The organism is Zymobacter palmae (genome assembly GCF_003610015.1).
Lineage (GTDB): Bacteria > Pseudomonadota > Gammaproteobacteria > Pseudomonadales > Halomonadaceae > Zymobacter > Zymobacter palmae.
Genome location: NZ_AP018933.1, coordinates 1,095,264 through 1,152,934, shown reverse-complemented (window position 1 = coordinate 1,152,934; position 57,671 = coordinate 1,095,264). Strand labels below are relative to the sequence as shown.

The window sequence follows — 57,671 nt, the reverse complement described above, 5'->3', positions numbered from 1 at the left end:
CAAGATCCTGACCGGTATGATCCGCAAGAATACGGTTGAGTTTCTGACGAATGGTCAGAATTTCACGCGTGTGAATCTCAATGTCGGTCGCCTGGCCTTGGTACCCACCCAGCGGCTGATGAATCATCATGCGGGAGTTCGGCAGGCAAAAACGTTTACCCTTGGCACCACCCGTCAGGAGCAAAGCCCCCATGCTGGCCGCCTGCCCGATACATACGGTCGAGACATCCGGCTTAATAAACTGCATGGTGTCGTAAATCGACATGCCTGCCGTTACCGAGCCGCCCGGAGAATTGATGTAAAGGTGGATATCCTTGTCGGGATTTTCCGACTCGAGGAACAGAAGCTGCGCCACGATCAGGTTGGCCATGTAATCTTCGACCTGCCCCACCATGAAGATCACGCGCTCCTTCAGCAGACGCGAGTAGATGTCATAGGAACGTTCGCCGCGAGCACTCTGCTCGACGACCATCGGCACCAGACCACCAGCATTGCTGATATCAAACTCGTTGCGCATAACGATTATCCTTGTCACCGCTTGAGTTCATGCTCAAGCATGCCTCATTTCTATCCTGATGATGGCCTTTCCGAAGAAAAGGATCACCACCTTTAAACCAAGACCCGGCCAAAGACCGGGTCCCGAGGCTTTTACCGAGATGCACGGCATCCGAAGACGCTGTCTTCAGATACCGTGTGACGGATCCATACGGATCGCACCTGTAATGTATCAGGCGTCAGCGTCATTCTCTTCTTCAGCTTCTTCATCAGGGTTGGACTGTGCTGCCGTCATTGCCTCTTGGAAAGGCAGTTTGACGTCTTTTACGTCAGCCTGAGCCAGCAGCTGTTCAATCGCTTTGTTTTCGCGAACGATAGATTCCAGGTTGCCCTTGATCTGTTCGTTCTGCATGTACTGTTCAACCAGCTCTTCTGCTTGGCCGTACTGCTGAGCAACTTTAGCTGCAAATTCACGCGTTTCTTCATCGGAAGCGGTGATGTCATTCGCTTTGATGAATTCGCCCAGCAGCAGACCTGCCTGTGCACGGTCACGCGCCTGTTCTTCGAACAGTTCGTTAGGCAGCTGGTTGATGTCGAAATCATCCCCCAGACCGAACTGAGCAGCGGCCTGACGTTTCAGGTCGTCGATACCCTGCTGTACCAAACCTTTCGGTACATCGATCGGGTTGGCTTTTTTCAGCGCACTGATAACTTGCTGTTTAACACCGTTTTCGACAGCGCTTTCCAGTTCGCGAGCCATGTTGTCGCGGATCTGGGTGCGGAATGCGTCCTGATCACCGTCTTCGACACCAAAACGCTTCATGAATTCAGCATCTACTTCTGGCAGCTGCTGAGATTCCACTTTGTGTACGCGCGTTTTGAAAGTCGCTTCTTTACCGGCCAGCTGGTCAGCGTGGTATTCTTCCGGGAAAGTCACTTTAACAGTCGGCTCGTCACCCGCTTTAGCACCGATCAGCTGGTCTTCAAAACCGGGGATGAAGGAACCGGAACCCAGCACAAGGGCATGCCCTTCAGCTTTGCCGCCTTCAAATGCTTCTTCACCAAGGAAGCCTTCGAAATCGATGGTGATTTGATCACCATTTTCTGCCGTTTTTTCAGACTCCTGCCAGTCGGCCGCCTGCTTGCGCAGGTTTTCGATGGTAGCGTCAACGTCGGCATCAGTGATATCGGCGGAAGGACGTTCAACTGAAACGCCTTCAATGCCTTTGACGTCGATTTCAGGGATGATTTCGAGGTCAGCCGTGAATTCGAGATCTTTGCCAGCTTCGTTGGTTTTCAGGTCAATTTCCGGGAAACCAGCAGCGTTCAGGGATTCCTGACTAACAGCCTGCATATAGTTCTGGCGAATGACATCACCGACAACTTCAGCACGAGTTTCGGCACCGAAACGGCTGCGAACGACACTCATCGGGACTTTGCCCGGGCGGAAGCCGTTAAGACGGACACGGCGAGCCGTTTCACGCAGACGGTTTTCTACAGCCTGGTCCACCTGCTCGGCAGGCACCTGGATGGTCAGGCGACGCCCAATGGATGACGTCGTTTCGACAGACACTTGCATGGATGATCCTCTACCCGCTTATCGGTGTTGCAATCAACAACACCACGTTGAATGTAATCCGGAACCTGCTACCAGACAGCAGCGCGACTCCAAGACGAAAGATTCTAAAAAGCCGGCTCGGTGCTGGCAAGCACGAGTTCAACTCTTTATGGAGGCGACCCCTACTGCTTTTCAAGGGCTATGAAAAAATAGGGAACAATTTCAGCCCTGCATCAACAGGATCGCCACTGGCATACAGCGCTCTCCGCGCCTCCTGCCCACAATATTAACATGTATTTTCCCTTGAATGCCCGCTTCATCCGCCTCATTGCGAATAGAAATCGTTGTCTGGGCTCAATAGACACGCCATCAAGGAAGCATAGTGAGTACGCGAGAGTCATACCAGACGCAGTTTTGCCTTTCGTCCATATCCGAATTGCAAAATGCAGTGAATACAGGCAGCCAAAACGAGGCAAGCAAAAGCGAATGAGAGATTAATATAGAACGGAAAGGGATACTACTAAGGAAGGGAGTGCGAGGTTCGTTATGGGGTGGATGATGGGGATCGAACCCACGACCACCGGAGCCACAATCCGGGGCTCTACCACTGAGCTACATCCACCATAACGAATTAAACTATCTGCGATCATGCCTTTCAGGAGATGGGGTGGATGATGGGGATCGAACCCACGACCACCGGAGCCACAATCCGGGGCTCTACCACTGAGCTACATCCACCATAACCTGAAAACTACTGCACCATAGGCCAGCGTTGCACATGGCACGCCCAGCAGGACTCGAACCTGCAACCTACGGCTTAGAAGGCCGTTGCTCTATCCGGTTGAGCTATAGGCGCATCAAAAACCGCTGACTCAACACATTGCTGTGTAGAGTGGTCGGGGTAGAGGGATTCGAACCCCCGACATCCTGCTCCCAAAGCAGGCGCGCTACCAGACTGCGCTATACCCCGTACACCATCTTCGGCTCACCTGCTCCGTCGATGTGAGGCGCATTTTACCTATTTCTCTGGCGAGGTCAAGTAGTGTTTGCATATTCAATGTGTTGAATCGCCTGCGGCCATTATCACATGGCGTACTTCCCTGCCCTAGGTTAGGATGCGGGTTCGCTATTTCGCTGTGGCGTGGCGCCGTCTGCGCTACAGTTCATTGTTATTTAGGGAGATGTGTCGATGACAGCCAAGATCATTGATGGCAAGGCAACCGCCCAATACGTACGAGAACAGGTCGCCGCCGCTGTAACCGAACGCTGCAGTGCCGGACTCAAGCCACCGGGCCTGGCTGTCATTCTTGTAGGCGGCGATCCCGCGTCTCAAGTGTACGTCCGCAACAAGCACAACGCCTGTGAAGCGACAGGCATTCGCTCCCTCGAATACACCCTTCCAGAATCGACCACCCAGCAAGAACTCGAACAGCTGATCGACCGCCTCAATGACGATGCAGACGTCGATGGCATCCTGCTGCAGCTGCCGCTGCCTCAGAAGCTGGACAGCACGCCACTACTGGAACGCATTCGTCCTGACAAAGATGTAGACGGCTTCCACCCTTACAACATCGGTCGTCTGGCGCAGCGCAACCCGCTGCTGCGCCCGTGCACTCCTAAAGGCATCATGACGCTGCTCAAGGCCTATGACATCAACCCAAAAGGCATGAACGCTACTATCGTGGGCGCCTCCAATATTGTTGGCCGTCCAATGGCACTCGAACTGCTGCTTGCAGGCGCAACCACTACGATCTGTCACCGCTTCACAAAAGATCTGCCGGCTCAGGTAGCCAATGCCGACCTCGTTGTCGTGGGCGTCGGCAAACCAGGCCTGGTGCGCGGCGAATGGCTTAAGAAAGGCTGCGTAGTGATCGATGTAGGCATCAACCGCGGCGAAGACGGCAAGCTTTACGGTGACGTCGAATACGCAACGGCAGCAGAGCGTGCCAGCTACATCACACCGGTACCCGGTGGCGTAGGTCCGATGACGGTCGCAACGCTGATGGAAAACACGCTGGAAGCAGCCCGTCATCACGATAAGGCATAAGCGTTTCCTTTGATCACTGCCGCTACCCGCGTATGCTGATCATCATAGTTTTGTCTATTGAAACGTTCCCTCTACTTGCCCATTTCAAGAAGGGAGCGTTTCACCCTACCCTTAGAGATCAGAGCACCACCTTGCCATCGCGGGGTGCAAGCGCCCTCTTCTCGTTCTCTGATATGCAGTCACTACAGGAGACTTCGGCATGAGCGAACAGAAAAAAGCCATGAACGTCGAAAGCTTCAACCTGGATCACACCAAGGTCAAAGCTCCCTATGTCCGCCTTGCAGGTATCAAAGAAGGCGTCAACGGCGACCGTATCTACAAATACGATCTGCGTATCACCCAGCCGAACAAGGCGCACATGGAAATGCCTGCGTTGCATTCCCTTGAGCACCTGATGGCCGAACTGTCCCGCAACCATTCTGACAAAATTGTCGATATCAGCCCGATGGGATGCCAGACCGGCTTCTATGTAGCACTGATCAACCATGAAGACTATCAGGACGTGCTCAACCTGATCGAACAGACGCTGAAAGACGTTCTGGATGCAACCGAAGTGCCCGCCTGTAACGAAGTTCAGTGTGGTTGGGCTGCCAGCCATAGCCTTGAAGGCGCCAAAGCACTGGCTCGCGAGCTGCTGAGCAAACGTGATGAATGGGAGCAGGTTTTCGCTTCATGAGCACTCTCAACTCTACCTTTAATCCACAGGGACCGGTCGCTATCATCGGTGCCATGCCGCAAGAAGTGGTTCGCCTTGTCGAACAGCTCGAAGATGCCAGCAAACTCGACGTAGCCGGTGCACATTTTCACAGCGGCCGCCTGCACGGCATTGATGTCGTTGTACTGCAGTCAGGTATTGGCAAGGTCAATGTGACGGTCAGCACGACGATCCTGATCGAGCGCTTTGCACCCCGCTGCATCATCAATACGGGGTCTGCTGGCGGGTTCGGCGATCATATGCAGATTGGTGATGTCGTCATTTCCAGTGAAGTGCGCCATCACGATGTTGATGTCACTGCGTTTGGCTACGAAATGGGGCAGGTTCCCGGCATGCCTGCCGCTTACCTGCCAAATCCTGCACTAGCCTCTATTGCACGCGACAGCATTCAGTCGCTGGGCGGGCTGAACGTGCACGAAGGGTTGATCTGCACAGGCGACTCCTTCATGTCTGATCCAGTGCGCGTTCAGCAGGTCCGCGAATACTTCCCATCGATGCTCGCCGTCGAAATGGAAGCGGCTGCGATCGCTCAAGCATGCCACCTCTACGGCTGCCCATTCGTCATTATCCGTGCGCTGTCGGATATCGCAGGCCAACACTCCGAGCTGTCATTTGATCAGTTCATCATCCAAGCTGGCGAGCACTCTGCACGTATGGTGGCTGAAATGGTCAAGCGCTTGGGCTAGATCAATACACGTGCTTGATCCAGCGCTGCGCCAAAAGGTCCTGCACTTGTGCGGGACCTTTTTATTTGTCTGGTCGGCTTACACCCCATAGCCATTCTATCTATTCCGTATACCCACCCAATGTTTTCTCCTTCTGCTTGAATCAATCTGCACTTGCCCCCTTGCCTTTCCGTCACTCGGCTCAAGCTAACACCTTGTTAAGCGTTCTAATGCTAGGCGGGCAAAAATATCGCAATGCCACAGCTGAGTTGGGCTGAGTTGGGCTGAGTTGAGTTGAGTTGAGTTGAGTTGAGTTGAGTTGAGTTGAGTTGAGTTGAGTTGAGTTGAGTTGAGTTGAGTTGAGTTGAGTTGAGTTGAGTTGAGTTGGGTTGGGTTGGGTTGGGTTGGGTTGGGTTCACTTTATATGGAGGATAGGCATATGGAACCGTCATTACCGGAAGACTGTCCTTTCGCCGATACTGCACCGAGCACCAAATTCCCCATCAACAAAGCCCCATCCCAACTCGTCCTCCTAGGAACTGCTATTAGGCTGGGCAGTGCTTAAAGGTACTGATGTAGCAGTATGATGAGTGACAAAAACCGCCGACGATACCCATTGGTACCATCGACGGTTATTGTACTCAGAACGCTAGGCGTCAAGTAGAGTCATGTCAGCTCAGCGTTTGTGCGCAAACATCCAGACGGCTGAGTTACCCGGCAACAGGCCATCCATCGTTTCAGGCTGGCTCTGCGCCAAAATCGGCAAATCAGGCAGAGGCACGGTCTGATCGCCCATATTGATGACGGCAATGACATCGCGGTTACGGAACATCAATACGTCCTTATGCGGTGCGTCCAGCCACTCCACTTCACCGTTACCCAAGTCGTACCACTGGCGCAGTTTCAACACGCGGCGATACAGCGCCAGCGTGGACAACGGATCCTTTTCTTCGACGTCAATCGCATAGCGCGCGAAGCTATCCGGCTGTGGCAGCCATGTATTAGCACTGTTATCAGGGCCAAAACCATAAGCTGGCGCCTTGGCTTTCCACGGAATCGGTACGCGGCAACCATCACGACCAACATCCTTGCCGTTGGTACGGAAGTAAGTCGGGTCTTGGCGGAAACTATCGTCCATTGTAGTGTTTTCCGGGAGACCCAGCTCTTCACCCTGATAGATATAAGCACTACCCGGTAGCCCCAGTGTCATGAAGATGCTGGCGCGTGCGCGACGCAGCCCCAGTACTTCGTCAGGCTGTTCGGTGTGCAGGCTGATCCCACGCAGCACGGTTCCCGGATTAGGCATCCCGAAGCGCGTGGCGTGGCGGGTAACGTCATGGTTGGACAGCACCCAAGTAGACGGCGCATTGACCTTGCCGAACTCGTCCAGCGAACGCTGAATGACTTGGCGGTAAGCGTCGGCATTCCAGGGCGTCATCATGTAGGGGAAATTGAAGGCTTGGCACATTTCATCGGAACGAATGTAGCGCGCCATGCGCTCTGGCGATACCCATGCTTCAGCCACCATGGAGCGATCACCGTCATACTCGTCGAGCACCTTGCGCCATTCGCGATAGATATCGTGTACGCCATCTTGGTCCCACATCGGACCGCGGTCGCCATCAACGTTGGTTACTTGTCCTTCTTCGGCATCGGGCAGACCTTCTTTCTTGATCAGCCCGTGTGCGACGTCGACGCGGAAACCGTCTACACCACGATCCAGCCAGAAGCGCAGTGTGCGAATGAATTCTTCATGCACTTCAGGATTGTGCCAGTTCAGATCCGGCTGTTTGGTATCAAACATGTGCAGATACCACTGATCCGTACCATCGACACGCGTCCAAGCACTACCACCGAACATGCTCTGCCAATTGTTGGGCGGCAGCTCATTGTTGGCGCCTTTGCCCTTACGGAAGATGTAACGATCGCGGGCCGGACTGCCGACAGGAGAGGCCAACGCCTCCTTGAACCAGACGTGCTCATCCGACGTATGGTTGGGCACTAAGTCGACAATCACTTTTAGGCCGGATTCGTGAGCGCGTGACAGCATTTTGTCGAACTCATCGAGATCGCCAAAAAGTGGATCGACATCGCGATAGTCAGAGACATCGTAACCGGCATCTGCCTGCGGGGAGCGATAGAAGGGAGACAACCAGATAGCATCCACACCCAATCGAGCCAGATAGCTCATTCTGTCTCGGATGCCTTGCAGATCCCCAATGCCATCCCCATCGGAATCGGCAAAGGAGCGCGGATAGATCTGATAGATCACGGCATGCCGCCACCAGCTGGGTTCCTGACGCTGGCGAGCAGGCTGTGTCGTTTCGGACGATTGCATGATGCTTCTCCTGAAGAGCGCTCGGCGCACAGGGTGCTCTATCCTTGATCTGCGACAGCCGAACGTGTGTCGATGGTGACTCGCTACAAGCACTACCATGTGATCTATAACGCCAAGTTACGCCCCAAAGCACCAGTAGTCTTTAGTAGGAGTTTCATGGCGTTGCCGCTGATATCAACGAATGGACCGCTTCCGTGGCGGTTCACGTCGCATCAGACATATTGTTTTTGACACTATAGGCGTACGTTGAGTCCCCGGGAATCACTAAAGCCCCTTTCATAAACCATGCTCAACGCGCTGAAGCCGACGTTGGTTAAGCATAGATGAGAGCCGCCAAAGCTGCGCGCGCATACAGTGATGCCCTGAAAGAAAACATCCTTCAGGGCATCTGTTTGGTGGCGTCATTCAATCCGCATGACACATACGTCGATGCTAGTCGCTGGTGTACCACATCGCCGCGTTACCCGGCAGCTCGGCGTCATCACCGCTGACGGTTGGATCACTGCACAGCAACATGTCGCCTTCCGGCACGGCTATCGGCATGTAGCCGAAATTGATCATGATGGTAACTTTGCCATTGCGTACCATCAGCACGTCATCGCGATCGCTTTCGAGGTATTCCAGTACACCGTCGCCCAGTGCAAACCGTCGGCGTAGCGCAATCAACATGCGATACAAGTTGAGCGTCGAATCTTCTTCAAACTGCTGCACATCGACGCAGAGATCACGGTAGGAGTCCGGTTGCGGCAACCAGCTTTTTCCTTCGGTGCTGAAACCAAAGGTGGTTTGGCTGGAGTTCCACGGCAGTGGCGTGCGGAAGCCATCGCGGCCGACGATGTATTTCGGATCGGGGGAAGTGAAGAAGCGTGGATCCTGACGATACTTCGCTTCCAGCTGAGTGTTATCGAACAGTCCCAGCTCCTCCCCTTGATACAGACACGCGCTGCCAGGCAGTCCGAGCGTCAGCATGACGATTGCTCGTGCACGCCGCAGCCCTAGCTCAAGATTAGGCTGCTCGTTATGCGGCCCGATGCCCACCAGCGTGGTCGCCAGATCGGTCAGCCCCAGCTTGGACACGGGATATGGGCGATCATGACTGGCCATGACCCAGGTCGAGACAGAGCCTGCGCCCACGTACTGCTCAAGAGAGGCCTGCACTACCTGCCTAGCCGATTTCGCTGACCAGCTCATGAACTGGTAATTGAAATTGAACAACGTATGCAGCTCGTCGGCTCGCATATAGCGCGCGGAACGGGAAAAGTCTTTGATCCACGGGGTTTCGCCGATCATGACACGGTTATCGTACTCATTGACCACGCTGCGCCAAGCACGATAGATCTCATGCACACGGTCGCAATCGAAGCGCGGATCGTCGACCGTATCTCGCGTAGACTCGGTCAAGTCTGGCAGCCCTTCTTCCTTGATCAGGCACTGAGCGGCATCGACACGAATGCCGTCCACCCCGCGATCCAGCCAAAAGCGCAGAATGCTTTCAAATTCACGGAGAACATCCGCATTGTCCCAGTTCAGGTCAGGCTGATGTTCGGAGAAGAGGTGTAGATACCACTGTCCATCAGCTACACGAGTCCACGCAGGACCTTCGAAGTCGCTTGGCCAGTTGTTAGGTGGAAGTTCGCCGTTCCCACCGCGACCGTCGCGGAACAGATAGCGATCACGTGCAGCACTTCCTGGAGCCGCTGCCAGCGCTTCCTGAAACCACGGATGTTGATCGGAAGTATGGTTGGCGACAATATCAATAATGACTTTGAGGCCCAAGTGGTGTGCTTTTACCAGCATGTCATCAAAGTCGTGCAGCGCGCCGTACATGGCATCGACATTGCGATAGTCGGCGACGTCGTAACCACCGTCAGCCTGAGGAGAGGTATAGAACGGCGATACCCAAAGCGCATCTACGCCGAGCCCCGCCAGGTGCGCTAGGTGTGCGCTGATGCCCTTGAAGTCCCCATTGCCATCACCATTTCCATCGGCGAAGGAACGAGGAAAAATCTGATAAATGACCGCATTGCGCCACCAGTCCTGATCATCGGTGGTACCTGAAAGCTGTGCGATCAACGTATTTCGTTCTTCCGGGGTCAGTGTCTTTCCAGACATAGTCATGCATTTCCTTTCTTGTTTTTATTCTTGTCAAAGAACAGATAAGGCTTCCTGCCAAATCCATCGCATGCTGGCACACGCCAGTGTCGACGACAATGCGCACGCACTCTTGCCGTCGCCGTCACAACATTCCCAACGCCTATCGCTCTCAACGCTGACACGAAAATAAAAACGCCCCAACATCGGAAAGATGCCGGGGCGTCGATTCATGCCAATTGGCACAACAAACGAGTGTCTATGCAGAAACCGTCAAGCACGTACCCACGTCGTACCTTCGCGCGAGTCCTTAAGGGTGATGCCCTTGTCGGCCAGCAGGTCACGAATGCGGTCCGACTCAGCGAAATCCTTATCCTTACGCGCCTGGTTGCGCCGTTCAATGTACGCCTCAATCTCGTCGGCCGATAGCGCCAATGGCTGACCACCCTGAAGGAATTCTGCTGGATTGCTGTCCAGCAGGCCCAGAATGCCACCAAGGCGTTTCAGCTCGAAGGCTAACGCCGGAGCTTCGGGCGCCCCCTCGCGTTTTGCCGCATTCAGCACGCGCACCAGATCGAACATGGTGGCCAGCGCTTCAGGGGTATTGAAGTCATCATCCATCGCCGCATGGAAACGTTCGGCGTACTGCGCCTCCACTGGCCCCTGCTCAGGAGTAACGCCCTCAAGCGCCGTATAGAAGCGCACCAGCGAGCGGTGAGCGTCATCCAGCGAGTCCGGCGCGTAGTTGATCGGGCTACGATAATGGCTGGACACCATCAGGTAACGCACGGTCTCGGCGTCGTACTGTTCGAACACTTCTCGCAGCGTAAAGAAGTTGCCCAGCGATTTGGACATCTTCTCGTTGTTGACCCGCAGTGCGCCAGCATGCATCCAAACGTTGGCGTAGTGCTGGCCCGTAGCGGCTTCACTCTGCGCGATCTCGTTCTCATGATGCGGGAACACTAGGTCAGGGCCGCCACCGTGAATGTCAAACGACTTGCCGAGGCAGCAGGTCGACATCGCCGAGCACTCAATATGCCAGCCGGGACGCCCTTCGCCCCACGGCGATGGCCAGCTGGCCTCACCGGGTTTGGCGGCCTTCCACAGCACGAAGTCAAGCGGATCTTCCTTCGCTTCCTCGACCTCGATGCGTGCACCAGAACGCATATCATCGGGGTTGCGGTTGCTGAGCTTGCCGTATTCCGCAAAGCGACGCACACGGTAGTAGACATCACCGTTATCCGCCGGATAGGCATAGCCCTTCTCGACCAGCGTCTCGACCATGGCGATGATGTCAGCAATATGGCCGGTTGCACGCGGTTCGACGTCCGGACGCAGCACGTTGAGACGCGCCTCGTCTTCATGCATCGCGTCGATCATGCGATCGGTCAGCGCTTCGATCGGCTCGCCATTTTCTGCAGCACGGCGGATGATCTTGTCATCGATGTCCGTGATGTTGCGCACGTAAGTGACCTCATAGCCACGGGCACGCAGATAGCGAGTGATGACGTCGAACGCCACCAGCACGCGCCCATGACCGAGATGACAGTAGTCGTAGACGGTCATCCCGCAGACGTACATGCGCACCTTGTTGCCTTCGAGCGGCGTGAAGACAGCCTTCTCGCGCGTCAGTGTGTTGTAGATCTTCATCTCGGCCATGTTCGAATCACCCTTTCTTCTGCGCCTTGGCCCAACCATCCTTCAGGCTGACCGTACGGTTGAACACCAGTTTGCCATCCTTGCCGTGATCCCAGCGATCAGCACAGAAATAGCCGATACGCTCGAACTGGAAGCGCGTTTCTGGAGCGGCATCCGCCAGCGACGGTTCACCGACCCCCTGAACCACTTCAAGAGATTCCGGGTTGAGATGTTCGAGGAAATCCTTCTCTTTATCGCGATCAGGTGCTTCATCCAGGAACAAGTTGTCGTAGTTGCGCACTTCGACAGGCACACCGTGATCGGCGCTAACCCAGTGAATGACACCCTTGACCTTGCGACCTTCCGGCATTTTGCCCAGCGTATCTAGATCAACGCTGCAGCGCAGTTCGACAGGATTACCAGCATCGTCAGTAATGACCTCGTCGCAACGGATAACGTACGCGTTGCGCAGACGTACTTCTTTTTCCGGCGCCAGACGGAAGAATTTCTTCGGCGGGTCGATCATGAAGTCGTCCTGATCGATCCAAATTTCACGCGTCAGTGGCAGCTTACGCGTTCCCATGTCGTCACGGGCGGGGTGAGACGACACTTCGATGATCTCTTCATGCCCTTCTGGCAGGTTGGTCAGCACCACTTTAAGGGGTTTCATGACACACATAGCGCGCAGCGCGTTCTCTTCCAGATCGGAACGGATGGCGTGGTACATCATGTGAATATCGACGACGCCACTGGAGCGCGCGACACCCGTCATCTCACACAGCTTACGCAGCGATGCGGGCGTATAGCCGCGGCGACGAAGACCGGCAACGGTCGGCATGCGCGGATCGTCCCAGCCGTTGACCACACCGCTATCGACCAGCAGCTTCAGCTTGCGCTTGGACGTGACGGTGTAGTTGATGTTCATGCGTGCGAATTCGATCTGACGCGGACGCGCCGGAACCGGCAGGTTGTCGAGGAACCAGTTGTACAGCGGACGGTGGTCTTCGAACTCCAGCGTACAGATGGAATGCGTGATGCCTTCGATGGCGTCGGACTGACCATGCGCGAAGTCATAGGCTGGGTAGATCTTCCACGCGTCGCCGGCCTGATGGTGGTCGGCATGGCGGATACGGTACAGCACCGGGTCGCGCAGGTTGATGTTCGGCGATGCCATGTTGATCTTGGCACGCAGCACTTTGGCCCCTTCCGGGAATTCACCGACGCGCATGCGTTCGAGCAGGTCGAGGTTTTCTTCAACGCTGCGATCGCGGTACGGGCTATTGCGGCCCGGCTCAGTCAGCGTGCCACGGTACTCACGCATGGTTTCGGCATCAAGGTCGTCGACGTAGGCCTTGCCTTCACGCACCAGATACTGTGCCCACGCGTACAGCTGTTCGAAGTAGCTCGACGCGTAGCGTTCTTCACCGTTCCACTGGTAGCCCAGCCACGTGATGTCTTCCTTGATGGCGTCGATGAAGCGCTGATCTTCCTTCTCGGGATTGGTGTCATCGAAGCGCAAGTTGCATTTGCCGCCGAAGTGTTCGGCAAGGCCAAAGTTGACCCAGATCGACTTGGCATGACCAATGTGCAGAAATCCGTTTGGCTCCGGCGGAAAGCGCGTCACGATCGTTCCACCGCCGGCCTGTTCGAGTTCTTCTCGGATCTGATTGTAGAGAAAGTTCGGTGCGCTACTGTTTTCAACACTCATGGAACGTCGCTGAACCTCATAGTGAGAGTCGTGTAGGGATCGTCTCTGTCTCGGGTGCCGAAGGCGCGCAGCCGATAGACAGGAGATCGCAGATATCCGTGGACCTGACGCAAAGCCTGCCGAGCCAGCATCATTATCGAAACCAGCTTGCTCAAGCTTTCGTCTGTACGGCCAAAAACGCTATTATAACGCGATCAACGAGCGCTGTATGCGCTTGCATACGTTCATCTCATGGCGGCACAGCCGTCAATTCTTCGTATTTTATACAGGACACTGGCATGATTCGTCTCGAAACCAACCACGGTAACATCACTGTCCGCCTGTTCGACAAGGAAGCACCGAAAACTGCTGCCAACTTCGAACAGTACGTGCGCGACGGCTTCTTCGACGGCACGCTGTTCCACCGCGTCATCGACGGCTTCATGATCCAGGGTGGCGGCTTCGACCGCGAATTCCTCCAGAAAGATACCCGCGCACCGATTGAAAACGAAGCCAACAACGGGCTTTCCAACAAGCGCGGCACGCTAGCAATGGCCCGCACCATGGACCCGCATTCTGCTACGGCACAGTTCTTCATTAACGTGAAGGACAACGCATTCCTCGACCACACTGCACCGACCAGCCACGGCTGGGGTTACTGCGTGTTCGGTGAAGTCGTCGAAGGCCTGGACATCGTTGACGCCATCAAAGCCGTTCGTACGGGCAACCGCAATGGTCATCAGGACGTGCCGAAAGAAGATGTCATCGTCGAACGCGCTTACGTCATTGAAGACTGAGCCAGTCTGACTCGACATTCTTTGCTGCCCGCCACCCGCGCGGGCAGCTTCTTATATAAACGCTTCGGTCAGAAAACCGTCCTGACATGCACGCTGTCGCCGATATGGTATTCCTTACATAGCGATGCAGAGGGCCGGCCTTCATCTCGCTGACGTTCACTTTTTCGGAATCGCTTATGAGCACCCTGTTCATTGCCGACCTTCATCTGCAGGCTAACCGCCCTGCACTGACGCAGGCCTTCTTGAATTATCTGGAAACGCGCGCCCAGGAAGCCGATACCCTCTATATTCTGGGCGATCTCTTCGAACACTGGGTGGGCGATGATGGCATGGGGCCATTTGAGCAGCAGATCGCCGACGCCCTGCAACGTTACGCAAGCCAGCAGCGCAAGGTCTATTTCATGCACGGCAACCGTGACTTTCTGGTGGGCAGCACGTTCGCTCAGAAGGCGCACCTCACGCTACTGGATGACCCTACCGTCATTACCTTGGGGAATGAACGCGTTCTGCTGATGCACGGTGACTCGATGTGCACGCAAGATCAGGCCTACATGCAGTTCCGCGCCCAAGTTCGCTCTCCGGCATGGCAACAGCAAGTGTTAGCAATGCCGCTCGAACAACGCATCGCCCTGGCCTCCCAGTTGCGCGCGCAGTCAGGTGAAGCCAACTCGACCAAGAGTGCGGACATCATGGACGTCGTCGAAGACGATGTCGTTGCCCAGATGAACGCTGCTGATACTCGCATACTGATTCAGGGCCATACCCACCGCCCCAACGAACATCGCGTAGCACTAGGTGAAGGACGTATAGGACGCCGTCTGGTGCTGGGCGACTGGCGCGAAGACGAGCAAGCCATGTGGGAAGCCGTCTATGCCGATGGTCAACTCACACTTCAGCGCTTTACTTGGTAAGTCTTTCTGACCTGCCGTGCGCCGCATGGCAGGTTACTCACCACCACTCGCCCCCGCATGCCTCTCTTTCTGCCCACGCCACTCGCGACGGCCCTTATCGACGAACGGCTTATACTTACAGCGCACTTGCCTGATCTCTCTGCCGCAGATATGGTCGAAAGGTCATTGCCACACGGCACTTCCCTAATGAAGCTGCTGGCAATGAACGAAGACGGTCGGCGAGCGTTCTACCCCGCCTGTCGTCCCGCCGGACAACAATAACCACGGCACATTTCCCGAGGATACGTTCATGCTCGACGCTTACCAGCAGCATGCCCAAGAGCGCGCTGCCGTCAATATCCCCCCTCGTCCACTGGATGCCACAACGGCAGCAGAGCTGGTATCGCTGCTCAAGCAGCCACCGGCAGGTGAGGAACAGTATCTGCTTGACCTTTTTACCCATTGCATCCCACCCGGTGTTGACGAAGCCGCGTACGTCAAGGCGGGATTTCTGGCCGCCATTGCGCGGGGAGAAGAGCACAGCCCGCTGATTCAGCGCCATGTTGCCATCAAGCTGCTGGGCACGATGCAAGGCGGCTACAACGTAGCACCGCTGGTCGAACTACTTGACGACCCCACAACCGCGCGCGAAGCGGCATCGCAGCTGAAGCACACCCTCCTGATGTTCGACGCCTTCCACGATGTCGAAGAGCGCGCCAGACAAGGCAATGCGGCGGCACAAGAGGTACTGCAGTCATGGGCCGATGCCGAATGGTTCTTGGAACGTGCTCCGCTGGAGGATGTCGTCACTCTGACCGTCTTCAAGGTATCGGGCGAAACCAATACCGATGACTTATCTCCGGGTCAGGATGCTTGGTCGCGTCCCGATATTCCATTGCACGCGCTGGCAATGCTGAAACAACCACGAGAAGGCATCGCACCGAATGAAGCAGGCGCCATCGGTCCACTGACGCAGATAGAACAGGTTCAGGCCAAAGGCCATCCCGTCGTCTATGTCGGGGACGTGGTCGGCACCGGTTCTTCACGCAAATCGGCAACCAACTCGCTGCTGTGGTACTTCGGACATGACATCCCCTACGTGCCCAACAAGCGTGCAGGAGGGTTCTGCTTCGGGGGCAAAATTGCGCCCATCTTCTTCAATACGCTTGAAGACGCTGGTGCGCTGCCGATCGAACTGGACGTTTCCGCTCTCGGCATGGGAGATGTCATTGATCTCTATCCGTATGAAGGCAGGATTACTCGCCATGGCAGCGATGAAACGCTGACAAACTTCACCTTGAAAACCCATGTATTGCTGGATGAAGTTCGCGCGGGCGGACGCATTCCACTGATTATCGGACGCGGCCTGACCCAACGCGCTCGGGAAGCGCTGTCACTGCCGCCGAGCGATGTATTCGTTACACCCGAAGCTCCACAGCCGTCGCAGAAAGGGTTCACGTTGGCACAAAAGATCGTCGGCAAGGCTTGCGATGTAGCCGGCATTCGCCCGGGCACCTACTGCGAACCGCGCATGACGACGGTCGGTTCTCAGGACACTACCGGCCCGATGACACGTGATGAACTGAAAGACTTGGCGTGTCTGGGCTTTCAGGCTGACCTGGTTATGCAATCCTTCTGTCATACCGCGGCCTACCCGAAACCCGTAGATATCGACACACAGCACACCCTGCCTGAATTCATCATGAACCGCGGTGGGGTTTCCCTGCGCCCCGGCGACGGTATCATCCATTCGTGGCTCAACCGCATGCTGCTGCCGGACACCGTAGGTACCGGTGGCGACTCGCATACCCGCTTTCCGTTAGGCATCTCCTTTCCCGCAGGCTCGGGGCTAGTAGCATTCGCAGCAGCAACAGGTGTGATGCCGCTCGACATGCCGGAATCCGTGCTGGTGCGTTTCACGGGCAAACCGCAGCCTGGTATCACGCTGCGTGACCTCGTGCATGCGATTCCACTGACGGCCCGCGAACGGGGTCTACTGACGGTCGGCAAGACAGCCAAAAAGAACATCTTCTCGGGGCGCATTCTCGAAATTGAAGGCCTTGAACACCTGACGGTCGAACAGGCCTTCGAACTGTCCGATGCTTCTGCAGAGCGTAGCGCCGCAGGCTGCACGATCACCCTGTCAGAAGACAAGGTCTGCGATTACCTTCGTTCGAACATCACCCTGCTGAAGTGGATGATCGCCAACGGCTATGGCGATCGGCGCACTCTGGAACGCCGTATCGTGCGCATGGAGACATGGCTGGAAACGCCGCAGTTAATGCGCGCAGATGCCGACGCCGAATATGCCGCTATCATCGAGATCGACCTCGCCACGATCAACCAGCCCATTCTGTGCGCCCCAAATGACCCTGACGATGCTCGCAGGCTTTCCGATGTGGCAGGTACCGCCATTGACGAAGTGTTCATCGGCTCCTGCATGACCAACATCGGCCACTTCCGTGCCGCAGGAAGACTGCTGGAACAGCATCAAGGGGAAACGCTGGACACGCAGCTATGGATAGCACCACCGACTCGTATGGACCGTGCACTGCTGGAATCCGAAGGCTATTACACCCTCTTCGAACGAGCCGGTGCTCGCGTCGAAATTCCCGGCTGTTCACTGTGCATGGGCAATCAAGCCCGCGTAGCCGATGGCGCAACGGTCGTTTCGACATCCACCCGAAATTTCCCCCATCGACTGGGCAACGGTGCCAATGTATTCCTGGCCTCGGCGGAGCTGGCTGCGATGACGGCACTGCGGGGTCATATCCCCTCTCTGGACGAGTATCTGACCACGATGAAAACGCTGGATGCTCAAGCGGAGGACATCTATCGCTACATGAACTTCGACCGTATGCCGCAGTATCGCGAGCAAGCATCGAGCATCATTGCGCAGGCATGATGTATGCAAGGTAACGCACTGAAACGGCATTGTTCTTTCTGTTGATAAAGCATGCATAGATAACGCAATTCTGCGGATGCGGACTTGCGTTATCGCCATTGCAGTTCTATAAGAATGCAAGGGTACACGTAATGATTCAGGTGGCGAATCGCGTTCTGCACGCACGATAGGCTTGATTTCGTCACGGCTAGCATGCATATTAAAAAACACTGTTCGGCAACATACCGGACACCCAGGCGGATGCCTTGCAATTGAAGATGACAGGAGTACTTCAATGAAACTCTCTTCTCTGGCGCTGGTCGCACCGGTAGCACTCACTGCAGCTATGGCCATCGGAACGGCGAATGCAGCAGACGTTAGCCACGGTCTGTATTCCGGTATCGGCGTGAACAACACCATCGCGCATACCAAAGACAGCTCTACGCTCGACATCGACAAAAACGCTAGCCGTGCGGCAGGCGCATTTGTTGGCTACAAATTCAACAACTGGTTCTCTACTGAAGTCAGCTATAACGACCTCGGTGAAGTGAAACAGAACGACAACCGTGGCGACATCGGCACCAAAGCCTACGGCCTGAGCGCCATCGGCGAAATCCCGGTTTACGCTGGTTTCATCGGCTATGCACGCGTAGGTGCTGCTTACACGCAGAGCGACGATGCCATCAAGCAGTCTGGCGCTAAACACAGCGACAACACTGCACCGGTCTATGGTCTGGGCCTGAAATACCAGTTCCAAGAAGTCCCGGTCTTCGCCCGTGTTGAATACACGCGCTACGACATCGACTCCAAGTACAAGCTGGACGCTACCAACCTGTCCATCGGTACTCAGTTCTAATTCCACGCTTGCCCTGCAAGACTGGAATGCACGAAAGCGCGAGGCAGCTGCCTCGCGCTTTTTTTGTATCTACCCGCTGTAAACCTAGCGCCCCTTCCAGCTGACGAACCCTTTACCGCCTACGTTTTAGAGCCATCCACCCCAGCCCTACCTCTCAGGCTAGGACAACGAGCGTTTACTACCATGCACCGCTCGACTCTTCCCCTCTTCGAAAGTCACCTACCCTCGCACAGTTCTCCTTCGCTTCATCTCGCGATGCGCGCTCACCGTGACGCTTTCTCTTCCAGATTTGACAGCACCAACCTCTTTTCGAAGCAGCCTTAATACGGCAACGAGCACTCTCATTTTGGCTTCACCGTCGTCACTGATGCCAGCAATAGCGCTACTTACAGCGCGATTGGTAAGACTTTTGGATAATTCGTATCGCATTGTTCTATATAGATAACGCTCTCGTTTCGAGTTTTACATCGCCAACCATTATCCAATGTGCATGCCGTTGCGTAACATCTCTCGTGTGCCAAGCAATATGACAACGCGGCCTATGAATATCTTTGTAACAGTAGGTTAGTGCATTGTTTGCTACTGATTGGCAGCGAAAAGGAAACATCAAGGAAAGGAAGGAAGGTCTCAGGACGACTTACCGAATGACCGCTATTTTTCATCCACAAGGTGCAAAAAAATTCATTATGAAGGTGTTTTTATTGAAAACACACTCATAAAGAATTAGATTTGAACTCGTTAAACATTCGTCGACGATGGAGCGTTACGTATGTCATCACTTTCGAATCCGGTAGGAGACTGCCAACCCTTCACATCCCCAACAGATCACTCATCTGAAGGCACTGTGCGGCCCAGAGGCAACTATGGCCCTCGCGGCATGTCACGCCCCATCAGCCTGCGCCTCATGCCTGAAGAACGCGCCGACATCGAGCGTATTGCACGTAAGGAAGGACGAGCAGTGTCGCCGACGTGCCGGATGCTGTGTCTCAAGGGGTTGGAAGTCTACCTGCAAGAGCGTGCCGAAATGGAACGCCGCTATCACCGCTGACACCGATTCTGCTGCACCGTGTGCCTGACAAGGGATGACAGTCACACACCGATCCAACAGATAAGAAATAGAGGAGAACTGATCATGTCTATGCGCTGGAAATGCCCACACTGCAACTCCCCACTGCGTATCCGCAGCAGCAAACAGCCAACGCCGCTATTCCGCGAGGCCTATGTACAATGCCGCAATAGCGACTGCAGTTGGTCAGCTAAGCTCGCCATTGAAGTGACCCATACACTCAGCCCCAGTGCGCACCCCAATCAGAATATCAATACTGAGCTGAGTCCCGAATTGGAACAGTGGGTTCGAGCGCGCAATGCCGAACTAGAGCGGCACCCAAAATCCCACTGAGACCCTTGACCAGGTGTGTAACCGCGCTTGCATGCCTGGCCACCTTCTTATGCCTGATTGCTGCTGCACGCTAGCGTCCTACATCACGGCCACTCGCCGTACGTGGATGCTTACCCAGCGCCAGCACAATCGCATTCCACACTGAAAGACGCCTCCTGTAACACCATCCACTTCTTGCACATGCTCACTCATACGTGGCGCCGCCCCGGGCTATAGCTATAAACGCCACAGCTTTGGCGGCTTTGGCGGCTTTGGCGGCACGCTAGATCGCCTGTTCACGCCCATCCATCTTTTTTAAGAGAATAAGACGCCTTGCAATGCGCGCCATTACCGCTATTTTTCAAGCATATATTTGACTATTACTGTCAAAGACAGGCTAGATCGCTGCGGCTACGCAACTTTTAAGCGAAATAGGTATCAATACGGTTAAGGCCGAAATACAAGGTATCTTTGCCCTCTGACATTCAGAGTACGTTATATAATTGCATTACCGATACCGCTACTGCCCTAACCGCCCACAGGAGAACATAATGAGACGCCGCGACTTCATCGGGCTGATCAGTGGTGTGTCACTGGTCCCCGTCTATGGCCGTTCGGCCTGGGGAGCCACGGCCGGACCGCGGATACAGCGCTACGGCATGTCACGTCACTCGTCCGTGACCGAGCTGGTGTTCGATACCACCGCTCCAGTCATGAACGCATCCTGCTTCACGCTTTCCAATCCGCCTCGACTGATTATCGACCTGCCGGGTATCGCGCCTCCACTGCCGGATACCTCTGCTCTGGCTTCAGGGCCAATCACTCGCGTTCGCAGTGGCGTGAAGGGCAATGGACTGCGGCTTGTGCTGGACCTTCAGCACGACGTCAAAGCCTCCTTGCGTGCACAGCCTTCCGGCAAGGTCATCGTGACATTGGACGGCAGCGCCGCGGCACGTGCAGCAGGACAGCGTGTTTCTAGCGCCCGACCAGCGATCATTGCCATCGACCCCGGGCATGGCGGTAAAGATCCGGGGGCCGTCAGCCACGATGGCGCCCACGAGAAGCTGGTAGCTTTCAGCATTGCACAGCAACTCTTCGGGTTACTGCAGAAAAATGCGGCCTTCAAGCCACGCTTGATTCGTACCGGTGACTATTTCGTGCCACTGCATGAACGCATTCTGGCCGCCAGCGATGTCGGTGCGCATATGTTCATCTCTGTCCATGCCGATGCGGCGCCCGTTTCCAGTGCCAAAGGAGCCTCGGTGTATATTCTGTCCGAACATGGTTCCTCATCGGCCATGGCGCGCTGGATGGCCGACAGCGAGAACAGCGCCGACCAATATGCATCGCTACGCGAAAGCGCTCTGCACCGCGACGATCCTCGCCTATCGTCGATGCTGCTGGAAATGTCGATGCAAGGCACGATCGCGGCCAGTCAGAATTTGGGCAAACTGATGCTGCCCGAACTTTCCCATGCGACCGCCCTGCACCAGCGTCACGTCAACCAAGCGGCCTTTGCCGTGCTCAAATCGCCGGAAATCCCTTCGATCCTCGTCGAGAACGGCTTTATGAGCAATCGGGATGACTGTCGTCGACTGGTAACCTCCGAGCATCAAAGGGCGCTTGCTGAAGCGCTCTACAATAGCGTGCAGTCCTATTTCAAACGCTACCCGCTTCCCGCATAGGCACAGTGACCGCACGAAAGCGGCGCTCTGGTTGAACTGGAGCGCCGCTTTCTTCTTATAGGCATACGAGTATTACAAGGCTGGCGAAAAGTACCGCTATTTCGGCGACAGTGTGCGAACACATTCTTGACGACAATTGAAAGAGATGAAGCATTGATGAAGGCGTAGCGAGGCGACTCACAGTCACGCCACTTGTCAGTAGCGTGCAAAAGCACGACTTCTGATCTGAGCGCGGGTAAGCGGTAAGCGGTAAGCGGTAAGCGGTAAGCGGTAAGCGGTAAGCGGTAAGCGGTAAGCGGTAAGCGGTAAGCGGTAAGCGGTAAGCGGTAAGCGGTAAGCGGTAAGCGGTAACAGGATATCGCACGGCGGCGACAGATCAAGCGACAGTTACAGCCCGTTGACCTCCTGTCAGTCGGGCTGCAACTGCCGAACGGTACCGCTGTTACAGGCCGAGAGAAGGCTGTGACATCATGGCGGCTGTCTGCGCCAGCCAATGCGAGCGTGCGCGCAGGTCATTGGCATTCAGATCGAACTGGCGGCGAGCCGTTTCATTGATCAGGCGGCGGTGTTCGGCTGCCGTACGGATGACATTCAGACGTTCCTGTCGAGTCATGACAATCCCCTCCATGGGAATGTTTCAGATAGACATATTAGTGATACTTCTTGTAACACAAGATCCACTCTAATCGACTCGAAACCCCAATACAACCCCCGATGAAGCCATATAAACCGGATAAAAGAACGATATGACATATTAATATGGGATTTGTGCTGCATGTAGGACGGGCATGCCATTACAATTAGCGACCAAACGATCGGCATGCTCTACGACCTATATTCTTTTCATCCTACGGGGTCTCTGCTATGGCACATCCATCACCTCTTCTACCGCTGACGGCGGGACAGCGCAACGCCATATTGCTGCGATTGCTGTGCTACATCGCTCTATTCGTCATCTACAATCTGGGTATTCATTGGGAAGCTCGCCTTCCTGATCTGGGCTACGACAAGTTCGACTCCTCTCATTTCGGTTTCTCAGAGTTCATGCAGAACCTGATGTTGAGTCTTTCGGTTGTATTTACACTCTTTGCCCGTGCAAAATGGCCCGTCCTTCGCAATGGGTGTCTATTGCTAGGCCTGTTTCTGCTGGCATCCATCGCGCGCCAGAACCATCTGCGCGTCGAAGATCTGGTCGGCACCAAGGCCATATGGAAAGCCATCGTGGCCATTCTGGCGCTGTACGCCGTGTACACGCTGGTACGTCACTGGAAGGCATTTTTGCAGGAACTGAACATTTATGCGGGTTCCTATTCGTTCGGTCTGTTGATGGCGGGCGTGCTGACAACGTACGTCTTCTCTCGTCTGTTCGGGCGTCAGGTACTATGGATGGATGTCATGGGCGAGCACTATATTCGCATCGTGAAGAACCTAGCCGAGGAGACCACAGAATCTATCGGCTATATGCTGATCTGTATGGGCACCCTTGAGCTTTGCCTACTGGCACGTCGTCTTTTTCGGCAAATAGCCGTTAATTAGGCCTAAAGCTGCGGCATGCCAGCGCATGCTTATTGTCAGGAGAAGGTTGATTCCCCATCCTGACACCTTTCGCAAGAAAGCGGCCCCCTCTAGGCCGCACCAACACTCGTGAGGAGAGTTTCATGGATATCCTGTTGGCCCTGGTGCCTGCCCTGATGTGGGGTATGATGCCGCTCATCGCAACACATTTTGGTGGAACACAGCATCGTCAGACGCTGGGGGTTACCCTTGGTGCACTGGTACTGGCCATTATTATCTTCCTGGTCAAGCAGCCGGTGATGACGTCCTATATCTTCTGGATCGGCATCGCATCCGGTATCTGCTGGGCCATCGGTCAGATCAACCAGTTCGCAGCCATCCACCGTCTGGGCGTATCCAAGGCCATGCCGCTGTCCACTAGCATGCAGTTGATCTTCACTGCGTTGCTGGGTGTGCTGGTACTGGGCGAATGGAGCTCTTCTTACGCACGCATCATCGGTGGTATCGCACTGCTGCTGATCGTTCTGGGTGCCATTGCCACTTCCTTCAAGGACAAAACCGCTGTATCTGAAACAGCCAGTGAGTCTACCAGTGACATGCTCACCGGTATCATTCGCCTGCTGATTTCCACCGCCGGTTACGTTGCCTACGTGCTTATCCCGCGTCTGGGTCACGTCGAAGGTGATGGCGTATGGGGTCTGCTGCTGCCGCAGGCTATCGGTATGGTCGGTGGTGCACTGATCATGTCTCTGGCCCACAAACCGCTGTCCCGTGATACGGCCCTCAACGTCATTCCGGGTCTGGTCTGGGCGGTCGGTAACGTCACCATGATGCTGGCTGTCGCACGCATTGGTACAGCCATTGGCTTCTCCCTTTCCCAAGCCAACTTGGCGATTGCCACGCTTGGCGGTATCTTCATCCTCAAAGAAAGCAAAACTTCCCGCGAACTGGTGTTCTCACTGGTGGGTGTCGCTCTCGTCATTGCCGGCGCCATCATGATCGGTACCATCCCGAAAGACGGTTCCGATGCCAGCGCCCAAAAACCGGCCATCACCACGACGGTCGATACATCCGCTACGGCTGCGCCGCAGGCTACAGATACACTACCTGCCCAGAACGCCCAGCAATAAGCGTTTCAGTTCTTGCGGTAATAAAAAAGGAGCCTTCTTGGCTCCTTTTTTATTCTGCCGGACTCCTCTATCCACACACCGCCATCCTTCTATCATTCATGGTACACCGCTACCCCTAGTGCGTCACCAACCTGCCTTATCGCGCTCACGATCATACCAACGCTGCGCCGAACATCACCTTTATCACTACAAACCGTCTTTCATTGATGGGATTCCTGACGGGCTGGTCTACATTGATAAACGTCGAGTCAGGATAAGGCTCAACGTTGTCTCCGTGGCATACCGGTGTCTTTGCGTTAAAGGCGACCTGTGCCGTAGATCAAGGAATGAATCATCATGATTGAACAGACGAAAGCATTTACTCTGCGACGCGTTTCATGGGGCAGCATCATCGGTGGGGTCGTTTCAGCACTGGCGGTTTCGCTTCTGATGTCTCTTCTGGGTACAGCCATCGGCTTTGGCATGACAGACCCGATGTCCAGCGATCCTGTCGGTGGCGTCGGCACAGCCTTCGGCGTCTGGTCTGCCCTATCTCTGCTGGTCAGCTTGGCCGTAGGGGGCTTCGTGGCAGGCCGTCTGGCAGGCTATGCGGGCTGCATTCACGGCTTCCTCGTATGGAGCACGTCACTCATCATCGCGGCGATCCTGAGTGCCATGGCCATCAGCGGCATGGCTCACATGGCAGGCGCCGTTATCGGTACGACAGCATCCGTTACTGGTTCCGCCTTGTCGGGCGCGGGCAACCTGGCCGGCGGTCTGGCACACGGTATCGGTGACCTGACAGGCAAAATCGACGAACGCTTTCGCTTGAGCGATCGTCTGGAACAGCAGGACGTGTCCAGCGATATCCGTCAGGCACTGCAGAAATCAGGTGTTCCGGCCCTTCAGCCAGATTACCTCGATCAGCAGCTTCAGGCCGCGCATCAGGACATGATGAAAGCGTTCGACGTTGTTCGTCGTGACCCGAGCCAGTTCGATCAGGCCGCTCAGCAGTTCGTCACTTCGCTGAAACAACGCATTGAAGGTTTGTCACAGCAGATCGACCGCAATGACGCTGTAAAAGCGTTGGTCAACAACAGCCAGATGTCCCAGCAGCAGGCTGAACAGACAGTCGATCAGGCCATCGAACGCTATCAGCAAGCCGTCAACACGGCCCGTGATCGCTTCAACCAGATCGAACAGCAGGTTAATGACGTTCGCCAGCAGGCCGATCAGCTCGTCGACCAAGCTCGCCAGCAGGCTGCTCGTGCTACCAGCGCCATCGCTGCGGCTTCCATCTGGGGCTTCATCGGCCTCCTGATTGCCGCTATCGTCAGTACGCTGGCCGGTAAGTTCGGCGCACGCCGCCATATCGCGCACGTCGAAGAAGTGTAATTTCGATTCACTTCACGCAATAGCGCACGCAGAGGGCACGGTGGTCAGACACTGTGCCCTCGTTACGTTCAGACTTCTGCAGCCCTTCTCTTAACCTTCTATTCGCTTCTTTTTACCCGTCCGCTTTCCTTCATATATGCCTCCCTGTAAGCCATATACTTCCCTATTTTCTGCTTGTCCATCACGCATGTAGGCCCTTTTTCGGCGTGATGATTCCACGCTGAACCCGCCTTCTACCCCACCGAAGCAGTACGTCATCAAGCACGCAGTTACAACCCCCGCACATTGTGCATTGCCTTATAAAACACCAGTCTATGAGCATCCGGTCACACTGCGCGCCACGATATTATCTATAGAGAACTGTCTGGCCATCGCCCATCCATCGAGACAAGAGATACCGGAGGATACGCACACCACACTACTCATTAATCAGGTGAAACATGAACACACAGCTCGACCATGCCCCTGAGGCATTTCAACAAAGGCGCTACTTCTATAGCAGCAAAAGAAGCGTCACTGCCTGCCTGTCTGCGCAAATCGCCCTCGCATTACAGTGCCTTTCTCCCATGCGCTTTCTGTCTCTACTTCATGAGGAGCTGCAGCATGAATGTTGCCCACTCTGTCAGCACTGAAACAGATGAGAAGAATCGCATGTTACACGGACACGATGTTGCAGCAGGCATTGCGCACACACTACCGGGAGTGACCTATCTGCTGACGACGGTCAAGGGAATCACCGTGCCCGTTTTGATTCAGTACGGCACCTTACTTGTGATCGCCGTACAGCTCACGTACTGGATATTTCGCATTACCGATCTGATCGGACACTGGCTGCGTAGGCGGAGGCGATGAATGATGAGCGAATCCCCCCGCCTTCTGACTGGGCTAGCGCTGGCAATGGGTCTCGCCATTGTCATGCCCTATGAGGGACTGTCATATCGCACCTACCTAGACCCGATCGGTATTCCCACCATCTGCTATGGACACACGGGCAGCGATGTACAGTCCGGACAGGAACATAGCGCGGAAGAATGCGAAGCGCTGTTGAAGCAGGATCTTGGCGAAGCGCTGGATGTCGTCGACCAGAGCGTCAAGGTGGCCCAGCCCATCACGCGCAGAGCGGCACTGGCTTCGTTTGTCTACAACGTCGGCGAGCGAAACTTCCGGCGATCGACACTGCTGGAACGGCTCAATGAAGGCAATGTACAGGCCGCCTGCGATGAAATGACCCGGTGGGTATATGCAGGCCACGGCGAGCATCAGCGAGCCCTGCAGGGACTGGTTCGCCGCCGCGCCATGGAGCGCCGCCTGTGCCTTTACGGTATCGATCCACCCACCCCCGAGGAGAGCCCACCATGAGCCTGCTCAGCAAACCTTTGAACATTGCACTGCTTGTCTTGGCCTGCGTGTGCAGCGTCTTCTTCCTGCGCCTACAGACACTGCAGGAACGCAACAAACGCCTGCAGGAAACCTACGCACAGCAGCGCGCCGCTTCCGACCAGCGCCAGCAGGTCATCGAACGCTTGCAGCAGCAAATTACGCACCTCAATGAACAGCAGCGCCAGTCTGCTGAAGCGCAAGCCGAACTCGAACGCCTTGCCCAGAACCGATTGGCCACCCTAAGGAAGCTGGAAGATGAAAACGATCAACTGCGCCAATGGGCTGCTCATCGCCTGCCTGCTGAATTTGGCCGGCTGCGCGACCGAGACGCCCTCTCCGGCGCCAACGCTTATCGTCAACGCCTGCGCGATACCTAAGCCCTGTCTGCTACCTGCACGCCACCTGAGAACCAATGGTGATCTGCTCAAGCAGCTTGAAGAGACAGAAGCGTCTTGGGCGCTGTGCGCTCAGGAAATAGACGGTCTGCGCCAGTGCATGACGGAAGCACTGGCTCATCAATGAACCATACGCACAAGGGTTGCCTATTAAGGCAACCCTTCCTGTTTCCGCCTAGCGCCCTATGTGAGCTAGCCGCTTCAGATGTAGAAGAACCGTCGATGCTGACAGATGACAACGCCCCGGAATATCTCCTGTGTGACGGGAAAGGCATTCCTGGGACCCAGCATTGGGATAGCCAGCATCCTGTCGCCCATTCTGATGGTGCGGTGCAGGCGTGAGTGTCGACCAATATTGACGATAATGAAGTCATCATGATGGGGATAGCGCTGCTCATCGACCACCAGCAGATCCCCCTCAATGATCGGCCCATCTACACCGGCCATATCACTGACCTCTACCAAGTAGCAGCTATCGGGGAATCCGGAGAAATCGCACCCACGAGTGGCGGGGTGACACGCATCCATGCCGACAGGACCTATGTAGTTCACATTCATTTCCGGAAGCCTTCCTCAAATATACTGTATGCATATACATATAAAACAGTATTCGGCAGTAATCAACTTGGAAAAAAGGCTATCGGGAAGAAATTTGCTCTTTCCTCAATGAGAAAAGAGCCGACACGTTCGTGATGCGCCACATTTTGCCGTCAGGCAAGCTCCTCTTCGTCTAACATCATTTCGTATCAGGTCGAACTTTCACGGCAACAATGTAGAGAATAAAGGGCTGCAGGGTTAGTATACGCACACGTAATAACAGCAGTGCGTTGCAATGTAACCCTATGAATCCGCAGTACATACGGACACATCACTCTAATAAGTCGTTTTTCTTAAAGAAAAAGTTACTTTAAAGAAACACCAAGGTTTACGCTATATTTGCTGGCGCTACGCTTGTAGACAAGGAACCATTTCCATGACGTAAGTACAGGTGGCATTCAAGGCTGATTAACGGCGAAAGGCGGTTACTGTAGGCACAAAAAAGCCCGAGTACTGTCATCAGCAACTCGGGCCTATGCGTATTCAATAGCATTTCAATCTATACGTCCTAGTCTCATACAGCAGCGCCCGATGATTTCGATATTCGCGGCATCGTCAGGGGCCAGCATTTCGCGCTCGTAGACAGGATTGTCGCTGATCAGCATTAGCGCTCCGCCCGCGACCCGCTGAACGCGTTTGATTCGCAGCTCGTCTCCCATGCGCAGCAGGAAGACGCCATCGGGCGTGCGATGCGTGCGGTCAATGATCACACGATCGCCGTTGCGCAGCGTATTGTTCATCGAGTCGCCGCGCACCCTTGCCCCCATAAGCTGCGAAGGGTCTAGTCCTTCTGCTTCCAGCTGACGCGTATCGAACAGCATGACGCACTCGATCGCTTCAGCACCGGGTAAATGTCCCGCACCTGCAGAAGCTTCAATATCATACATGGCGATAGGGGTGTACCCTTCGGGTAACGAGTCGGCCGTCCCAATACTGGAACACTCGGCGTCCGAGCCTTCCGCCTCAATAGGCCGCTCGTTACCCAAAATGAGCCAATCCAGACTGACACCATAGCGCTGTGCGAAGCGAATGCACTCATCAATGGGCACATTACCGCGCACCCGCCAATTGCTCACGCTGGAACCGGCTCGCCCCAGAATTTTGGCAAGCTGCGTATCACTGTCGAGTTCAAGCACGGACTTCATCCGTTCGACAACTTCAGCTCCGTATTTGGAATCAGACATTCGTCAGCCAACCATGAATGCAAAACGACCAATTTTCGAGTTGATAACATCCCACTATTGGGATAGATTACAGTTATCGCTTGTGATATGGGGAGAGGATACACCATGCCATCGGGGTACGTCTCTCTTTTACAACGCGATGTTGTTGGCCTTAGGACGCCAAAAGGCCATCATGACAACACCATTCAATATGAGTACACAAGAATTCACATACAGGGTTGTCTATGACCGAACGGTCCATCACATCTGCAATGTTTGATGTTAAAAAACCTATTCGAGTCACCCGGTATCACTACCACAGCACTTATCCCCACAGGAGCAGCATCATGGTAATGCGTTGGAAATGCCCTCATTGTGAAGCATCCTGCAGAATTCGCGGCAGCGAGTCCTCTCAGGAAAGTTATGGCGTCGTCTATCTGCAATGCACCAACCCGACGTGCGGCTGGACGGGTAAAGGCAACTGCGAAATCATTCGCACCCTTACCCCTAGCCATTTCGGTTCTGCCTCTGACGAGAGCAGCCCATCGCCCTGTGATACAGAGTGTCCATCGCAACAATCTGCATGACGAAATCGATCCGCTCAATTCCGTCTTGGGTAATACACTATAAGTTTCACCTATATCGGCAGTACATCGCGGCCCTGCACGAGGGCCGGCACGATCGCTGTACTGTCGATGATCCATGTCCTTCGGCAATACATGCTCAGACCAATATGGATACCCCACCCAACACGCACAATCACCACGCATCAATGCGAGGAGCGGCTTGCCAAGCGTACTCGCCCAAATAGCGTCACCGTGCTGACAATTAAAGCGCCCTTTCCTTTCTGCTCGGGCGTTCACAACGACACGCTACCTGCTTGACCATCCCACCACGGTGCGTTGCACAACAAATTCATCTTGTTCTTCGGCTCGCTGTGGCCGAGCTTGATCGCACCAAGCGATCTACGCATATGTATCGCGACATGAGCTCTTCTGACCGCTCCCTTTTTTCGCTATCTGCGAAACGGTCTCTCACCGGCAGTCATCCGATACACCGTGCTTACTCTGTGGTTCTGTGGTTCTGTGGTTCTGTGGTTCTGTGGTTCTGTGGTTCTGTGGTTCTGTGGTTCTGTGGTTCTGTGGTTCTGTGGTTCTGTGGTTCTGTGGTTCTGTGGTTCTGTGGTTCTGTGGTTCTGTGGTTCTGTGGTTCTGTGGTTCTGTGGTCGTATTGAACCAGCTGCATTTTTATCTTGCCAAGTGTTATCGATACATAAAATGACATTAAATAGAAATGTAGATACAAAAATGCCACCCCGAAAGGTGGCATCGTCAATTGTGCGAAAGAACCGTGCTAGCGACGGGTAGGTACCACGACAAAGCGGTGTGCACACCAAGCAAAGGCGTAACAACAGACAAACGTGATGCCCATGCTCAGTGCCGATACGCCCGCTATAGATGACAGCGGTAAGCAGACGCCCCCCATTGAGAACATCATGACGCCTAACACGGCAGAAGCCATACCGCTGACCTGACGCTCGTGTACCTGCATGGCCAGCGACGTGGCTGCCGTACCGATAGCGCTCACGCAGGCTACCGTCAGCAATAGTGAAGCGAGGAAAAACGGCAGCGGCAGTCCGACCAACGCCACAATCATCAGTACAACGCTTAAAATTACCGCCACTGTCAATCCATAGCGCAGCACCAGCGGTTCGCGCCCATTGCGGCTTAAGCGGGCCGAGATCTGCCCTGCGGCTACCAGCCCTGCCCCATTGAATGCGAAACAAAGGCTGAACCCCTGCGCCGTGAGGTGGTAGATCTTTTGGAAGACGAAGGTAGAGGCACCGATATAAGCAAACATGCCTGCCATCATCGCCCCTTGCACCAAACACAGCCCCATGAAACGGCGGCTGGTCACGACGCGTACGAACGCCTGCACCGTCGTGTTCAGAGAACCTTCTGCGCGCTGTTCACGCGGCAGACTCTCTTTTAGCAAGAGCAGGGTCAGCGTCAGGATGATGGCACCCAGCAGCGCCAGCACCATGAACACGCCGCGCCATGTCGTCAGATACAGTAACTGTCCGCCCATCACGGGGGCCAGTACCGGAGCCAGTCCGTTCACGACCATCAGCAGCGCAAAGAAGCGCGTTAGATCGGAGCCGCTATACAAGTCACGCGCTACTGCACGCGAAATTACGGAGCCCCCGGCACCCGCTATCCCTTGTAAGAAGCGCAGCACCAGCAACTGCTCAATGCTGGTCACCCATGTGCAGGCTAGCGATGCCAACGTGAACAGCCCCAGTGCCCACAGCAGTGGTCGGCGGCGTCCCAGTCGATCACTGAGAGGGCCGATCAACAGTTGCCCCAACCCCAGCCCCAGCAGACAGGCCGTCAGGCTGAGCTGAGTCAGCGTGATGGTCGTATCGAGATCTTTCGATACCTGGGGCAGTGACGGCAGGTAGAGGTCTATGCACAGAGGACCAAACATTGTCAGCAACCCGAGCATCACGACATAGCGTATCTTTTGCGCAGAGGTCATACCGAATTCCTTGGGTAAAGATAAGTGGCGCTCATTCTATAGCGAATGAGGGAATATTGGAGATGATAATGACTATCATTTCAAAATTAAGCGGCGTCACGCTTTTCTCGGCACCATAATGGAAAATATCTGCCCGCGACGACGTGGCCGTTCCAGGCCTCAAATCACTGTCATTATATACACTTACCACGAAAAAAATATGAGCGCTAACGTTTTCTGGGCACGTAATAAAATAGACACGCTGTCATCTGGCCGTTATGTTGGATAACGCAATCCGACCACAAAACGGAGTGTTTTCATGCTTGATAAAAAATACCGAAGATTGCTTGGTATTGCGGCAACATGCATGTCCATTGCCATGTACCTCGCCTATGTGTTTCAGATTCGGAACAATCTTACCGGCCACAAAGGCGATTTCATCCAGCCTCTCGCTGCCGCCATTAACTGCACCCTATGGGTCTTTTATGCGTGGTTCAAAAGCAAACGCGACCATCCCCTGCTGTTTGCCAACCTGCCTGGGGTCATTCTTGGCCTGATCACGGTCATTACCGCCCTGCTGTAGCACGGTTCGCTGACGAAGGATGTTCGGTTACAGAACAAAATGTCCGGTTGTCTTGCCTGACCTGATATCTTTCTGCGGCCGGATCCCCTTCGCAAGGTTCCGGTATCTGATACGCGATATCCTTTCAGGTACCGGATCGACGCGATCCCTCGCCTTGATCAAGGCAGTCGCCTTCATATCTTGATACTTCCCATCCCTACGCTTGCGTTCATCGTCTAGCAGCAACCTCTTACTGATTATTTGTCGCGCAATGCCACGAAGCCTCATGGGTGCTTTTTCTTCGCGAAAATACCGCCCAGTCCCTACCAATACGCTTATCCCATTATAAGTGTAAGAATTGTCTGGTTTTTATTTACCCTGATTGACGCCTAAAAAGGCCACTGCTTCTGCAAACGGTGACTGAGGGAATATCGCGATAGGCCGACATTATAGGTGGAAGCACCGTTACCGAGCTCATACCCGTATCCGCGCATGAAAGAGTGCTGAATATCGCACCGCTTTTTAACGGCAGACCTTACTTCCCGCTATCGAATGTCAAGTGCAGCAATTTCGATAAATAACAATGCACGCCCACTATTGCAGCTTCCGTACGCCTGCGCGATAACGCTATTGGAAGCGAAATGACAGCAGAGGATATGACCCGGCTCATGGACATCAATCTGAATGACACGTTGAAAGCACTGAGCAATCCCGTACGTCTCGATATCATGCATTGGCTCAAGGACCCATGCCGCCACTTTCCCCATCTGAATACCGATTTGGAAGAGACAGGGGTCAGTGTCAGCATCATTCAAGCCAAAGCACAGCTCTCGCAGTCCACCATTTCCAGTTACCTTGCCCTACTGTCACGCGCGCATCTAGTGACTTCTCACCGTAGCGGCGGCTGGACCTACTACAAGCGCAATGAGAAGGCCATCGAACGCGTCATTCAGCAACTGAGCACCATGATGTGACGGGCATCGCACCACGCTGAGGCCTGCTGGCGGGTAGCACACCCGTGAACAGCAGCCGAATAGACCGAGTCGCGTGCACAGCGTAGCGCTACCGGTTTGTGGCATTGGCTTTGCAGGTGATCACCAACGTCATCTGCTGCTCAAGGAGGTCCTGCCGATGCCGCTTCATTCTCTGCGCGTTCACCCATTTGCAGCCGATTACTGCCTGCACCATCATGCCCATCACCAGATCGTGATTGGCATCCGCGGCCAGGCCCGCATGGATATCGGAACACAGACGGCGTGTTTGAGCACTCATACGGGGTGCATTCTGCCCGCAGGCACTCCGCACGGTTTTCAGGGGCTGGGGGATAACCAACTGTTGGTGGTCGATGTGCCCGCCGAGGCTGTATGGGCCGTTCCAACCCCTGCGGCAATGCGACTGTTCGAGCAGCCGCGGGTATTCACGGTCGATGCGGGGCTAGCCCACTACGTTGCCTTTCTCTGTCATGACCTCGAACAGTGTGATGCGATGGCATACGACGTGCTGCTGGTGACACTACTGCATGCGCTGACCGCGCGCCTGACGTTTTCTTGTGCCCCTCGACGACTCGACACAGCGCGCTTGGATGCGTTCATTGATGCGCATCTGGACCAGCCCATTCGCGTGGCTCAACTTGCCGCACTGTTCCATCTAAGCACAGCCCATTTCACGGCGCTCTTTCGGCAGCAATACCAGACGTCACCCTATCGCTATGTGCAAGCACGCAGGATGCAGAGGGCATGGCAGCTTATCCAACAAACACCGATGTCACTTGAGCACGTTGCGGCCAGAACGCACTTTGCCGATCAGAGCGCTCTGACTCATGCCTTTCGTCGTCATTTCAATCTGACACCGCGCGCCCTGCGCCAGCGAACGCCCGCAACCGTTTGACACCATCCCCGCCCGTGCTGGCAGCGGGCGCCATACCGCCCTATCACTTGTATATCGTTCCCCCCAATCGCCTTCGTTCATTCCTGTCATCGTCATTTCCGCGAATCGAACACGAACATCCGCGAATCCGACAAGACAGGCATAAAGAGCCAACGTTACTGTCAGGCTGTGCCTATGCTGAGTTCAAAGCCGCCCGTTCACGAGACGCTTCACGGAGAATGACGATGACTATTTCTGCTCTGCCCCCTGCGGACCCTGTCCCACTGCGTTCGCCGCTGGATGCGGCCCAGTGGCAGGAACCGCTCGATACATTGATGACGCGCCTGAGTCAGGACTATCTGACCGACGAAGCGAAATTGATCCAGCGCTTCATCGCCATGCTAGCGCTGGATGAGGCTCATCGTGACCGCGTCGATGCCGGAACAGTGACGCTGGTAAGACAGGTGCGTGAACGCGCAGGCCGCGGGCGCATGGTGGATACACTGCTTCAGCAGTATTCGCTCAGCACGCATGAGGGACTGCAACTGATGTGCCTTGCCGAAGCGCTGCTGCGCGTGCCTGATCGCTATACCATCGACGCGCTGATAAAGGACAAGCTGAGCGTGGCCGACTGGCGCGCGCATCTGGGCCAGAGTCCCGCATGGTGGGTCAATGCATCCACTTGGAGCCTACTGCTGACGGGGCGAGTGCTAACGCTGGATGACCCGACTGATGGACATCCGTCCAATACGCTGAAGACTTTGGTCAATCGGCTGGGCGAACCGGTCATCCGCAAGGCAATGATGGCCACCATGAAGCTGATGGGACATCAATTCGTGCTCGGCCAGACCATGAAAGAGGCGCTGAACCGTTCACGCCAGCAGTTCCGGCAGGGCAACACCTATTCCTATGACATGCTGGGGGAAGCCGCACTGACCCAAGCCGATGCCGATCGCTATGCTCAGGCCTATGCCGATGCCATTCAGGCTGTGGGGACGACCGAGATTCCTCCCGAAACCCCCATGCCATCGGTGTCGATCAAGCTTTCAGCCCTACACCCTCGCTACAGCGTAGGCCAGCAGCAACGTGTCATGAGCGAGCTGGTGCCGACGGTCATTGACCTTGTGAGATTGGGCCGCTCCCAAAACGTCGCGATCACCATCGACGCTGAAGAAGCGGCGCGACTGGAGCTGTCGCTGGCTGTGTTCGAAGCCGTGTATGCCTCACCTGAGGCACGCGGCTGGGGCGGCCTGGGATTAGTGGTGCAGGCGTACTCACGCCGGGCACTGCCCACCCTGTACTGGCTAACACGCCTGAGCGATCAGCAGGGGGACCTTATTCCTGTGCGACTGGTGAAAGGGGCCTATTGGGACGCCGAAATCAAACTGGCACAGCAGCTGGGACTGGAGGACTACCCCGTATTCACGCTGAAGAGCAATACAGACGTGTCCTACCTTGCCTGCGCCCGCTATTTGCTGTCGGGCAATACTGAAGGGCGGTTGTTTCCCCAATTCGCGACTCATAACGCGCATACCCTGATCAGTCTGTTGGACATGGCCAACGGCCGCGCCTTTGAGTGTCAGCGCCTGCACGGCATGGGGGAAGCGTTGTATGAAACGCTACTGGAGTCCGCACCGAAGGGCCTGTACTGCCGCATCTACGCGCCCGTAGGTGCTCATCGTGATCTGCTACCTTACTTAGTGCGTCGACTATTGGAGAACGGGGCCAACTCTTCGTTCGTGCATCAGCTGCTTGATGAGCGCGTACCGCCCGAACGGCTGTCCCGGCACCCCATTAGTCTGCTCGACGAGCGTGACACGCTGGTGAGTCACAGGATCGTGCCACCACGTGCCATTTTTGGTCCTTCTCGCTCTACTGCCAAAGGATTCGATATGAATATCCACGCACAGTACTCTTCGTTTGCCGAAGCACTGGCACCGTTTCTCGATGAAAAGAAACAGTGGCAGGCAGGCCCGCTGGTAGCGCACGACCCGCTGCTGCCCAGCGAAGCCTCTTCGGCCTCCACTCATCAGGTCACCAGCCCTTATGACCATCGGAAGGTCGTGGGCCAGGTGCTGTGGACCGATACGGCCACCGCCACGGCGGCTGTTGACACGGCTGAGCTGGCCTTCAAAGCGTGGTACATGCGCCCTATTGAGGAGCGCGCCGCATTGCTAGATCGCTGCGGCGAAACGCTGGAGACCCATATGCCGGAGCTGGCAGCGCTGTGCATCCGTGAAGCAGGCAAACAGCTGAACGATGCCATCGCCGATGTCCGTGAGGCCATCGACTTCTGTCACTACTACGCCGATCAGGCACGGCAGCAGTTCGGCAAACCAATGGAGCTACCGGGCACCACGGGTGAAACCAACACGCTGGCTGCCGAAGGGCGTGGCATCTTCGTCGCCATCAGCCCGTGGAACTTCCCCGTTGCCATCTTTACCGGACAGGTCATGGCCGCGCTTGTGGCGGGCAATACGGTGCTGGCCAAACCGGCCGAGCAGACATCGCTGTGTGCTTATCGCATCGCTCAGCTGATGCATGAGGTCGGGGTACCTTTGGAAGTACTCCAACTGCTGCCCGGCGACGGTGCCGAACTGGGCAAGCATCTGCTCAGTGATCCCCGCATCAGCGGCGTAGTGTTCACCGGTTCCAACCCGGCCTCTGTGGCGATCAACCGTACGCTGGCCGCACGCGATGATGCACCACTACCGGTGCTGATTGCCGAAACGGGCGGCCTTAACGCGATGCTGGTCGACGCGACGGCATTGCCGGAACAGGTGATTCGTGATGTAGTCGAGTCCGCATTCCAGAGCGCCGGTCAGCGTTGCTCGGCCCTGCGCATACTATACGTGCAGGAAGACATTGCCGACGGTGTGATGGAAGCACTCAAGGGAGCGATGGATGAGCTTAAAATCGGTGATCCGGCACAGCGTTCCACCGATGTAGGGCCGGTTATCGATGAAGAAGCGCGCGAAGGACTGCAGGAGTACATCGACAAGTGTCGTGCGGAAGGCTGTATCTTGCATGAAACTCAGGTGCCCGATGAATGGGCGACCAACGGCAGTTTCGTGGCACCGACAGCGATCCGTCTGTCAGGCATCGAAGCGCTGGATGGTGAGCACTTTGGCCCGATCCTGCATGTTGCCACCTACAAGGCAGCTGACGCAGACAAAGTAATCGATGCCATCAATGCTCGCCGCTATGGCCTGACTTTCGGCCTGCACAGCCGCAACCAGCAGTTCACTGACCATGTGATGCAGCGCGTGCGCGTGGGCAACGTCTACATCAACCGCAACATTATTGGTGCCGTGGTAGGTAGCCAACCGTTCGGTGGCCAAGGACTGTCCGGTACCGGCCCCAAAGCAGGTGGCCCGCACTATCTGCAGCGCTTTGTGACCGAGAAGACACGCACCATCAATACGACCGCACAGGGCGGCAATGCCTCACTGATGGCAATGGGCGACTAATCGCCCTCTTCCTGCGCGCTTTTCGTGTGTGACAAAAGCAGCACGGGCATCCTCACAAGAGATGCCCGTGCCGTATGTCGCGTACAACATTCACAGCGACCGCACTTACCCCTCCCGATAAGCGCGTCTGATGCGTTGCTCGTCAGCCACTGCGGCTGCGCTTCATGTTATCCCTTCTATTCCCGCTATCAGCGGTTCAACAAGACGGCATCCACAAACGTGAATGGTCGAGATCAACATCGCCATCAATGCCCGCCACACGCCCTTTGCTGCTGTATTGCCACACGCTCCAGTCCTTGCCTGCTTGCTGCCAAGTATCCGGTATGGTCGGGGTTTCGACGTTCCAGTTGGCAATCCATAGCCCATAGCGGCTGAAATCGTGACGCTGGGCATCAAGGTGATTGCGCCAAGTATTGTTATCGCAGTAGATCAGCGGCAGCGTTCCACCCAGCACGCCGTCCTGCTCTAGTTTCTGCAGCAGTTCGAAGGCGTTGTCAGCCATCTGCTCGTTGGTGGCATCAGTGTTGCGCGCGGTTTCGATATCAATGGCCAGTACGTGCACGGCCGGATCAAAGCCCGCTGCACGCAGCGTATTGACGATATTGTTCTTCTGCTCTTCAGGCGTACTCGAGGTCGCACGGAAATAGTGGTAAACGCCAACCTTTAGCCCTGCTGCGTTGGCCTTCTGCCAGTTTTCAGTGAACCGAGGGTCAACAAACGTACCGCCTTCGGTCGCCTTGATGAAGACGAATTGCATGCCGGCATCACGCACAGCATTGAAGTCGATGTCACCTTGCCAGCGCGACACGTCGATACCGTTCAAGTAGTCCATGGTCTATTGTGCTCTTTAGGTCATGAAGAGAAGTGCCGTGAGGAACAGCCATCGATACGTGCTTGCCGACCGCTGTCCATGACGGCCTGAGTCATGACGCAGCATGCCTGCGCCCATAAGACCTGCGCTATAGGACAGCGTTGTAAGGGAACCTCTGCGGCCTTTAAGGCTCATAGGGAGACGAGGCGTCTTTTAACGGACACCGGAGGACGGAATCATGCGTGAGTTGGAAAAGGCCAGTGCGGGCCTGCTGTACGATGCACTTCACGATCCTGAACTGCGTGCATTGCGCGATCAGGCCGCGGATCAGCTGTACGACTACAACCACAGCCGCCAGACGGATCGGATTCGGCGCCAGACACTGCTGGCCGCTCTGCTGGGTAGTTTGGGCGATGAGGTTACGATCACCACGCCGTTCCATTGCGAATACGGTTTCAACCTACATCTTGGTGACAACGTGCATATCGACACCAACCTGACCGTCTTCGATGGGGCAAGGATCGATATCGGCAACAACGTGTTCATCGCTCCCAATGTTGGCCTGTATGCTTCCGATCATCCGATGGATGCCGAGCGCCGCAATCAGGGCATGAAGCATGCCAGCCCGATCACGATTGGTGACAATGTCTGGATCGGTGCCAGCACCACCATCCTGCCAGGCATTACCATTGGAGAAGGCAGCGTGATCGGCAGCGGCAGCGTGGTCACTCACGACATTCCTGCTGGCATGGTGGCGTTCGGGAATCCCTGCCGTGTGGTCCGCCCTGTCTCAGAGCAGGACACACCCGGATCGTAGCGATCTAACGCCTTTCTTGAATCCTTGAATCCCCGATGTCATTTCGCCCGACACGAAAAAGGCGGCCCAACAGTGGGCCGCCTTTTTACATTTCCCTGCATCCATTCGCCACCATATGTGCCGTGCGCAACTACCGCAGGGTCTGCGGTTCACCCTACTGAGCCTCCGCATGTAAAAAACGATGTGTTCATGGCAGCGCGGACGTTCATGCGTTCACAACATAGCGTGCCAGTGCCTCAGCGCTATCCGGGAACCTGTCGAGGAACAACTGCGGTTCAATCAGTTCGAGCTCCATCAGTGCCCGGTGCCCTTCGTTATCATCAACGATGTCTACGCGTGCATAAGCAGGCGTTTCAGGCAGTGCCGCCATCACTGCTTTAACCAGCGCGTGGTCTTCTTCATCCGGCAAGTACTCGACCACACGACCACCATAAGCCCCCTGCACACGGAAATCGCCTTCGGCAGGCACCTTGCGCACCGCATGTTGCAGCTCACCACCAATGGCGACAAGTGACACTTCACCGTCAGCAATATGGCGCTGGAACGGCTGAATCATCACGTCATGCTGGCGATGCAGCCTGACCAGCTCAGCACTGTCCAGTAGCTGGCGTCCCGTATCGAAGCGCAGCGTGTCGTGCGCACTGGCCGATACGGTGGGCTTGACGACCACCGGCTGTGACAGCCATTCATCAGGGAGCACCAGTTCAGCGAGGGTATCGGTATGCAGCAGATAGCGCGTTGGCACGACGGGAATGCCCGCCGCATCAAGGTCGTTCAGGTAGCGCTTGTCTAGGTTCCATGTCAGCAGCGCTGCGGCGTTGAAGCACTGGCAACCCTGCGACACACGGCGTTCGATAAACGCGCGGAACGCATTGACGTGCAGGTGATAGTTCCACGTTGTGCGCACTACCAGTGCGTCGATACCGCGCCATTCCTGCTCGGGGCCATCCCAAGCGATACAGCGCACCGTGGCCCCCTGCCGCTCAAGCGCGTCCTTGAGGCGCTGGTTTTCCTTGCGCCCGCCAGCGTCCTGCCCCTGTAACACGGCAAGGGTCGTCACAACGGCAACGTTCATCGGCCTTTCCTCTTTCATTCATGGGCATGGCAATTAGGCCAGCACGGTGAGCGTAATCAAGCGTCGGCAACAGCCGTGGCGAAGGCCATCCACTGACGGGCCGCTGCTGACAGGTATTTATTGCGATGATGGCAGAGCGACAGCTGGCGCGACATGGTATCAGGCAGCGGTACGGCGCGGATGGCTTCACGAAAACCACTGCGCTGTATCAGCAGCGTCGAACCGAACGTCAGCCCCAGCCCTTCCGCCACGCTGGCCATGATGGCATCGAATGACGCCATTTCCAGCACGATCTGCGGAGCGTCATCAAGGTGTGGCCTGATGTGCCTTTCATACTGATCGCGGGTGCCCGATCCCGGCTCGCGCAGCACCCACGGTTGGTGCTCAAGCGCCCGCCACGGCACGCCGCCTTCAGCATCGCACACGCTCAGCACCTCGTGGTTGGCAGCACACAGTACTGCCAACGTATCACGCTGCCACGGCTTCATCATCAAATCAGAGTGGGTGATCGTACCTTCCACCATCGCAAGATCGCATTCGAACCGCAGCAGCCGCTCCTGCAGCGTCTGCGTATTGTCGACCACGACGCGTGGCATCCAACCGTACCGGGCCTGAAAGCGAGCCAGCAAGGGCGGCAACAGATAACCCGCTATCGTGCGGCTTGCACCCAGTACCAGCGAAGGCTGCTCGCTGTCACCGACCAGTGTGGCCCCAATATCATCAACGCGGGCATGAATCTCGTCGGCCAGCGGTACCAACCGTTGCCCTTGCGCATTGATAGACAGCCGACCATGGTGGCGATCGAACAACGCACACCCGAGTTGGCGCTCCAGCTCTGACAGCGTCTGCGACACCGCGCTCTTGGTCATACACAGATGCTCGGCCGCCTGCGTCAGCGACGACGCCTGAGCAATGGCCAAAAAGACGTCCAGCTGACGCAGCGATAGGCGCATCGGCTTCCTCCATTGCAGATTTTCTACAGCATACTGCTAAACCTATCGACCACAAGCGTTAAGAACAGCTGAACACCACCTTCGATATAAGCAAATATCCAGAGTGAATAAGCCTACGTATACTGGGCCTTCTCTGATGAATCTTCGTTGGGAACAGCACATGACCACTGCACGCCTACGGCCCGTTTCACCGTGGCTCAACGCCCTGAGCCACTGCCCAGTGCCCCTAGCCGGGCTGGCGCTCGCTATTGCAAGCCTAGGCAATGCGCTCGACAGCGCCTTACCGCTGCACGGATACGCCCGCGCGCTGTTGGGCAGCATAGCGTTATGCTGCCTGCTACTACTGACGGCCAGCGCCCTACTAGCCCCCCGTCGCATCCATCAGGTACTGATGCATCCCGTAGCGGGCGGCATTGTACCGACATTCTGCATGGGCTGGATGGTGGTCACCCGCGCTCTGCACGATGCGGCGCCCGCCCTGATGGGCCTGCTCTGGAGCATGGCCGTCGTTCTTCACCTCTGCGCCTTGATACGCTTCGCCTACTGCCGCTGGCAGGCACGCTGCTGGCAACATATAGCCCCCAGCTGGTTCATTCCCCCTGTCGGTATTATCGTAGCGGCGCTGAGCTGCCCATCAGCTTCATACCACACGCTCTGTCTGTGGCTGCTGGGGCTGGGCATGGTCAATCTGACCATCCTGATGCCGTTGATGCTGTACCGCTTATTAATGCATCCACCGCTGGATATGGCCGCTCAACCCACGCTTGCCATTCTCGCCGCACCGGTTAGCTTGGCACTTGCAGGCTATCTCACCGGTGTCGCTGCCCCGTCATTATGGCTGTGTGGTCTGCTGGGCAGTATCGCGGTATTGATGACCGTGCTGGTCTATCTGCTGCTGTTCGCACTGCTTAGGCGGCCATTCATCCCCGCTTTTGCCGCATTTACTTTTCCAACCGTTATCAGCGCGATCGCGCTTCAAAAACTGGCGCAGCTGCCTGCGCTGAGCCAACTGTTTCCGGCCCTCTCACGCCATATCGGCGTGGCAGCCAACATCGAACTGGCCGTGGCTTGTGTGATCGTTGGTTATGTCAGCGCGGGTTTTATAAAACTAGCCTGCCAGACCGTCAGTACCCTACATGCCGACCGCTAGCCAGCAGCAAAAAGCGAACCATACTCCCGATGCCATCTGCCCAATGAGGTGCCATTCAGAACAAGGCTTGTTGCGCTAAAGCCTTGTAGCGCGATACGCCCCCTTATTGCCACGCCTTTGACCCGCTTCATGGGGTGATGAAAACGCACTCTTTTATTGTGAAGGCTATAGCCACTGAGCCATCAGTGAGTTGGCACAACATATAGACCATCACTGCAATGGCATTATTTGACGCGATCATGCCGGCATTCAAATTAAAAATCGCCATTAATACCCCTATATAGATAGACAGCAACAGTGATTTATCTATCAAGAGGCACACCTATGGCATCGGGTTTTGGTCCAGCAGTAAAAACAAAATAATTCAACAAAAAAAACAATATAGATAATTTATCCAAATTTATTTTGTACCTTCCATCTTCCATACAGTTTTTATCCCTATTCCACCCCCCTTACTGCCTTTTGGTACAGCTCTTTATCTGGTGACAGCAGCACTGTGGTGTTGCAAAATTGTGGGAGCTGGTTTGCACACAATTTGAGTGAATTGAAGGGGAAAAGAAATGGCGAATGGGTACTATCCATCTGGGTATTTTACGTTTCATGCCGAAGGAGCAAGTACAAACCCTGCAACGAACTCATTACATTTTCCAAAGGGAAAATCAGGAGTAACAATTGGTCCAGGATACGATCTAAAAACCAGAACAAAAGATGATGTTTATAGAGACATGATCGCTATTGGAGTCAGCAAAGAGGATGCAAATATAATAAAAGAAGGCATTGGAAAAATGCACGAAGAAGCTCAACGCTTTGTTAATGAAAATAAAAATAAAATAAAAAAACTAACAAAAGCTCAAAAAATAATGCTTTTTAAAATCATATGGAACTCAACGTACTATACTGGTGCGAAGAGTGTATACAAGGCTAGAGTGCCTAAGAAAGTTTTTGAAAAAGATACCAAGATATTAAATAAAACAGATTCAAAATTATTTTTGAATAAAACAAACTGGGATGATTTAAATGATAAAATTTTAGATATAGCTGTAGACTTGCATTATCAAGGTGCTCTTGCTAAAAATAGCTCCTTACAATATGCTATATCCAAAAATGACCCCTTGTATTTAGCTGACTGTATTGAAAAATTTCCCGATTTAGTTTCTTATGACGGAAACCGAAAAAGAATACCTTATTTGCGAGGAACCTTCAGTGGCCCTTCGGACTTCTAAAATACTTTTTCTACTAAGTTTTATTCCTTTAAGTATTTGTCATGCCAAAGAAATCAATTCTTGCTATGACGAACCATACGCATACAAAGTAACGGAATGCTTTAATGAAAAAATAGAAAGTCAGAAAGAGGAATATGGTAAAATAAGAAGCAAGTATATAACCGAAGTTTCAAAAATGACAGATGACTACAAAATATTTGTCAAGAAAGAAAAAATGGTGAATACTAAGTGGTTAAAGTTGATAGAAGAAGATTGTAAGATGAGAGCCATGTCTGCCGGAGAAGAGGATGGCGAGGCTTATGGTACTGCCTACTTAGCATGTACTTACGATAGATATGTTGAACGAACTAAGTCTTATAAAAACTTCTTTATTACAAACTAAATATTAAGGTTGTTAAAATGGCTTTTGATGCTTATTTAAAAATTGATGGAATTGTTGGCGAAGCACTCGACAGCAATCATAAAGATTGGATCGAAATCACAGACTTTCGCTACACAGTAGAGCAAATTATTTCAACCACAGCATCAAGTGCGGGCGGTGCTACTGCCGGAAAATCAAACTTCCCAGATTTTAGTATTAGCAAGCATATTGATAAAGCATCTCCTAAATTGTTTGAATTATGTGCGTCAGGAAAGCATTTAAAAAACATTATTGTTCATGTGAATCGTGCAGGCGGTAAACAAGAAAAGTACCTTCAGATAAAACTCGAAGAAGTCATTATTACAAACGTTTCGGCGTTTGGGAGCACTCATGATGACTTACCTCTTGAACATGTGAGTTTTAACTACGGCCGTATCTCGTTCACATACATCCAGCAGAGCCGTGCAACAGGCCAGGCTGGGGGTAACATCAGCGGTGGCTGGGATCGCGTAGCTAATAAAACGTATGCTTCGTAATCTTGAAGTCAGTGTAAAGAATAAGAAGCCCGCATGTGCGGGCTTCTTATTCCAATCAAAATTATTTATGAGTGCTATTTTATTATCATGCTATTTTGATAATCTTTATTAAAATAATAATTAAATACGAATTCATGAACTTCTATAATCTCATCCACTGTATTTAAACATACCTCTTTCTCCTCCAAAATACTATCTATATAGCAGATAGCAGATAGCAGATAGCAGATAGCAGATAGCAGATAGCAGATAGCAGATAGCAGATAGCATTAATGCCCATGTCAATATATCTGCCAGTCATTATTAAAACGTTTTTATAGAGAGTATTACTAACGTATTTTCCTTGCACTTATCTAGTTTCTTTCACTTTTTCTATTAATAAATTAATCTTTTCTCCATGTTTATAACGATATATTATAGCACTTAAGTAACCTCTTCCCAATAGGCCCACTCAAAAAGTGGGTCTATTTTTTTGTAGCTGTTCTTTCGCGCAGTGGTTTCACACGTAGATTTCTTTACAGTAATGAGATAAATAATGGTAAATGTAGGGTGCGACAAAATGAACAGTCACTGGCAGATAGATTTATACAATAGATTGAATAATGCAACAGATATGCAAGATGTTTTAGACACAACGCTCAAAATAGTAAAGAATTGGGGGTTTGATTATTGTGGCTTTCGTTCGAAACTACCTATGCCTTTAGCTAAACACAGATTTTCTGCATTAAGTTCAAATGAAGATAAGATTAGCAAAAAAGCAGAAAATGGAGAATATGATAACTCACCACTTCGAAAGCACTGTTCACAATCAATAGAACCAATATTTTGGGGAGGCACATCAGATGAACCACTATTTCAACAAGCACCTGAAATGTGGGAAGAATATCATGGTTCTGGTCATCTAGGTGGTTGGGCGCAGTCTATAATAGAAGCTGAAAATATGTATAGCATGTTTTTGGTTGACAGCCCTTTTATATTAACTAAGAAACATTTTGAGTATGTAGATTTTAAGCTACAATGGGTTGCAACAGCAGTGCTAGCTAGAATGAACCAAATTAAATTGAGGCCTGTTGTACAACTTTCAGAGCGCGAAAAAGAAGTTTTAAAATGGACAGGTGATGGTAAAACTGCTGATGAAATAGCACAAATATTAATCTTAAGTAACAGCACTATTAATTTTCATCTTCGAAAAGCAATGTACAAACTCAATGCTTCCAATAAAACCTCAGCTGTCGTCAAAGCAATCTACTTAAACCTTCTCCATTAACTCTCTCCTAGGTATTTGGTCCTGGGAAGTTGGTATACACCTCTTTCAGGAGGTGATCCATGGCTCAGATTTTTCACAAACGCGCCACGACAACGCACGCCATGCGAGCAGAACTACAGCGATCAGTGGAGTCGGTCACAACGTTGTTTTTTACGCTCAAAAAGATAAGCAATCAGGGGCCATGTACCTTCAGGAAGCTCGTAACGCCCTGCCATGAAACAACCCCGGTTAATGTGTGCGATCAAGCGTACCAAAAAACGTTTTCGTACAGAACCTAAGCCTTGTAGCGCGATACGCCTCCCTTATGGTCATGCCTTTGACCCGCTTCATGGGGTGATGAAAACGCACTCTTTTATTGTGAAGGCTATAGCCACTGAGCCATCAGTGAGTTGGCACAACATATAGACCATCTATCACTGCGATAGCATTATTTGACGCGATCATGCTGACATCCAACTTGAAAATCGCCATTAATGCCCCTATATAGATAGACAGCAACAGTGATTTATCTATCAGGAGGCACATCTATGGCATCAGGTTTTGGTCCAGCAGATGGCGTTCAGGATACGATTGCTGCAACGCTTGATAATGCGGTCGATCACGCTCGATCACAGCTGGAACGCTCACAGTCACGTCCCAGCCGCACCCACTGTCTGGAGTGCGGTGAGCCTATCCCGGAAGCGCGCCGAAAAGCATCTCCCGGCTGCCAATACTGCATCGAGTGCCAGGCCAGTCACGACAAGCGCTTTCACGACAGCTACAACCGTCGTGGCAGCAAGGACTCTCAGTTACGTTGATATCAACGGCCTGCGTTATTGCAGGCCGTTTTGCTTCTTATTAAAAGGCTGTTTCATAACCTAAGTGATTGCTTTCATCCTTTCTAAAATAGATGCCTTTTACCGCAATTTTTGTGGTTTAAAGCCTCTTCAATGGCATGGTATTGAGGTTATGAAGCACGCTCTAAAGAGCGATTGCTGCTGCCTGCATGCACATGGCGTTTTTGATTCACCGTCATGGGCCTGCGATTACCACCCGCTCGGATGCGACTCACCATGCCGAGCATGGCAGGGCAATTAGAGCATGTGGGTCTGGTGCAGCAGCATTCATGCCCTCCGATATCAATGCGCGCTTTTACGCACCACCTCACCCTTGTCGCTGTTGCAAGGCAGAAAGAACCAAAGCCTCACTGCGATACACTCAACCAGTAATAACAAGTCGTCAATACACCCAAGCCTCCGTAAGCGCGTGCTACTGCGAATATGCACAACAGTGACTTTCTTTACGAAACGGGATTTTCTAATAGGGATTTTCTAATAAAAAGAGGACGTACCGACAATATAGGGCCACTAAACGATTAATACGCTCGCTCACTATTGTTTCCATTGTCCAGCGGTCCACTCTGATACTTCACCTTTTATGAACCCCCATAAATAGAGCGCTATGCCAGACAACGTGTAAACTGCCTTTTCGATGCGGGTGATGGCTCTGAAGCCAAACCTCCCACGAACTAGCAATGCGGTTATGATCCGCCCTGGGTTCGTGATGCTCGCATCACTTGAACGCTCTGAGACCCGCACTTCGTAGTCGGATGCCGCAACGCTCACAGTAAGCCGACCAGCGAACCTTTATTGCTCAGGTTCGTGCCCCTACTATTAATCGTTTATTAAGAACGAAGTGGCACCGTCGCATACCGCACCGTGTATGTTTCGTTGACCAATATAGGCATTTTGTCGTGATAAAAAGCGTGGTCTATAAAAAGGCGCATGTAATGGACTTCTTATGAAGCGCTTTTCACTCGTTTAGTACAGCGCTATTTACCCATATCAATAAATAGCAGCCTATGCCTTAGCATACGAGATATGCGACAATCCCGCCTCTGACCTTTACTGATATACCACTTTATGGCCACTGATACTCGATACGACGCGCTTTCAGGCGCTGCGGCACCTGCTGCCGATACCGCTCGACGCTTTTCCGTTGCGCCGATGCTGGACTGGACAACACGTGACTACCGCGCTTTCGCTCGCTGTCTGACACGCCATGCGCTGCTCTATTCAGAGATGGTCACGACGGGAGCCATTTTGCACGGCACGCCGCGCGGTCGTTTCCTCGACTATAGCGACGTAGAGCACCCCATTGCGCTGCAGCTCGGGGGAAGTGACCCCGTCGAACTGGCCGAGTGTGCCGCAATCGGCCAGCAATGGGGCTACGACGAGATCAACCTGAATGTGGGTTGTCCCAGTGATCGCGTGCAGAACAACATGATCGGTGCCTGCCTGATGGCGCACCCCGACAAGGTCGCACGTGCCGTAGAGGCCATGCAGCGTGCCGTTGATGTACCGGTGACGGTGAAGTGCCGGATCGGGATCGACGATCAGGACAGTGAAGCCCACCTGACCCAGTTCATCGACACCGTGGCGGGTGCAGGCTGCCGAACCTTCATCGTTCATGCCCGCAAAGCGTGGCTGCAAGGGCTGTCGCCGAAAGAAAACCGTGATATTCCACCGCTCGACTACGACCGCGTGCACCGCCTCAAGGCCGCTCGTCCCAACCTTCACATTGGCATCAATGGGGGCATCACCTCACTGGAGGCCTGTCAGCAGCAGCTTCAATACGTCGATAGCGTGATGATCGGTCGTGAGGCCTATCACTCCCCATATCTGCTGGCCGACGTTGACCGGCTCATCTTCGGCGCAACGGCTCCCGTACCGTCACGCATTGACGTCATGCAAGCCTACCGCCCGTATGTCGAGCAGCGTCTGGCCGAAGGCGTGCGCCTGCACACCTTGTGCAAACCTATGCTGGGCCTGTTCCACGGTCAACGCAGCGGCCGCGCGTTTCGCCGCTTACTGTCTGAAAGGACCACTGTCAAAGGCGCAGGAATTGAGGTGTTCGACGAAGCACTGCAGATGATGCAGGCCGCCGCCATGCCTCGCCCCAGCGTCGACACTGAGTAAGCCTATCGTTCAGCCCTTATCGAACGTTCTTTGTTATACGGAATACCACTATGCAGAATCGCGTCGCACCTTTCTGGCCTTTTTCTTCACGTATCCGCTCATTAGCGGTGAAGGCCGTTGGCCTGAGCATTGGGCTACTGCTGACGGCCACGTCGCAGGCTGCCAGTTGGGACATCAGCGAAGACGTGTTTGATGCCGCTCAGGGGGGCGTTCAGGTCAAGGGGAGGATTTCGGCCGATGAAGATCCCGAGATACTGCTCGGTGGCTACGCGTGCCGAGGCTGCCAAAATGCCAATCCGTTCATCTTTCTGTATCTGCCTGAAGGCCATAGTGGTGATGCGCCCTACCCCATTACCGTCAACGGTCGCCAGATCATGGTGCAGGGCGAAAGCAGTGACAATCCTGAGATCGTGACCGACCAAATTCCCGTCGACACCAACGATGTCAACTGGTGGGCACAGCAGGTAGTGCGCGATGTGCCCCTGAGCGTATCGCTCGATGGCCATGTGTGGCACTTTGCCAACCGCAATGGGCATCGCTTCGTCCGCTAACCCGCCGCAATGAACGCCTGCGGGATGCTGTTCGATCATAAAAAAGACCTGAGCCGCTATGACTCCGGTCTTTTTGAATCCGCAACGTTACGCTCGTCACATTTAGCCGCGCCTTCTCGCGGCCGCCCACTCATCCTCCTGACCGCACTTCAGTTGCTACGTGCTCGCTAGCGATAGACGGTTATATTCCACCCCGCCACTAGGCCAGCGGGCACGCCAGCACATGCAGGCTACGCACGCCCTGTGCACCGCGTATCAAAATGCCTTCGATATCAGCAGTAGCCGAGGGTCCGGACATCAGCACCGCATAGTGCACGGTACTGAAATCGCCGCGTGCATAGGCGGCATGCAGATCGCTGACGATCGCCTGCGGATCAAGCAGTACCACCAAGTGCTGGGCAAGATAACCCAGCGTGTTGGTGCCTAACTCCTCTTCACTCAGCCACACCGATCCGGTTTCTGCGATCCCGAAACGGGCACGCACAATCGCCACATCGACATCATCCAGTGCATACGGGGCTGCATCACGATCAAGCGCCTCGACACCCGTAATGCCTTCGACCGCGCTACAGAAGCGCTGCGCCTGCGGAAACAGCCGGCACACATGAGCCCCCAGCGTTTCTGCATCGGGGCAGGTATCGATAAAGGTGTTATCCCACTGCCCGCCCATCAGCGCCAGCGCTTCTGCAAAGGCAGCAGGCGTCGCCGGAGAACGATGGTCGAATGCTGGGATATCCGGCAAAGGACGTGCCTCTGGGCGGTTGCGCCGGATAGCCGCCAGCATGCTGGTACGTGCATCGGTTGTTGCTACTGTGCCGCTTTCACCGCTGGCGGCGGCCAGTTCCTCTAGACTGTTCATGAGGTATGCACCCCGTGTGGATCGTTGTGCTGACGGTGTTCGACGTACCATTGGCGAAACGACTGCTTAGGCATTGGTGGCAGCTCGCGTCCTTCACACCAAGCATTCAGTGGAGAATTTACCAGCGCAGAAGGCAGATACGGTACGGTGGTATGCATGGCCTTAACCATGCCGCGGTACAGCAATGGGTGCGACAGGATGATACCAGCCGTCTTCATGGCACTGCGCTTAATAAATGGCAGGTCGTGCTGTTCGGCAACTAATTCGCGCCATTTATAGATCTGTTCATGAATGTTGATCTTCACCGGACAAACATGGGTGCAGCTGCCGTTGAGGGTCGATGCAAATGGCAAGGTGCTGTAGCGCTTGAAGTCCATCGTGGGGTCGATAATCGCCCCGATCGGGCCAGAGTACACCCCGCCATAGCTGAGTCCGCCGCTGCGGCGGTATACCGGACAAGTATTCATGCAAGCGCTGCAGCGTATGCACTTGAGCGAATACCAGAAATCCGCCATTGCTAATCGGGCACTGCGCCCGTTATCAACCAAGATGAAGTGCATTTCACCGCCACGCCGTGGCGCACGAAAGTGCGAGGTGTACTGCGTGATCGGAGAGCCGAGTGCACTGCGTGACAGTAGTCGGATGAAAACCCCCAGATCCTGCTGGCGAGGAATGATCTTTTCGATGCCAATCGACACAAGATGCAACGGTGGCAGATTGGCACTCAGGTCAGCGTTGCCCTCGTTGGTGCAGACCGTCACCGCACCAGTTTCGGCGACGGCGAAGTTGCACCCGGTCATCCCAGCCTGCGCGGCGAGCATCAGTGGGCGGGTTGCCTCGCGCTGTCTTTCGGCCAGATAGTGCGGATCATGGTTATCGGGGTCAGTGCCCAGCGTGCGCGCAAACACCTTCGACACATCACGCGCCAGCTTGTGCACGGCCGGCACCACCACGTGACTGGGCATCTCGTTATCAAGCTGCTGAATGCGCTCGCCCAGATCGGTCTCCACCACCTCGATACCGCGCTCCGCCAGATAGGGACGCATATCGCACTCTTCCGTCAACATCGACTTGCTCTTCACCAGCGTCTTGACGCCGTGTGCCGTCAGCAGTTGATGCACGATGCGATTGTGCGCTTCGGCATCTTCCGCCCAGTGCACATGTACCCCATTCGCCAGCGCATTGCGCTCGAACATTTCCAGATAGTCATCAAGATGCGACAGCGCATGCTCCTTGATCTCGGACGCCAGCGTTCGCAGCGCCTGCCATTCAGGATGCGCTTTCATCTGCGCATCGCGTTTCTGACGCAATCCCCACAGATTGCGGTCAAGAAAGGCTTGATTATCGGTCAGCGCCAAAAAACGGCGTGCATTATCGACGTGATCAACCGCGTGCATGAGCCCGCTCCTGTTCCGATACGCCATTTAATACCTGCGCGATATGCAGGAATCCGATATCCAGCCCCATCCGTTTCGCACAGCCTTGCTGATGCATTAAGCAGGACATGTCTGCCGAGACGATGTATTCCGCACCAGCGGTGTGATGATCGGTGACTTTGTCCTGCCCCATTTTTACTGAAACCGGAGCCTCTGTAACACTGAACGTGCCCCCAAACCCACAGCACTCATCGGGCCGCTGGGGCATAACGAACTCAATGCCCGCGACCTTTTCCAACAGCGCCTTGGGCTTAGAAAAGAACGGCTCGTCGATTTCGGTCATCGACGCCTCACGTAAACCACGCAGCGAACTGCAGCTGTTGTGCAACCCGATACGGTGCGGAAACGACGCCCATGGGAACGCTTCCACTTTCAGCACATCATGTAAAAACTCCACCAGTTCAAACGTATTCTGGCGCACATGCTGAACCTCATCCGTCTGCTCAAGGTGGTCCAGATGATGACGAATATGATGAACGCAGCTGGCAGAAGGCCCAACGATCACGTCATATTCAGCGAAGTTGCGCACGAACAACCGTTCCGTGGCCTCGGCGTCCTTATGGCAGCCACTGTTGGCCATCGGCTGTCCACAACAAGTCTGCTTCATGGGATAGCTCACGGAGCACCCCAGCCGCTCAAGCAACTCCAGCGTTGCCACGCCGACCTGTGGGAAGCAGGCATCAATAAAACAAGGGATGAAAAGCGCAACGTCCATAAGCGGTACAAGCCTCCATGCGGTAACAGCCCGCCACCTTCACCGTCGTATTCCCATGCGCCAGCCATGTTCACATTGAACACATGACCCGCGCGTCAGGAGAAGTATGGTGCGCCCATCCCAAGACCTCCAATATATGGAAATTACATTATTAATATTATTTAAATATTGACCCAAATGCCCTATGAGCAACGCACAGATCCCATCTGCAAACAGCGCTTGATAATGGGCAAAAACAATCAAAGCCCACGCAATGCCCGCCCTAGCTAGCGCTCCCAACCGAGTCACCCGCCAGTATGACCGACAGACACTGCGCAATGGAGGTGTGGAGGTGTGGAGGTGTGGAGGTGTGGAGGTGTGGAGGTGTGGAGGTGTGGAGGTGTGGAGGTGTGAAGGTGTGAAGGTGTGAAGGTGTGAAGGTGTGAAGGTGTGAAGGTGTAAAACGGTGGATATTCACTCCCATAGCGTCAATCACTGCGCGGGCGTGGCATCATCAGTAAGCGTAAATGAATCGAGGGCATGGGCCCTGCTTGTCAGCGCTTATGCGGCCTTAAGCGCGCTGTCCCATGCCTTGGCGGCACGTATGGGCTCAATCGCCCAGCGCCTGGATGCTCAGAATCGACGCGCCCTGTCGCGCCAGCGTCAAGGTAGTCAGTGCCGCCGATGAAATGGCATGGCGTTCACATAGGGCAATAATGTCGTCAAGCAGTTGGCGGGCATCGTGGGCATCGAAGCAACAGTCGGCATAGTAATCATGCAATCGGCTCAGCTGGCGGTACTGGCCTGCTGGCGTCAGTGATGAAAACATCGCGTCGTGCCAGCTGTCGTCGATAGGCACCCAGAGCGGTTCATCGGCGTGCTCGATGTACACATACAGATCTAGCGCCATACCGTTCCCCTAAAATAACCTCTTCCCACCAGTAGACAAGCAGGCACCTTATAAATGCGTATCAAACGCGTACAGAGCATCATGCGGACAGCGGAGGGTCACGCGCTCGGCAGCGTTAGGCAACCCATCAATCTCGACAGCCATCAGTGACTGTCCCAGCTCAAGCCAGTATACCGTCTGGTCATTACCATTGCGCTCCAGCGTTCCGGTCAGCCAGCTGTACTGAGGAGCGGTGTCGAACCGATCATCAGCCGTTCGTGCAGGCAAGGCGTCGACGCCCCACGTACAGATATGCGTCATGTCCAGTTCGATATCGGTCACATCGCCGACCGTGAAAGCCGTGTCACCACCGGCACGGCAGTGAAGCCGTCCACATGCTGCCTCCAGTAATAACCGCATGCCCCGCCGATCCTTGACGCAAGCCAGTACCCGTACCTCCATGATGTTCTGCCCCTGCCCCCTGCCATACCGCCAGATGTTCTTTTCCCTACCTTGAATACCGCACCGCAGAACAAGCCTCGTAAATGCAATGTGCGGCGGTTTTTACCTATGCCCAACAGCGGCCGTTCAGACGTACGCCGCGATATTTCTGACGATTAGATACAGCGTAGTGAGGCCACAGGCGACGGCCAGTGCACGCAGTAGGCCGCCAACGATAGCATTAGGAAACTTCAGGCGCGTTTCCAGATACAGCCCCAGCTGGCTGGCTCCCCAGCTACCGAGCGCAAACCATGCCAGCGTTGCGGTCAGTGCGCCCGCGCCATACCACAGACGTCCCTGAATCGGCAGCAGCGTAGACAAGGGGTAGGTCACCAGCAGTTGGTTCCAAACCAGCACCAGCCAAGCATTAACGAGGGTGACCGCGATCGTGATCGCGTCGCGCGGCTGTGGTGCAGGAGGATAGAGCGTGGGCGACAGAGCCAGCCGCTTGCCAAACAGCAACGTTCGCGCCTGCCATGTTCGCCCCCAACGATACACACGAATCCCCAGTAGGCTGACAAGAACCGCAGTCAGCAGGTGCTCCGGACGCACCAGGCGCAGGCAGGCCATGCTGACCACCAGTGTCAGCGCCAGCGCCGCTAGCAGAATGGTACGCATGATGGCGGTCTTCAACGCCGCCTGACGTACCACCAGCAGAACAGGCAACCAACACAGCACGATCGCCAAGCGCGAGTATTCGAGGAAGCCTTCCATCAACATGCTCATGCCTTATCTCCATGTTACGAGGTCGTTGACATGAAAGAAGGCACCCCTCGTTGGGGCGCCCCACCCTGACCGCTCAGGGCAGCTTCTTCTGCCGTTTACGATGAATAATTCGCTATGCTACCGGACATCTCTGGCCCCTCTCAATAACGCAGAGCGTTTTGCCTAAAAGTGCCGTTGTCGGCATCAGACATACATTAACCGCCGTAGAATCAATATGATAACGGTATAAGAATACTCATAAAAAAGGAGCACCCTGAAGGTGCTCTTGATGAACCGGATGCTGACCGCACGGCTATGGCCAGCTTAGCCGCGGGATGAACGAAATGGCATACAGGGCGCTCAGGCCGATCATGACGTAGATGAGGCGAGCGGCAAACGTTCCTGGCCCGAACAACGCGTCGATCAGGTTCAGGCGAATCAGTCCAATCAGAAGCCAGTTGATTCCACCCGCGATCAGCAGTATTTGGGCAATAACCGCAGCACGTTTCATATAGACCCTCCCCTCGCGAGATAACCGTCGTACCTTTAGCGTCATCGCTTCAGCATAGCAAAACTGTTACAACGTGTTAGCTAACGTACTACCAAATGGGAAATTTATCCTTATTGGTAGGCTTGATTACCTTTACTTAAGTGGGTTTATTCTTGACCGCGATGCCAGTGACGGTTTAAGGCATGCGAGCAGCCGGTTTCATGACGATGCTTGCATCCGGTAACAGCGCGTTAAGCGTGCACGCAGATGTGAGGCACGCTGGACGCGGTGGTGAGCGGTACGCTCCAGTACCACCGGATGGGTGGTGGCGATCGAGCAGAAACGCTTGGCGCGCGTGATCCCGGTATACAGAAGCTCGCGGGTCATAATCGGGTTCGGCTGACCGGGCAGCACCAGCAGTACGCGATCGAACTCAGAGCCTTGCGATTTGTGTACCGTCATCGCAAAGACCGTTTCGATATCATTGAGACGGCCCGGCATGATGGCACGCACCGTTCCCTCTTCGGCCGCTGGAAAGAAGACGCGCAGCCGCCCTTCGCTCTGCGGGTCGGGTAGTGCGATACCAATGTCACCGTTATACAGCCCCAGCTGCGGGTCATTGCGGGTCACCATCACAGGGCGGCCGATGTACCATTGCTTGCGGCCGCCGATATGGCCGTCTTTCGTCAGCCGTTGCGTGATCGCCTCATTCATTCCCTCCACGCCCGTTGGGCCACGACGCAATGCGCACAGCACCTGAAAACGATTGAATGCCTGCAAAACATCCCAAGGCGATGCACCGCTACTCACCAGCGCCAGATAAGCGCGGTACTCGTGCGCCGCTCGCTTGATAAGTGCCAAGGGCTGCTTCTCGTTCAGCACGTGGAATTCGATATCGTCGTATCCAGCCTGCCAGCAGGCACGCAGTGCTTTGTAGCTACCTTCATTGACGGCCTTCGCTAGTGCGCTGATGCCGCTGTCCGCTTTAAAGCGATAGCTGTGACGTAGCGTAACAACGTGATCACGCAGCGGCGATGTCGAGGGATCGTCCACAGGGGCACCGACGACTTCCTTCGTCATCAGCTGGCGCTGGCCGCTCAACGCCACCAGCCGGCTGGCGACGTCTGCACTGAACCCTTCGCTGCGTTCACACAGCTCACCTAATACAGCTCCTGCTTCAACCGATGATAGCTGGTCACGGTCGCCGATCAGAATGAGGCGCGCATCGTCCGGCAATGCCTGTAACAGGGCATGCATCAGGTCGAGATCGACCATCGATGCCTCATCGACCACCAACACGTCCAGCATCAGCGGATGCTCACGGTCGTGACGGAAATGGCGCGTGTCGGGACGCGCGCCCAGCAGGCGATGCAGCGTACTCGCTTCGGAAGGAATACTGTCGATCACAGCGGCATCGCATGCCAGTGATGCCGCGGCGCCTGCAATCGAACTGGATAGTCGAGCGGCCGCCTTGCCCGTCGGTGCTACCAGCCGGATATGCAGAGGACGTCCTTGGGTAGCCAACGCCTGTTGCTGTAACAACGCCAGCAGGCGCGTCACCGTCGTCGTCTTGCCCGTGCCGGGGCCGCCAGAGATGATAGTCAGCCGCTGTTGCAGAGCCAATGCGCAGGCGACTCTCTGGTCATCAATGCCGATGTCCTGTGGCGGGCCAAACAGCACGGTCAGTGCCTGCGCTGCGTCAGGCATGGCCGTATCGTGCCGTGTCATGCGCTGAGCCAGATCAAGGGCGACACCGCCTTCGGCTTGCCACATCCGCCGCAGGTACAGGCGCGTGCCGTCAAGCACCAGCGGTGCAGCAGCGCTCAACCGCTCCGGTGCATCGGCATCCGGAACGGCCACGATCAACGAGGCCTGCAGTCTTTCCAACCACTGCGCGAGCAACGCTATGCCGAACGACGGCAGTAACCGTGAAGGCATCACTGTGGTGTCCGTGTACTGCAATGCCCGCCCATCCTGCGGCGGCAGCGACAGCACAGCGTCGGGGTCGGACAGCGCCTGCGACAGGTCAAGGCAGATATGTCCTCTTCCCAGCTGGTGGCTAACCCAAGCCGCCGACAGCAACGCCACGACATCCTGCTCACCGTGTTCACGCAAAAAATGCACAAAATGGCGATCGAGTGTGCGCAGCCAGCCCAATTCGACCCAGTTGGCCAGCTGCTGTGTCAGCACCTCCAGCGGATCGCTGCCCAGTAATGGCGCGGCCGGAACGGTGGGCAGATCGAACAGAGACATCTGGTCAGGCATGGGACACCTCTCGGGACGCTGAAACGCCAGTCAACAGGGCATCCAGACGCTCAATCAGCGCACGGTCTGGACGACGGTAGATCACCCCCTGACCATCGCTGGCCGTCTGGGAACCAATGCCGCGAATGAACAGATACAGCACCCCACCCATATCACGGTCGTAGTCATAGTCAGGTAGCCGGATCGACAGCTGGCGATGCAGCGCAAGGGTATAGAGCGCGTACTGAAGATCGTAGCGATGAGTGATCATGGCGCGGCTCATGCCGTCATGACGGTAATCTTCGCCCTGATCGCCGAGATGGTTGGACTTCCAGTCCATGAGGTACCAGCGCCCTTCGTGCTCGAACACCATGTCTATATAGCCGCGCAGCATCCCGCGCAGTGTGCCCGCCGTCAGCTCAGGGTAATCAGCCCCTGTCCACGGCTCCATACTGCGCA

53 protein-coding genes and 4 tRNA genes (2 of these 57 cut by a window edge) are annotated in these 57,671 nt (G+C 54.7%); 31 read left to right on the top strand and 26 right to left on the bottom strand.

Annotated features, from left to right (window positions below; genetic code table 11):
• The 6 genes from clpP to ZBT109_RS05055 all read right to left on the bottom strand — a co-directional run.
• Positions 1–517, bottom strand: the 5' portion of a protein-coding gene (gene clpP / locus ZBT109_RS05080) for an ATP-dependent Clp endopeptidase proteolytic subunit ClpP (RefSeq protein WP_027706141.1). The gene continues 113 nt to the left of window position 1, outside the view; 517 of the gene's 630 nt are visible here — the first part of the coding sequence; its start codon is at positions 515–517; its stop codon lies beyond the left edge, outside the window.
• A 210-nt stretch (positions 518–727) separates the two neighbouring features.
• Entirely contained in the window at positions 728–2,074 is a 1,347-nt protein-coding gene (gene tig, locus ZBT109_RS05075; protein WP_027706140.1) for a trigger factor, read from the bottom strand.
• A 526-nt stretch (positions 2,075–2,600) separates the two neighbouring features.
• Positions 2,601–2,675 (bottom strand) — tRNA-His (locus ZBT109_RS05070).
• Between the two features lie 41 nt (positions 2,676–2,716).
• A tRNA-His gene (locus ZBT109_RS05065) sits at positions 2,717–2,791 on the bottom strand.
• Between the two features lie 41 nt (positions 2,792–2,832).
• Positions 2,833–2,909, bottom strand: a tRNA-Arg gene (locus ZBT109_RS05060).
• A 37-nt stretch (positions 2,910–2,946) separates the two neighbouring features.
• Positions 2,947–3,023 (bottom strand) — tRNA-Pro (locus ZBT109_RS05055).
• Between the two features lie 219 nt (positions 3,024–3,242).
• On the opposite strand from ZBT109_RS05055, the gene folD reads away from it, so the two are divergent.
• From folD to mtnN, 3 genes are all read left to right on the top strand, one after another.
• Positions 3,243–4,100, top strand: coding sequence for a bifunctional methylenetetrahydrofolate dehydrogenase/methenyltetrahydrofolate cyclohydrolase FolD (gene folD / locus ZBT109_RS05050; RefSeq protein ID WP_027706139.1), 858 nt, complete (start codon positions 3,243–3,245; stop codon positions 4,098–4,100).
• Between the two features lie 199 nt (positions 4,101–4,299).
• Positions 4,300–4,776, top strand: coding sequence for an S-ribosylhomocysteine lyase (locus ZBT109_RS05045; RefSeq protein ID WP_027706138.1), 477 nt, complete (start codon positions 4,300–4,302; stop codon positions 4,774–4,776).
• Positions 4,773–5,501: a 5'-methylthioadenosine/S-adenosylhomocysteine nucleosidase gene (mtnN, locus tag ZBT109_RS05040; protein WP_051524197.1), complete on the top strand. Its 729-nt coding sequence runs from the start codon at positions 4,773–4,775 to the stop codon at positions 5,499–5,501. The genes ZBT109_RS05045 and mtnN overlap by 4 nt, the downstream gene beginning before the upstream one ends.
• 655 nt (positions 5,502–6,156) lie before the next feature.
• Here mtnN and ZBT109_RS05035 read toward each other — a convergent pair.
• The 4 genes from ZBT109_RS05035 to ZBT109_RS05020 form a co-directional block, all read right to left on the bottom strand.
• Positions 6,157–7,818 (bottom strand): glycoside hydrolase family 13 protein, encoded by a 1,662-nt coding sequence (locus ZBT109_RS05035; protein WP_051524196.1) that lies wholly within the window; start codon positions 7,816–7,818, stop codon positions 6,157–6,159.
• A 432-nt stretch (positions 7,819–8,250) separates the two neighbouring features.
• A complete protein-coding gene (locus ZBT109_RS05030; RefSeq protein WP_027706135.1) occupies positions 8,251–9,930 on the bottom strand; it encodes a glycoside hydrolase family 13 protein in 1,680 nt (559 codons plus the stop codon).
• Positions 9,931–10,182: 252 nt separating this feature from the next.
• Positions 10,183–11,559 carry a cysteine--tRNA ligase gene (gene cysS, locus ZBT109_RS05025; RefSeq protein ID WP_027706134.1) on the bottom strand — a complete coding sequence of 459 codons (1,377 nt, stop codon included), beginning with the start codon at positions 11,557–11,559 and terminating at the stop codon, positions 10,183–10,185.
• A 16-nt stretch (positions 11,560–11,575) separates the two neighbouring features.
• Positions 11,576–13,255 carry a glutamine--tRNA ligase/YqeY domain fusion protein gene (locus ZBT109_RS05020; RefSeq protein ID WP_027706133.1) on the bottom strand — a complete coding sequence of 560 codons (1,680 nt, stop codon included), beginning with the start codon at positions 13,253–13,255 and terminating at the stop codon, positions 11,576–11,578.
• A 278-nt stretch (positions 13,256–13,533) separates the two neighbouring features.
• On the opposite strand from ZBT109_RS05020, the gene ZBT109_RS05015 reads away from it, so the two are divergent.
• The 7 genes from ZBT109_RS05015 to ZBT109_RS04990 all read left to right on the top strand — a co-directional run bounded on the left by ZBT109_RS05015 (position 13,534) and on the right by ZBT109_RS04990 (position 21,724).
• Positions 13,534–14,031: a peptidylprolyl isomerase gene (locus ZBT109_RS05015; RefSeq protein WP_027706132.1), complete on the top strand. Its 498-nt coding sequence runs from the start codon at positions 13,534–13,536 to the stop codon at positions 14,029–14,031.
• Between the two features lie 176 nt (positions 14,032–14,207).
• Complete coding sequence (locus tag ZBT109_RS05010) at positions 14,208–14,942, top strand: UDP-2,3-diacylglucosamine diphosphatase (RefSeq protein WP_027706131.1); 735 nt, start codon at positions 14,208–14,210, stop codon at positions 14,940–14,942.
• Positions 14,943–15,231: 289 nt separating this feature from the next.
• A complete protein-coding gene (gene acnB, locus ZBT109_RS05005) occupies positions 15,232–17,826 on the top strand; it encodes a bifunctional aconitate hydratase 2/2-methylisocitrate dehydratase (RefSeq protein WP_027706130.1) in 2,595 nt (864 codons plus the stop codon).
• Positions 17,827–18,100: 274 nt separating this feature from the next.
• The gene (locus ZBT109_RS05000) at positions 18,101–18,661 is read left to right on the top strand and encodes an outer membrane beta-barrel protein (protein WP_027706129.1); all 561 of its coding nucleotides are present in this window, start codon (positions 18,101–18,103) and stop codon (positions 18,659–18,661) included.
• 877 nt (positions 18,662–19,538) lie between these two features.
• Entirely contained in the window at positions 19,539–19,709 is a 171-nt protein-coding gene (locus ZBT109_RS13770) for a hypothetical protein (protein ID WP_156934057.1), read from the top strand.
• An 84-nt stretch (positions 19,710–19,793) separates the two neighbouring features.
• Entirely contained in the window at positions 19,794–20,060 is a 267-nt protein-coding gene (locus ZBT109_RS04995; protein ID WP_084261928.1) for an ogr/Delta-like zinc finger family protein, read from the top strand.
• Positions 20,061–20,590: 530 nt separating this feature from the next.
• Positions 20,591–21,724, top strand: coding sequence for an N-acetylmuramoyl-L-alanine amidase (locus tag ZBT109_RS04990; RefSeq protein ID WP_027706128.1), 1,134 nt, complete (start codon positions 20,591–20,593; stop codon positions 21,722–21,724).
• A 442-nt stretch (positions 21,725–22,166) separates the two neighbouring features.
• Here ZBT109_RS04990 and ZBT109_RS13765 read toward each other — a convergent pair whose 3' ends face one another.
• Positions 22,167–22,337, bottom strand: coding sequence for a hypothetical protein (locus ZBT109_RS13765; RefSeq protein ID WP_156934056.1), 171 nt, complete (start codon positions 22,335–22,337; stop codon positions 22,167–22,169).
• A 251-nt stretch (positions 22,338–22,588) separates the two neighbouring features.
• Between ZBT109_RS13765 and ZBT109_RS04980 the strand changes: the two genes are divergently transcribed.
• From ZBT109_RS04980 to lysC, 7 genes are all read left to right on the top strand, one after another.
• Positions 22,589–23,260, top strand: coding sequence for a hypothetical protein (locus ZBT109_RS04980; protein WP_051524195.1), 672 nt, complete (start codon positions 22,589–22,591; stop codon positions 23,258–23,260).
• A 122-nt stretch (positions 23,261–23,382) separates the two neighbouring features.
• Positions 23,383–24,369: a GRP family sugar transporter gene (locus tag ZBT109_RS04975; protein ID WP_051524194.1), complete on the top strand. Its 987-nt coding sequence runs from the start codon at positions 23,383–23,385 to the stop codon at positions 24,367–24,369.
• Positions 24,370–24,705: 336 nt separating this feature from the next.
• A complete protein-coding gene (locus tag ZBT109_RS04970; RefSeq protein WP_027706126.1) occupies positions 24,706–25,743 on the top strand; it encodes a TIGR04086 family membrane protein in 1,038 nt (345 codons plus the stop codon).
• A gap of 603 nt (positions 25,744–26,346) precedes the next feature.
• Positions 26,347–26,595: a hypothetical protein gene (locus ZBT109_RS04965; protein ID WP_027706125.1), complete on the top strand. Its 249-nt coding sequence runs from the start codon at positions 26,347–26,349 to the stop codon at positions 26,593–26,595.
• Entirely contained in the window at positions 26,596–27,102 is a 507-nt protein-coding gene (locus tag ZBT109_RS04960) for a lysozyme (RefSeq protein WP_232012869.1), read from the top strand. It abuts the gene before it with no gap.
• Entirely contained in the window at positions 27,099–27,500 is a 402-nt protein-coding gene (locus tag ZBT109_RS13760; RefSeq protein WP_051524193.1) for a hypothetical protein, read from the top strand. Before ZBT109_RS04960 ends, ZBT109_RS13760 begins: the two co-directional genes overlap by 4 nt.
• On the top strand, positions 27,430–27,645 hold the full coding sequence (lysC, locus tag ZBT109_RS14195; protein WP_408646089.1) for an Rz1-like lysis system protein LysC: 216 nt from the start codon (positions 27,430–27,432) through the stop codon (positions 27,643–27,645). The genes ZBT109_RS13760 and lysC overlap by 71 nt, the downstream gene beginning before the upstream one ends.
• A 74-nt stretch (positions 27,646–27,719) precedes the next feature.
• Here the strand turns inward: lysC and ZBT109_RS04950 are convergent, their stop codons facing one another.
• Positions 27,720–28,076, bottom strand: a complete 357-nt coding sequence (locus tag ZBT109_RS04950) for a S24/S26 family peptidase (RefSeq protein ID WP_027706124.1) — start codon at positions 28,074–28,076, stop codon at positions 27,720–27,722.
• A 533-nt stretch (positions 28,077–28,609) separates the two neighbouring features.
• Positions 28,610–29,299: a LexA family transcriptional regulator gene (locus ZBT109_RS04945; protein ID WP_084261926.1), complete on the bottom strand. Its 690-nt coding sequence runs from the start codon at positions 29,297–29,299 to the stop codon at positions 28,610–28,612.
• Between the two features lie 224 nt (positions 29,300–29,523).
• Between ZBT109_RS04945 and ZBT109_RS14190 the strand changes: the two genes are divergently transcribed.
• Positions 29,524–29,865, top strand: coding sequence for an ogr/Delta-like zinc finger family protein (locus ZBT109_RS14190; RefSeq protein ID WP_084261925.1), 342 nt, complete (start codon positions 29,524–29,526; stop codon positions 29,863–29,865).
• Positions 29,866–30,631: 766 nt separating this feature from the next.
• Here the strand turns inward: ZBT109_RS14190 and ZBT109_RS04930 are convergent.
• Positions 30,632–31,816 (bottom strand): multidrug effflux MFS transporter, encoded by a 1,185-nt coding sequence (locus tag ZBT109_RS04930; protein ID WP_027706122.1) that lies wholly within the window; start codon positions 31,814–31,816, stop codon positions 30,632–30,634.
• A gap of 298 nt (positions 31,817–32,114) precedes the next feature.
• Between ZBT109_RS04930 and ZBT109_RS04925 the strand changes: the two genes are divergently transcribed.
• The 4 genes from ZBT109_RS04925 (at position 32,115) to putA (ending at position 37,693) form a co-directional block, all read left to right on the top strand.
• Entirely contained in the window at positions 32,115–32,378 is a 264-nt protein-coding gene (locus ZBT109_RS04925; protein ID WP_027706121.1) for a SemiSWEET family transporter, read from the top strand.
• A gap of 647 nt (positions 32,379–33,025) precedes the next feature.
• Positions 33,026–33,331 carry an ArsR/SmtB family transcription factor gene (locus tag ZBT109_RS04915; protein WP_027706119.1) on the top strand — a complete coding sequence of 102 codons (306 nt, stop codon included), beginning with the start codon at positions 33,026–33,028 and terminating at the stop codon, positions 33,329–33,331.
• Positions 33,332–33,488: 157 nt separating this feature from the next.
• Positions 33,489–34,244 carry an AraC family transcriptional regulator gene (locus ZBT109_RS04910; protein WP_051524192.1) on the top strand — a complete coding sequence of 252 codons (756 nt, stop codon included), beginning with the start codon at positions 33,489–33,491 and terminating at the stop codon, positions 34,242–34,244.
• 224 nt (positions 34,245–34,468) lie between these two features.
• A complete protein-coding gene (gene putA, locus ZBT109_RS04905) occupies positions 34,469–37,693 on the top strand; it encodes a bifunctional proline dehydrogenase/L-glutamate gamma-semialdehyde dehydrogenase PutA (RefSeq protein WP_084261924.1) in 3,225 nt (1,074 codons plus the stop codon).
• A 196-nt stretch (positions 37,694–37,889) separates the two neighbouring features.
• Here the strand turns inward: putA and ZBT109_RS04900 are convergent, their stop codons facing one another.
• Positions 37,890–38,525: a glycoside hydrolase family 25 protein gene (locus ZBT109_RS04900; RefSeq protein ID WP_027706116.1), complete on the bottom strand. Its 636-nt coding sequence runs from the start codon at positions 38,523–38,525 to the stop codon at positions 37,890–37,892.
• 217 nt (positions 38,526–38,742) lie between these two features.
• On the opposite strand from ZBT109_RS04900, the gene ZBT109_RS04895 reads away from it, so the two are divergent.
• Positions 38,743–39,321 carry a sugar O-acetyltransferase gene (locus ZBT109_RS04895; RefSeq protein WP_027706115.1) on the top strand — a complete coding sequence of 193 codons (579 nt, stop codon included), beginning with the start codon at positions 38,743–38,745 and terminating at the stop codon, positions 39,319–39,321.
• 205 nt (positions 39,322–39,526) lie between these two features.
• Here the strand turns inward: ZBT109_RS04895 and ZBT109_RS04890 are convergent, their stop codons facing one another.
• Entirely contained in the window at positions 39,527–40,396 is an 870-nt protein-coding gene (locus ZBT109_RS04890) for an ATP-grasp domain-containing protein (RefSeq protein ID WP_051524191.1), read from the bottom strand.
• Between the two features lie 56 nt (positions 40,397–40,452).
• Positions 40,453–41,349 carry a LysR family transcriptional regulator gene (locus tag ZBT109_RS04885; protein WP_027706114.1) on the bottom strand — a complete coding sequence of 299 codons (897 nt, stop codon included), beginning with the start codon at positions 41,347–41,349 and terminating at the stop codon, positions 40,453–40,455.
• A gap of 160 nt (positions 41,350–41,509) precedes the next feature.
• Here ZBT109_RS04885 and ZBT109_RS04880 point away from each other — a divergent pair, with 160 nt between their 5' ends.
• From ZBT109_RS04880 to ZBT109_RS04840, 8 genes are all read left to right on the top strand, one after another.
• Positions 41,510–42,499, top strand: coding sequence for a TDT family transporter (locus ZBT109_RS04880; protein ID WP_051524190.1), 990 nt, complete (start codon positions 41,510–41,512; stop codon positions 42,497–42,499).
• A gap of 560 nt (positions 42,500–43,059) precedes the next feature.
• Positions 43,060–43,722 carry a lysozyme family protein gene (locus ZBT109_RS04875; RefSeq protein WP_145984481.1) on the top strand — a complete coding sequence of 221 codons (663 nt, stop codon included), beginning with the start codon at positions 43,060–43,062 and terminating at the stop codon, positions 43,720–43,722.
• Positions 43,703–44,104, top strand: a complete 402-nt coding sequence (locus tag ZBT109_RS04870) for a DUF1311 domain-containing protein (protein ID WP_027706112.1) — start codon at positions 43,703–43,705, stop codon at positions 44,102–44,104. Before ZBT109_RS04875 ends, ZBT109_RS04870 begins: the two co-directional genes overlap by 20 nt.
• 17 nt (positions 44,105–44,121) lie before the next feature.
• Entirely contained in the window at positions 44,122–44,619 is a 498-nt protein-coding gene (locus tag ZBT109_RS04865; RefSeq protein WP_027706111.1) for an Hcp family type VI secretion system effector, read from the top strand.
• Between the two features lie 559 nt (positions 44,620–45,178).
• The gene (locus ZBT109_RS04860; protein WP_169734025.1) at positions 45,179–45,886 is read left to right on the top strand and encodes a helix-turn-helix transcriptional regulator; all 708 of its coding nucleotides are present in this window, start codon (positions 45,179–45,181) and stop codon (positions 45,884–45,886) included.
• 527 nt (positions 45,887–46,413) lie between these two features.
• Positions 46,414–46,683 carry a DksA/TraR family C4-type zinc finger protein gene (locus ZBT109_RS04850; RefSeq protein ID WP_027706109.1) on the top strand — a complete coding sequence of 90 codons (270 nt, stop codon included), beginning with the start codon at positions 46,414–46,416 and terminating at the stop codon, positions 46,681–46,683.
• 1,104 nt (positions 46,684–47,787) lie between these two features.
• Entirely contained in the window at positions 47,788–48,843 is a 1,056-nt protein-coding gene (dusA, locus tag ZBT109_RS04845) for a tRNA dihydrouridine(20/20a) synthase DusA (protein ID WP_027706108.1), read from the top strand.
• Positions 48,844–48,893: 50 nt separating this feature from the next.
• Complete coding sequence (locus tag ZBT109_RS04840; RefSeq protein WP_027706107.1) at positions 48,894–49,394, top strand: hypothetical protein; 501 nt, start codon at positions 48,894–48,896, stop codon at positions 49,392–49,394.
• Positions 49,395–49,593: 199 nt separating this feature from the next.
• Here ZBT109_RS04840 and ZBT109_RS04835 read toward each other — a convergent pair whose 3' ends face one another.
• From ZBT109_RS04835 to recB, 9 genes are all read right to left on the bottom strand, one after another.
• Entirely contained in the window at positions 49,594–50,253 is a 660-nt protein-coding gene (locus tag ZBT109_RS04835) for a LutC/YkgG family protein (RefSeq protein WP_084261921.1), read from the bottom strand.
• Positions 50,250–51,650, bottom strand: coding sequence for a lactate utilization protein B (locus ZBT109_RS04830; protein ID WP_027706105.1), 1,401 nt, complete (start codon positions 51,648–51,650; stop codon positions 50,250–50,252). The genes ZBT109_RS04835 and ZBT109_RS04830 overlap by 4 nt, the downstream gene beginning before the upstream one ends.
• A complete protein-coding gene (locus ZBT109_RS04825) occupies positions 51,637–52,404 on the bottom strand; it encodes a (Fe-S)-binding protein (RefSeq protein WP_038279444.1) in 768 nt (255 codons plus the stop codon). Before ZBT109_RS04825 ends, ZBT109_RS04830 begins: the two co-directional genes overlap by 14 nt.
• 589 nt (positions 52,405–52,993) lie before the next feature.
• Positions 52,994–53,293, bottom strand: a complete 300-nt coding sequence (locus ZBT109_RS04820; RefSeq protein ID WP_027706104.1) for a hypothetical protein — start codon at positions 53,291–53,293, stop codon at positions 52,994–52,996.
• Between the two features lie 48 nt (positions 53,294–53,341).
• The gene (locus ZBT109_RS04815) at positions 53,342–53,692 is read right to left on the bottom strand and encodes a hypothetical protein (protein WP_027706103.1); all 351 of its coding nucleotides are present in this window, start codon (positions 53,690–53,692) and stop codon (positions 53,342–53,344) included.
• 168 nt (positions 53,693–53,860) lie between these two features.
• A complete protein-coding gene (locus ZBT109_RS04810) occupies positions 53,861–54,499 on the bottom strand; it encodes a hypothetical protein (protein ID WP_027706102.1) in 639 nt (212 codons plus the stop codon).
• Between the two features lie 292 nt (positions 54,500–54,791).
• Entirely contained in the window at positions 54,792–54,989 is a 198-nt protein-coding gene (locus tag ZBT109_RS04805; protein ID WP_027706101.1) for a DUF378 domain-containing protein, read from the bottom strand.
• A gap of 198 nt (positions 54,990–55,187) precedes the next feature.
• Entirely contained in the window at positions 55,188–57,233 is a 2,046-nt protein-coding gene (recD, locus tag ZBT109_RS04800) for an exodeoxyribonuclease V subunit alpha (RefSeq protein WP_051524188.1), read from the bottom strand.
• A protein-coding gene (recB, locus tag ZBT109_RS04795) for an exodeoxyribonuclease V subunit beta (RefSeq protein ID WP_027706100.1) crosses the window boundary here: on the bottom strand, positions 57,226–57,671 show its final stretch. It continues 3,313 nt past the right edge of the window; 446 of the gene's 3,759 nt are visible here — the last part of the coding sequence; its start codon lies beyond the right edge, outside the window; its stop codon occupies positions 57,226–57,228. Before recB ends, recD begins: the two co-directional genes overlap by 8 nt.

Coding starts and splice junctions, on each gene's coding strand:
- ZBT109_RS04990 (WP_027706128.1), top strand. CDS start 20,591: ATGAGACGCCGCGACTTCATCGGGCTGATCAGTGGTGTGTCACTGGTC.
- ZBT109_RS04890 (WP_051524191.1), bottom strand. CDS start 40,396: ATGAACGTTGCCGTTGTGACGACCCTTGCCGTGTTACAGGGGCAGGAC.
- ZBT109_RS04975 (WP_051524194.1), top strand. CDS start 23,383: ATGGATATCCTGTTGGCCCTGGTGCCTGCCCTGATGTGGGGTATGATG.
- ZBT109_RS04815 (WP_027706103.1), bottom strand. CDS start 53,692: ATGCGGTTATTACTGGAGGCAGCATGTGGACGGCTTCACTGCCGTGCC.
- ZBT109_RS05035 (WP_051524196.1), bottom strand. CDS start 7,818: ATGCAATCGTCCGAAACGACACAGCCTGCTCGCCAGCGTCAGGAACCC.
- ZBT109_RS04915 (WP_027706119.1), top strand. CDS start 33,026: ATGGACATCAATCTGAATGACACGTTGAAAGCACTGAGCAATCCCGTA.
- ZBT109_RS04885 (WP_027706114.1), bottom strand. CDS start 41,349: ATGCGCCTATCGCTGCGTCAGCTGGACGTCTTTTTGGCCATTGCTCAG.
- ZBT109_RS04820 (WP_027706104.1), bottom strand. CDS start 53,293: ATGGCGCTAGATCTGTATGTGTACATCGAGCACGCCGATGAACCGCTC.
- ZBT109_RS04860 (WP_169734025.1), top strand. CDS start 45,179: ATGAACAGTCACTGGCAGATAGATTTATACAATAGATTGAATAATGCA.
- ZBT109_RS04950 (WP_027706124.1), bottom strand. CDS start 28,076: ATGAATGTGAACTACATAGGTCCTGTCGGCATGGATGCGTGTCACCCC.
- acnB (WP_027706130.1), top strand. CDS start 15,232: ATGCTCGACGCTTACCAGCAGCATGCCCAAGAGCGCGCTGCCGTCAAT.
- ZBT109_RS04805 (WP_027706101.1), bottom strand. CDS start 54,989: ATGAAACGTGCTGCGGTTATTGCCCAAATACTGCTGATCGCGGGTGGA.
- ZBT109_RS04900 (WP_027706116.1), bottom strand. CDS start 38,525: ATGGACTACTTGAACGGTATCGACGTGTCGCGCTGGCAAGGTGACATC.
- ZBT109_RS04875 (WP_145984481.1), top strand. CDS start 43,060: ATGGCGAATGGGTACTATCCATCTGGGTATTTTACGTTTCATGCCGAA.
- ZBT109_RS05015 (WP_027706132.1), top strand. CDS start 13,534: ATGATTCGTCTCGAAACCAACCACGGTAACATCACTGTCCGCCTGTTC.
- ZBT109_RS04830 (WP_027706105.1), bottom strand. CDS start 51,650: ATGCACGCGGTTGATCACGTCGATAATGCACGCCGTTTTTTGGCGCTG.
- ZBT109_RS04965 (WP_027706125.1), top strand. CDS start 26,347: ATGAATGTTGCCCACTCTGTCAGCACTGAAACAGATGAGAAGAATCGC.
- ZBT109_RS04895 (WP_027706115.1), top strand. CDS start 38,743: ATGCGTGAGTTGGAAAAGGCCAGTGCGGGCCTGCTGTACGATGCACTT.
- ZBT109_RS05010 (WP_027706131.1), top strand. CDS start 14,208: ATGAGCACCCTGTTCATTGCCGACCTTCATCTGCAGGCTAACCGCCCT.
- cysS (WP_027706134.1), bottom strand. CDS start 11,559: ATGAAGATCTACAACACACTGACGCGCGAGAAGGCTGTCTTCACGCCG.
- ZBT109_RS04910 (WP_051524192.1), top strand. CDS start 33,489: ATGCCGCTTCATTCTCTGCGCGTTCACCCATTTGCAGCCGATTACTGC.
- dusA (WP_027706108.1), top strand. CDS start 47,788: ATGGCCACTGATACTCGATACGACGCGCTTTCAGGCGCTGCGGCACCT.
- ZBT109_RS04925 (WP_027706121.1), top strand. CDS start 32,115: ATGCTTGATAAAAAATACCGAAGATTGCTTGGTATTGCGGCAACATGC.
- ZBT109_RS04825 (WP_038279444.1), bottom strand. CDS start 52,404: ATGGACGTTGCGCTTTTCATCCCTTGTTTTATTGATGCCTGCTTCCCA.
- ZBT109_RS04865 (WP_027706111.1), top strand. CDS start 44,122: ATGGCTTTTGATGCTTATTTAAAAATTGATGGAATTGTTGGCGAAGCA.
- ZBT109_RS13770 (WP_156934057.1), top strand. CDS start 19,539: ATGTCACGCCCCATCAGCCTGCGCCTCATGCCTGAAGAACGCGCCGAC.
- ZBT109_RS04880 (WP_051524190.1), top strand. CDS start 41,510: ATGACCACTGCACGCCTACGGCCCGTTTCACCGTGGCTCAACGCCCTG.
- ZBT109_RS05045 (WP_027706138.1), top strand. CDS start 4,300: ATGAGCGAACAGAAAAAAGCCATGAACGTCGAAAGCTTCAACCTGGAT.
- ZBT109_RS05020 (WP_027706133.1), bottom strand. CDS start 13,255: ATGAGTGTTGAAAACAGTAGCGCACCGAACTTTCTCTACAATCAGATC.
- ZBT109_RS05030 (WP_027706135.1), bottom strand. CDS start 9,930: ATGTCTGGAAAGACACTGACCCCGGAAGAACGAAATACGTTGATCGCA.
- ZBT109_RS04970 (WP_027706126.1), top strand. CDS start 24,706: ATGATTGAACAGACGAAAGCATTTACTCTGCGACGCGTTTCATGGGGC.
- ZBT109_RS04835 (WP_084261921.1), bottom strand. CDS start 50,253: ATGAACAGTCTAGAGGAACTGGCCGCCGCCAGCGGTGAAAGCGGCACA.
- ZBT109_RS14190 (WP_084261925.1), top strand. CDS start 29,524: ATGACCGAACGGTCCATCACATCTGCAATGTTTGATGTTAAAAAACCT.
- recD (WP_051524188.1), bottom strand. CDS start 57,233: ATGCCTGACCAGATGTCTCTGTTCGATCTGCCCACCGTTCCGGCCGCG.
- ZBT109_RS04995 (WP_084261928.1), top strand. CDS start 19,794: ATGTCTATGCGCTGGAAATGCCCACACTGCAACTCCCCACTGCGTATC.
- ZBT109_RS04945 (WP_084261926.1), bottom strand. CDS start 29,299: ATGTCTGATTCCAAATACGGAGCTGAAGTTGTCGAACGGATGAAGTCC.
- ZBT109_RS05000 (WP_027706129.1), top strand. CDS start 18,101: ATGAAACTCTCTTCTCTGGCGCTGGTCGCACCGGTAGCACTCACTGCA.
- ZBT109_RS13765 (WP_156934056.1), bottom strand. CDS start 22,337: ATGACTCGACAGGAACGTCTGAATGTCATCCGTACGGCAGCCGAACAC.
- tig (WP_027706140.1), bottom strand. CDS start 2,074: ATGCAAGTGTCTGTCGAAACGACGTCATCCATTGGGCGTCGCCTGACC.
- ZBT109_RS04810 (WP_027706102.1), bottom strand. CDS start 54,499: ATGAGCATGTTGATGGAAGGCTTCCTCGAATACTCGCGCTTGGCGATC.
- ZBT109_RS04960 (WP_232012869.1), top strand. CDS start 26,596: ATGATGAGCGAATCCCCCCGCCTTCTGACTGGGCTAGCGCTGGCAATG.
- mtnN (WP_051524197.1), top strand. CDS start 4,773: ATGAGCACTCTCAACTCTACCTTTAATCCACAGGGACCGGTCGCTATC.
- ZBT109_RS04930 (WP_027706122.1), bottom strand. CDS start 31,816: ATGACCTCTGCGCAAAAGATACGCTATGTCGTGATGCTCGGGTTGCTG.
- putA (WP_084261924.1), top strand. CDS start 34,469: ATGACTATTTCTGCTCTGCCCCCTGCGGACCCTGTCCCACTGCGTTCG.
- ZBT109_RS04850 (WP_027706109.1), top strand. CDS start 46,414: ATGGCATCAGGTTTTGGTCCAGCAGATGGCGTTCAGGATACGATTGCT.
- folD (WP_027706139.1), top strand. CDS start 3,243: ATGACAGCCAAGATCATTGATGGCAAGGCAACCGCCCAATACGTACGA.
- ZBT109_RS13760 (WP_051524193.1), top strand. CDS start 27,099: ATGAGCCTGCTCAGCAAACCTTTGAACATTGCACTGCTTGTCTTGGCC.
- ZBT109_RS04980 (WP_051524195.1), top strand. CDS start 22,589: ATGGCACATCCATCACCTCTTCTACCGCTGACGGCGGGACAGCGCAAC.
- ZBT109_RS04840 (WP_027706107.1), top strand. CDS start 48,894: ATGCAGAATCGCGTCGCACCTTTCTGGCCTTTTTCTTCACGTATCCGC.